The organism is Pseudoalteromonas sp. S4492 (assembly GCF_005886115.1).
Classification (GTDB): Bacteria; Pseudomonadota; Gammaproteobacteria; order Enterobacterales; family Alteromonadaceae; genus Pseudoalteromonas; species Pseudoalteromonas gelatinilytica.
On sequence record NZ_PNCP01000029.1, the window covers coordinates 1 to 57,671 of the forward strand.

The 57,671-nt window shown below is 40.6% G+C and carries 54 protein-coding genes (1 of these 54 running past the window's edge); 27 read left to right on the forward strand and 27 right to left on the reverse strand.

The genetic code is table 11. The features are described from left to right. The first annotated feature begins 120 nt into the window (after nt 1-120). From CWC28_RS08885 to CWC28_RS08905, 5 genes are all read left to right on the forward strand, one after another. Nucleotides 121-306, forward strand: a complete 186-nt coding sequence (locus tag CWC28_RS08885; RefSeq protein ID WP_105180822.1) for a hypothetical protein — start codon at nt 121-123, stop codon at nt 304-306. A 389-nt stretch (nt 307-695) separates the two neighbouring features. Continuing rightward, complete coding sequence (locus CWC28_RS08890; protein WP_138625010.1) at nt 696-1,106, forward strand: hypothetical protein; 411 nt, start codon at nt 696-698, stop codon at nt 1,104-1,106. A gap of 1 nt (nt 1,107) precedes the next feature. Further along, the gene (locus tag CWC28_RS08895; protein ID WP_138625011.1) at nt 1,108-1,425 is read left to right on the forward strand and encodes a hypothetical protein; all 318 of its coding nucleotides are present in this window, start codon (nt 1,108-1,110) and stop codon (nt 1,423-1,425) included. 382 nt (nt 1,426-1,807) lie between these two features. Continuing rightward, the gene (locus CWC28_RS22730) at nt 1,808-2,125 is read left to right on the forward strand and encodes a hypothetical protein (protein WP_063703743.1); all 318 of its coding nucleotides are present in this window, start codon (nt 1,808-1,810) and stop codon (nt 2,123-2,125) included. 263 nt (nt 2,126-2,388) lie between these two features. Further along, the gene (locus tag CWC28_RS08905) at nt 2,389-3,948 is read left to right on the forward strand and encodes a methyl-accepting chemotaxis protein (RefSeq protein ID WP_138625012.1); all 1,560 of its coding nucleotides are present in this window, start codon (nt 2,389-2,391) and stop codon (nt 3,946-3,948) included. A gap of 11 nt (nt 3,949-3,959) precedes the next feature. Here CWC28_RS08905 and CWC28_RS08910 read toward each other — a convergent pair whose 3' ends face one another. The 5 genes from CWC28_RS08910 to CWC28_RS08930 form a co-directional block, all read right to left on the reverse strand. Then, nucleotides 3,960-5,009, reverse strand: coding sequence for a patatin-like phospholipase family protein (locus CWC28_RS08910; RefSeq protein WP_138625013.1), 1,050 nt, complete (start codon nt 5,007-5,009; stop codon nt 3,960-3,962). 27 nt (nt 5,010-5,036) lie between these two features. Beyond that, nucleotides 5,037-6,446, reverse strand: coding sequence for an alanine/glycine:cation symporter family protein (locus CWC28_RS08915; RefSeq protein ID WP_054552224.1), 1,410 nt, complete (start codon nt 6,444-6,446; stop codon nt 5,037-5,039). A gap of 120 nt (nt 6,447-6,566) precedes the next feature. Beyond that, nucleotides 6,567-7,523, reverse strand: a complete 957-nt coding sequence (locus tag CWC28_RS08920) for a patatin-like phospholipase family protein (RefSeq protein ID WP_138617266.1) — start codon at nt 7,521-7,523, stop codon at nt 6,567-6,569. 174 nt (nt 7,524-7,697) lie between these two features. Continuing rightward, the gene (locus CWC28_RS08925) at nt 7,698-8,693 is read right to left on the reverse strand and encodes an LLM class flavin-dependent oxidoreductase (RefSeq protein ID WP_138625014.1); all 996 of its coding nucleotides are present in this window, start codon (nt 8,691-8,693) and stop codon (nt 7,698-7,700) included. Between the two features lie 67 nt (nt 8,694-8,760). Further along, nucleotides 8,761-9,534, reverse strand: a complete 774-nt coding sequence (locus tag CWC28_RS08930; RefSeq protein ID WP_105180310.1) for a siderophore-interacting protein — start codon at nt 9,532-9,534, stop codon at nt 8,761-8,763. 111 nt (nt 9,535-9,645) lie between these two features. On the opposite strand from CWC28_RS08930, the gene CWC28_RS08935 reads away from it, so the two are divergent. The 3 genes from CWC28_RS08935 to CWC28_RS08945 all read left to right on the forward strand — a co-directional run bounded on the left by CWC28_RS08935 (nt 9,646) and on the right by CWC28_RS08945 (nt 11,801). Further along, the gene (locus CWC28_RS08935) at nt 9,646-10,080 is read left to right on the forward strand and encodes a MarR family winged helix-turn-helix transcriptional regulator (protein WP_054552220.1); all 435 of its coding nucleotides are present in this window, start codon (nt 9,646-9,648) and stop codon (nt 10,078-10,080) included. 63 nt (nt 10,081-10,143) lie between these two features. Then, nucleotides 10,144-10,557 carry a LexA family protein gene (locus CWC28_RS08940; protein ID WP_054552219.1) on the forward strand — a complete coding sequence of 138 codons (414 nt, stop codon included), beginning with the start codon at nt 10,144-10,146 and terminating at the stop codon, nt 10,555-10,557. Continuing rightward, on the forward strand, nt 10,545-11,801 hold the full coding sequence (locus CWC28_RS08945) for a Y-family DNA polymerase (RefSeq protein ID WP_063703730.1): 1,257 nt from the start codon (nt 10,545-10,547) through the stop codon (nt 11,799-11,801). Before CWC28_RS08940 ends, CWC28_RS08945 begins: the two co-directional genes overlap by 13 nt. Here the strand turns inward: CWC28_RS08945 and ybaK are convergent. Continuing rightward, nucleotides 11,798-12,259, reverse strand: coding sequence for a Cys-tRNA(Pro) deacylase (gene ybaK, locus CWC28_RS08950; RefSeq protein WP_063703728.1), 462 nt, complete (start codon nt 12,257-12,259; stop codon nt 11,798-11,800). The two genes, CWC28_RS08945 and ybaK, sit on opposite strands and share 4 nt — an antisense overlap. Nucleotides 12,260-12,409: 150 nt before the next feature. On the opposite strand from ybaK, the gene CWC28_RS08955 reads away from it, so the two are divergent. The 3 genes from CWC28_RS08955 to CWC28_RS08965 all read left to right on the forward strand — a co-directional run bounded on the left by CWC28_RS08955 (nt 12,410) and on the right by CWC28_RS08965 (nt 14,202). Continuing rightward, nucleotides 12,410-12,646, forward strand: a complete 237-nt coding sequence (locus CWC28_RS08955) for a hypothetical protein (RefSeq protein ID WP_138625015.1) — start codon at nt 12,410-12,412, stop codon at nt 12,644-12,646. Nucleotides 12,647-12,723: 77 nt separating this feature from the next. Beyond that, nucleotides 12,724-13,068 (forward strand): DUF3302 domain-containing protein, encoded by a 345-nt coding sequence (locus tag CWC28_RS08960; protein ID WP_063703726.1) that lies wholly within the window; start codon nt 12,724-12,726, stop codon nt 13,066-13,068. Nucleotides 13,069-13,071: 3 nt separating this feature from the next. Further along, nucleotides 13,072-14,202, forward strand: coding sequence for an HlyD family secretion protein (locus CWC28_RS08965; protein WP_063703724.1), 1,131 nt, complete (start codon nt 13,072-13,074; stop codon nt 14,200-14,202). Between the two features lie 73 nt (nt 14,203-14,275). Here CWC28_RS08965 and dnaJ read toward each other — a convergent pair whose 3' ends face one another. After that, the gene (gene dnaJ, locus CWC28_RS08970) at nt 14,276-15,412 is read right to left on the reverse strand and encodes a molecular chaperone DnaJ (protein ID WP_063703722.1); all 1,137 of its coding nucleotides are present in this window, start codon (nt 15,410-15,412) and stop codon (nt 14,276-14,278) included. Between the two features lie 183 nt (nt 15,413-15,595). Further along, nucleotides 15,596-17,515, reverse strand: a complete 1,920-nt coding sequence (gene dnaK, locus CWC28_RS08975) for a molecular chaperone DnaK (protein ID WP_063703719.1) — start codon at nt 17,513-17,515, stop codon at nt 15,596-15,598. Nucleotides 17,516-17,754: 239 nt separating this feature from the next. On the opposite strand from dnaK, the gene CWC28_RS08980 reads away from it, so the two are divergent. Further along, entirely contained in the window at nt 17,755-18,555 is an 801-nt protein-coding gene (locus CWC28_RS08980) for a thioesterase family protein (protein ID WP_063703716.1), read from the forward strand. Here the strand turns inward: CWC28_RS08980 and CWC28_RS08985 are convergent. Then, nucleotides 18,544-19,320, reverse strand: a complete 777-nt coding sequence (locus tag CWC28_RS08985; RefSeq protein ID WP_063703714.1) for a substrate-binding periplasmic protein — start codon at nt 19,318-19,320, stop codon at nt 18,544-18,546. The two genes, CWC28_RS08980 and CWC28_RS08985, sit on opposite strands and share 12 nt — an antisense overlap. 140 nt (nt 19,321-19,460) lie before the next feature. Here CWC28_RS08985 and CWC28_RS08990 point away from each other — a divergent pair, with 140 nt between their 5' ends. Genes CWC28_RS08990 through CWC28_RS09000 form a run of 3 tightly spaced genes read left to right on the forward strand, consistent with a single transcriptional unit; the run spans nt 19,461 to nt 22,962 of the window. Beyond that, on the forward strand, nt 19,461-20,699 hold the full coding sequence (locus CWC28_RS08990) for a PqiA/YebS family transporter subunit (RefSeq protein ID WP_063703712.1): 1,239 nt from the start codon (nt 19,461-19,463) through the stop codon (nt 20,697-20,699). Further along, nucleotides 20,696-22,351, forward strand: a complete 1,656-nt coding sequence (pqiB, locus tag CWC28_RS08995; protein WP_138625016.1) for an intermembrane transport protein PqiB — start codon at nt 20,696-20,698, stop codon at nt 22,349-22,351. The genes CWC28_RS08990 and pqiB overlap by 4 nt, the downstream gene beginning before the upstream one ends. Then, complete coding sequence (locus tag CWC28_RS09000; protein ID WP_063703708.1) at nt 22,351-22,962, forward strand: PqiC family protein; 612 nt, start codon at nt 22,351-22,353, stop codon at nt 22,960-22,962. The genes pqiB and CWC28_RS09000 overlap by 1 nt, the downstream gene beginning before the upstream one ends. Here the strand turns inward: CWC28_RS09000 and CWC28_RS09005 are convergent. Continuing rightward, nucleotides 22,945-23,436, reverse strand: a complete 492-nt coding sequence (locus CWC28_RS09005) for a GNAT family N-acetyltransferase (protein ID WP_138625017.1) — start codon at nt 23,434-23,436, stop codon at nt 22,945-22,947. The genes CWC28_RS09000 and CWC28_RS09005 overlap by 18 nt on opposite strands. Before the next feature lie 3 nt (nt 23,437-23,439). Then, complete coding sequence (locus CWC28_RS09010; RefSeq protein ID WP_138625018.1) at nt 23,440-23,844, reverse strand: NUDIX hydrolase; 405 nt, start codon at nt 23,842-23,844, stop codon at nt 23,440-23,442. A 287-nt stretch (nt 23,845-24,131) separates the two neighbouring features. On the opposite strand from CWC28_RS09010, the gene CWC28_RS09015 reads away from it, so the two are divergent. Beyond that, on the forward strand, nt 24,132-25,514 hold the full coding sequence (locus CWC28_RS09015) for a Na+/H+ antiporter NhaC family protein (protein ID WP_105180302.1): 1,383 nt from the start codon (nt 24,132-24,134) through the stop codon (nt 25,512-25,514). Between the two features lie 49 nt (nt 25,515-25,563). Here CWC28_RS09015 and CWC28_RS09020 read toward each other — a convergent pair whose 3' ends face one another. Further along, on the reverse strand, nt 25,564-28,449 hold the full coding sequence (locus CWC28_RS09020; RefSeq protein WP_138625019.1) for an insulinase family protein: 2,886 nt from the start codon (nt 28,447-28,449) through the stop codon (nt 25,564-25,566). Nucleotides 28,450-28,615: 166 nt separating this feature from the next. On the opposite strand from CWC28_RS09020, the gene CWC28_RS09025 reads away from it, so the two are divergent. Continuing rightward, nucleotides 28,616-29,029 carry an MAPEG family protein gene (locus CWC28_RS09025; RefSeq protein WP_105173371.1) on the forward strand — a complete coding sequence of 138 codons (414 nt, stop codon included), beginning with the start codon at nt 28,616-28,618 and terminating at the stop codon, nt 29,027-29,029. A gap of 61 nt (nt 29,030-29,090) precedes the next feature. Here CWC28_RS09025 and CWC28_RS09030 read toward each other — a convergent pair whose 3' ends face one another. Continuing rightward, a complete protein-coding gene (locus CWC28_RS09030; RefSeq protein WP_138625020.1) occupies nt 29,091-29,828 on the reverse strand; it encodes a peptidylprolyl isomerase in 738 nt (245 codons plus the stop codon). Between the two features lie 247 nt (nt 29,829-30,075). Here CWC28_RS09030 and CWC28_RS09035 point away from each other — a divergent pair, with 247 nt between their 5' ends. Continuing rightward, nucleotides 30,076-30,273, forward strand: a complete 198-nt coding sequence (locus CWC28_RS09035; protein ID WP_063703692.1) for a hypothetical protein — start codon at nt 30,076-30,078, stop codon at nt 30,271-30,273. 75 nt (nt 30,274-30,348) lie between these two features. Beyond that, entirely contained in the window at nt 30,349-31,962 is a 1,614-nt protein-coding gene (gene ushA, locus CWC28_RS09040; protein ID WP_138625021.1) for a bifunctional UDP-sugar hydrolase/5'-nucleotidase UshA, read from the forward strand. A gap of 68 nt (nt 31,963-32,030) precedes the next feature. Here ushA and CWC28_RS09045 read toward each other — a convergent pair whose 3' ends face one another. Beyond that, a complete protein-coding gene (locus CWC28_RS09045; protein ID WP_249324958.1) occupies nt 32,031-32,978 on the reverse strand; it encodes a hypothetical protein in 948 nt (315 codons plus the stop codon). Next, nucleotides 32,965-33,867, reverse strand: coding sequence for a type 2 periplasmic-binding domain-containing protein (locus CWC28_RS09050; protein WP_138625022.1), 903 nt, complete (start codon nt 33,865-33,867; stop codon nt 32,965-32,967). The genes CWC28_RS09045 and CWC28_RS09050 overlap by 14 nt, the downstream gene beginning before the upstream one ends. 218 nt (nt 33,868-34,085) lie before the next feature. Here CWC28_RS09050 and CWC28_RS09055 point away from each other — a divergent pair, with 218 nt between their 5' ends. Together CWC28_RS09055 and CWC28_RS09060 are read left to right on the forward strand one after the other, a co-directional pair. Beyond that, on the forward strand, nt 34,086-34,949 hold the full coding sequence (locus CWC28_RS09055) for a S1/P1 nuclease (protein WP_138625023.1): 864 nt from the start codon (nt 34,086-34,088) through the stop codon (nt 34,947-34,949). A 34-nt stretch (nt 34,950-34,983) separates the two neighbouring features. Then, the gene (locus tag CWC28_RS09060) at nt 34,984-38,106 is read left to right on the forward strand and encodes a TonB-dependent receptor (RefSeq protein ID WP_138625024.1); all 3,123 of its coding nucleotides are present in this window, start codon (nt 34,984-34,986) and stop codon (nt 38,104-38,106) included. Between the two features lie 359 nt (nt 38,107-38,465). Here CWC28_RS09060 and CWC28_RS09065 read toward each other — a convergent pair whose 3' ends face one another. The 5 genes from CWC28_RS09065 to CWC28_RS09085 all read right to left on the reverse strand — a co-directional run bounded on the left by CWC28_RS09065 (nt 38,466) and on the right by CWC28_RS09085 (nt 43,390). Next, entirely contained in the window at nt 38,466-39,476 is a 1,011-nt protein-coding gene (locus CWC28_RS09065; protein WP_138625025.1) for an ABC transporter ATP-binding protein, read from the reverse strand. An 11-nt stretch (nt 39,477-39,487) separates the two neighbouring features. Continuing rightward, nucleotides 39,488-40,987 carry an ABC transporter permease gene (locus CWC28_RS09070; protein ID WP_063703677.1) on the reverse strand — a complete coding sequence of 500 codons (1,500 nt, stop codon included), beginning with the start codon at nt 40,985-40,987 and terminating at the stop codon, nt 39,488-39,490. After that, nucleotides 40,987-42,027 (reverse strand): extracellular solute-binding protein, encoded by a 1,041-nt coding sequence (locus tag CWC28_RS09075; protein WP_063703675.1) that lies wholly within the window; start codon nt 42,025-42,027, stop codon nt 40,987-40,989. The genes CWC28_RS09070 and CWC28_RS09075 overlap by 1 nt, the downstream gene beginning before the upstream one ends. Beyond that, nucleotides 42,027-42,839: a hypothetical protein gene (locus CWC28_RS09080; RefSeq protein WP_138625026.1), complete on the reverse strand. Its 813-nt coding sequence runs from the start codon at nt 42,837-42,839 to the stop codon at nt 42,027-42,029. Before CWC28_RS09080 ends, CWC28_RS09075 begins: the two co-directional genes overlap by 1 nt. A 95-nt stretch (nt 42,840-42,934) precedes the next feature. Further along, on the reverse strand, nt 42,935-43,390 hold the full coding sequence (locus CWC28_RS09085) for a MarR family winged helix-turn-helix transcriptional regulator (RefSeq protein WP_138625027.1): 456 nt from the start codon (nt 43,388-43,390) through the stop codon (nt 42,935-42,937). Nucleotides 43,391-43,493: 103 nt separating this feature from the next. Between CWC28_RS09085 and hmgA the strand changes: the two genes are divergently transcribed. After that, nucleotides 43,494-44,798, forward strand: coding sequence for a homogentisate 1,2-dioxygenase (hmgA, locus tag CWC28_RS09090; protein WP_119852834.1), 1,305 nt, complete (start codon nt 43,494-43,496; stop codon nt 44,796-44,798). Next, nucleotides 44,798-45,427 (forward strand): maleylacetoacetate isomerase, encoded by a 630-nt coding sequence (maiA, locus tag CWC28_RS09095; RefSeq protein ID WP_138625028.1) that lies wholly within the window; start codon nt 44,798-44,800, stop codon nt 45,425-45,427. The genes hmgA and maiA overlap by 1 nt, the downstream gene beginning before the upstream one ends. A gap of 53 nt (nt 45,428-45,480) precedes the next feature. Here maiA and CWC28_RS09100 read toward each other — a convergent pair whose 3' ends face one another. Then, complete coding sequence (locus CWC28_RS09100; protein ID WP_063703665.1) at nt 45,481-45,711, reverse strand: TIGR02647 family protein; 231 nt, start codon at nt 45,709-45,711, stop codon at nt 45,481-45,483. A 77-nt stretch (nt 45,712-45,788) separates the two neighbouring features. Between CWC28_RS09100 and CWC28_RS09105 the strand changes: the two genes are divergently transcribed. Together CWC28_RS09105 and CWC28_RS09110 are read left to right on the forward strand one after the other, a co-directional pair. Then, nucleotides 45,789-46,088, forward strand: coding sequence for a DUF1496 domain-containing protein (locus tag CWC28_RS09105; RefSeq protein ID WP_105173382.1), 300 nt, complete (start codon nt 45,789-45,791; stop codon nt 46,086-46,088). 56 nt (nt 46,089-46,144) lie between these two features. Then, a complete protein-coding gene (locus CWC28_RS09110) occupies nt 46,145-46,411 on the forward strand; it encodes a VF530 family protein (protein WP_063703663.1) in 267 nt (88 codons plus the stop codon). Nucleotides 46,412-46,421: 10 nt separating this feature from the next. On the opposite strand, the gene CWC28_RS09115 is transcribed toward CWC28_RS09110, so the two are convergent. Then, complete coding sequence (locus CWC28_RS09115) at nt 46,422-48,041, reverse strand: diacylglycerol kinase family protein (RefSeq protein WP_138625029.1); 1,620 nt, start codon at nt 48,039-48,041, stop codon at nt 46,422-46,424. A 304-nt stretch (nt 48,042-48,345) separates the two neighbouring features. Here CWC28_RS09115 and CWC28_RS09120 point away from each other — a divergent pair, with 304 nt between their 5' ends. Continuing rightward, nucleotides 48,346-49,035: an anti-sigma factor gene (locus CWC28_RS09120; RefSeq protein ID WP_138625030.1), complete on the forward strand. Its 690-nt coding sequence runs from the start codon at nt 48,346-48,348 to the stop codon at nt 49,033-49,035. A gap of 179 nt (nt 49,036-49,214) precedes the next feature. Then, entirely contained in the window at nt 49,215-50,312 is a 1,098-nt protein-coding gene (locus tag CWC28_RS09125) for a HupE/UreJ family protein (protein ID WP_138625031.1), read from the forward strand. Nucleotides 50,313-50,320: 8 nt separating this feature from the next. On the opposite strand, the gene CWC28_RS09130 is transcribed toward CWC28_RS09125, so the two are convergent. The 5 genes from CWC28_RS09130 to CWC28_RS09150 form a co-directional block, all read right to left on the reverse strand. Continuing rightward, on the reverse strand, nt 50,321-50,938 hold the full coding sequence (locus tag CWC28_RS09130; RefSeq protein WP_105173387.1) for a TetR/AcrR family transcriptional regulator: 618 nt from the start codon (nt 50,936-50,938) through the stop codon (nt 50,321-50,323). 128 nt (nt 50,939-51,066) lie between these two features. Then, on the reverse strand, nt 51,067-52,470 hold the full coding sequence (locus CWC28_RS09135; protein WP_063703651.1) for an efflux transporter outer membrane subunit: 1,404 nt from the start codon (nt 52,468-52,470) through the stop codon (nt 51,067-51,069). Then, on the reverse strand, nt 52,470-55,601 hold the full coding sequence (locus CWC28_RS09140) for an efflux RND transporter permease subunit (protein WP_138625032.1): 3,132 nt from the start codon (nt 55,599-55,601) through the stop codon (nt 52,470-52,472). Before CWC28_RS09140 ends, CWC28_RS09135 begins: the two co-directional genes overlap by 1 nt. 12 nt (nt 55,602-55,613) lie before the next feature. Beyond that, complete coding sequence (locus CWC28_RS09145; RefSeq protein ID WP_063703647.1) at nt 55,614-56,777, reverse strand: efflux RND transporter periplasmic adaptor subunit; 1,164 nt, start codon at nt 56,775-56,777, stop codon at nt 55,614-55,616. Between the two features lie 213 nt (nt 56,778-56,990). Continuing rightward, nucleotides 56,991-57,671 carry the 3' portion of a 6-phosphofructokinase gene (locus tag CWC28_RS09150; RefSeq protein ID WP_138625033.1) on the reverse strand. 408 nt of this gene lie beyond the right edge of the window, so the window shows 681 of its 1,089 coding nt (coding positions 409-1,089); its start codon lies off the right edge, out of view; it ends in the stop codon at nt 56,991-56,993.

Sequence of the window (57,671 nt, forward strand, 5' to 3'; positions counted from 1 at the left end):
GAGGATTCAATAGATCTAAATGCCCTATTTTAATTGATAGACCAAGCCGCCAAGCGAAGCCTGAGCGTAGCGGCTTGGGATAGAAAATAATCAACCATACAGTATGTCACTGGTGACACTATGACTAGAAACCAAAAATACGAGCAGAAACAAAAAGCTAAAGGGCTAAAGAAAGTAACCCTTTGGATACCTGACGAATCAGAAGTTGAAATTAAACAGATGATAGAGTTTCTGATTGATAACCCAGACCATATACCTTTTATGGCAAGAAATGTCCGGACAGGCCGTATGAAAAAGGCCATTTAGTGGTACGTAATTTTTTACGTAATATTCGTATCGGTACGTAATAATGAACAAATTTATTACGTACCACTCACCTTTGTATCTCCAGTTCTTGGAGGATGGCGTAGCCATGTCATACATTCCAGAAAATTCACATTTCATCGCGAAACCGTTTCCATTTTACGTACAGTTTATTAGGGTCGGGAATCAATTCAGTGAAATAGCTCATCGCACTCACTGCCCTAGTCTGTTTTCAACAAAAGTTGATTGCCTTCTGATAAACCAAGCTGAGTTAAGGACGGCACAGCAGCCGAGGGAAACACCCTCCCCCCATATACTAATAGGGGGGGAGCGAAACCACTTACACCGATATCGAGTGTGCATTGTGATTTTTAAAAAAGGAGTAAATCACAATGGGCAACTTTAAATTGCAGTTCGTTACGCTATTCGGATATGACTACGCAAAAGGAGCTAAAGAACTCGGAGTAAGTGAACGACAAGTAAGGAGATATGTAAAAGCAAATAAAGCCAGTAAACCAGTCGAAAAACTGATTTGGATAATGTATCGAGGCTATTTGCCTGATACTGGCCCGTGGGCAGAATGTAGTATTTCATATCATAATAACGTTATGACAACACCGTGGGGTAAAGTAAAACCGTCAGACGTTCAGTTTGTGCATCGCTACAAATGGTCAGCTAAGGAACATGAAACCATGTACAAAAAGCTTAAATCCGAAACTAAAGTACAAGACAAATATTTATTTGATCTTCAAGAACAATTACTAGATATTGTTGGTGAGTTAGCACTTAAAACAGGGAGTTGAAATGCAATTCGATTATTTAAAATTATATGCTTGCTTAACATTATCAGGTTTAACTATCTGGAGTGTTGATCAAGCTTGGACTATGTATCAGTTGAAACTCGTTTCTGATGCTACATCAAAAGCAATGAGTCAAGTTTCACAACCTAAAAAGACTCAGGTTCGTAGTCATAAGCCTTCATACAAACCTCCTTCTAAAGAAAATCAAATAATTAAGTATGACAAAAAAGTTTGTAAATTTTTCTTAGACGAATATCGTAAAGAGCCCACTGAAAGTAATAAGTCAAAAATGATGGAATATTGCCCTATCTCATCAAACTGATCCTTTACCAATGCCAAACTGTCAACAATGACAGCGAAATTAAACATCTAATAAAAAAGGGCTTTTTGCCCTTTTTTATTTTTTACGTACCGTAATTTATGGGAAGCATATACATTGTAATCTTCATGTATCGGCAATTAATTTAACTAGTTTTCTAAACCCAACATTTCTAATGATTAAATACTTAAAACTGTTGTTAAGTTCAAACTTTTGATTTATCAACACTATCAGAAATTTCGTATTTAATTCATAAGCCACTAATTTTACTTAATATTATTTCTTCACCTTATTATAGTAAGACTTTCGGATTGGGCCATAAGGTTTAGGCCTTAATACCGCTCACGATTCACATTAGTCTAAACAATAATAACAAGGATTCATCATGAGGAAGTTTTTTCTAATCATCATTATCGGCTATTTCGCATGGGATTATTATGCAGTTAATTATGGGGGCATCTCACCAACGGAAACGCTGCAAACAAAAATCATTGATCCCGTAAAATTAAATTACAGTCACAACCGTGAAATCACACTATCAGATTATGAAAAGCCAGAGTATGAATGTGATGACCGTCAATATTGCAGCCAAATGAACTCTTTAGAAGAAGCGCTATTTTTTACTAAAAATTGCCCAAATGCAAAATTAGATCAAAGCCCTGGTGAAGCGCCCTGTCAAAGTGATTTTATTTTGCGTGATTAATGTATTTTTAAAAATCAAGTTGGCTAAATTTTACAATTTTAGCCAACTTTTAACTCAGGCACCTAACTTTTCTTAGTTAAATAATATTAACTTTTGCAACATAAAACCGGAATTTTCCTAGTTCTTTTTTACTGATTAATCGCTAAATTGTTTATAAACATTCTTTGCTAATTTAGCACTGATTCATTTTTTGTTCTCAGCCTGTTTATTTAGTCCGCTAATTTAACTATCTGAATGCAAAGCTGTACTTGGGTGATTTTGACGTGAAACATAGAATTAATACCAATACCGAAGTTAAATTTTCTGAATCTGACATCCTTCTTTCAACGACAGATTTACAAAGCCATATTACCTATGCCAATGATGAGTTTTGTAAAATAGCTGGATACACATTAGACGAAATGGTGGGTAAACCTCATAACCTTGTTCGTCACTCTGATATGCCGAAACTGGCTTTTGCAGATTTATGGCAGCATCTCAAAAATGGTCAATCTTGGATGGGGCCTGTTAAAAATCGTTGTAAGAATGGAGACTACTATTGGGTGAATGCTTTTGTAACACCAATCAAAGATAGCAATGGTCGTACGGTTGAGTTTCAATCTGTAAGAACTAAGCAAAGTGATGAGGTTATACAAAGAGCAACCGATGAATACGCAAAAATAAACAATAACCAAAAATCTCATGCCACTGCAACAAAGTTTGATGCCACTCTTTACATAAGTGCCCTATTGCTCATTAGCTTTTTAGGTTGTTTGGCTGCCGTTTTGAGTTCTGAATTCAATATTTTTAACTGTGTACTAGTACTACTTTTGGCATCAGCCAATGGAGTCATGTATTTTTGGCGTCAAAAATATTTAGCGCTGATTACTAAAGCAAAACAAGTCTACGACAACCCTTTAATGGCTTATCTGTATTCTGGTACCAATGATCAATCTGGCTTTTTACATCTTGCCTTAGAGATGCAACAAGCAAAATTAAAAGCGGTTGTTGGTCGTGTTAATGATGTGACCATGGGCGTTAATCATAACGCCCAACAGTGTGCAGAATCAGGCCATAACGTGACGGAACTTTTAAATAAACAAACTGATGAAGTCTCGCAAATTGTTGTTGCCACAGAGCAAATGACGGCCTCAATTAATGAGCTTTCATCGAGCACAATGCAATCAAATCAGGCTGCTGAAGAGTCAAATCAAGCAACCGAACAAGGCTCACTGGCGGTCAAGCAAACGATAAATTCAATCAGTGAACTTGATGAAAAACTCAAAGCTGCAAGTAGCCAAGTAGCAAACTTAATTGAAGGTAACCAGCACATTGTGGCAATTTTATCTGAAATAAATGCCATTGCTGATCAAACAAATTTACTTGCTTTAAATGCGGCCATCGAAGCTGCCCGAGCAGGTGACCATGGCCGTGGCTTTGCTGTTGTTGCAGGTGAAGTTCGAGCATTGGCATCGCGTACACAGCAATCAACTGAAGAAATAAATAATGTGCTAAATCAACTGACACATGCCTCAAAACAAGCTCAAATTGCCATGAACGATGGACTTAACTTGTCGGCTAAAAGTGTTGAATTAGCACATCAAAGCGGCGATAGTTTAGACCATATTAAAGCCCAGTCTATCAAACTAAGCGAGCTCAATAGCATCATAGCGCATGCAATGAATGAACAACTCACAGCAAGCCAGGTTATTGCTACCAACTTAACCTCAGCGCAAGACTTTGCTCATGAGTGTACTGAACTTGGCCATACCTCACAGCAACTTTGCGAAGCGTTACTAAGTAAAGTAACTGAGCAAACATCTTTGATTAATCAGTTTAAGTAGTGAAAGCAATATTATTTGATAAGGTTTATTTTCGGTGTGTGCTTATTAGTACACACCGCATCAAATGCCTCTGCTAACCGTTCGGTTTCTTTGAATACTTGTTGCCAAGATTTAATTCGTGTATCAGCATCAAGGTCAGTAAAGTCTTTACGATCGGGGATTTTGCCAAAAGGTAATGAAGCAACAAAGTCAGCTGATGGAGTGATCATCACCACATTATCATAATTACTTGGGGTAATACCCCGTTTTAAACTCTTATCAAACCAACCTGCTTTTGGGCTGTTATTAAAATGCGGATATAAAATAAGCCCGTCATTATGAATACTTAGGTCAAAGTGATAATCGATAATACCGCCATCACGATACATACCTGGTGGTGTTCCTGTGATATTTTTAATGCCTTGCATGACTAATGGAATAGAACCTGAAGCAAGTAATGCATCAGCTAAATTATCTTCGCTAAGGTCAATAGTATGGGTATTGAAAGTATTGTTATCTGAAAACGATAACTGACTATCCGCAGGCTGAAATACATAACGCTCGTATTGCTTGCTTAACAAACGCCTATTCATTCGATTGACTAAGTAGCTTTTAGATAACCCCATTAACTGCATCACTTTGTTTTCTGATGCTGTAAAGCCATTCGATTTTGCAACGATAAAGTGGGCTTTAAAAATAGGGTTGTTAATAATTTCTTGAATACCATTTTCAGCAAAAACAGTGCTTAATAACTCTCGTGCTTTTGTTGTTATTTCTTCTGGTTTTGCTTTATTCGATGAATAACGTGTTTCAGAGTAAGACTTTGCTAATCGAGATATTGCAGCAACAGGGTCATTTTGTGCAAAACAGGCAGCTCTAAATGCCCCAGCACTTGATCCTAATAAGTTTAAAGGTGTGGTACGGTCTTTAAAAAACTCACCAAATAGATATTTATCTAAACCAAATAATGTAAACCATTTCGGCCCGCCGCTTGCACCTAAAAAGGTATTAAACAAATCGGCAGACAGGCCTTGCTCTTGAATTACTTTTGCAGCACTAGGCCCTGCATAAATATCTATCATGGTCACTTTTCTCGTTATTGTTTTAGCTTATTTGCGCCAAATCCCTTGTTCTGTTTGACCTTGAACCTGCACTTTTTCAGAATCAAAACTAGGTTCTTGTCCTGCTTCACGTTGACTATGATAGTCTTTTGTCACAGATAAGATCGTTGGCGTTAAGCGTATGATAGCGATAACGTTCACCACTGTCATTAAACCTAAAGCAATGTCTGCAAGATCCCACACTTGTTTAATGGTGGCCGATGCGCCCCAAATCATCATGGATAAATATAAACAGGTATAAATACCTCGGCCGAGTTTATTATCTAGTTTAAATAAGTGTAGGTTACTTTCTGCATAGGCATAATTTGCTACAACAGAAGTAAACGCAAATAAACAAATTGCAGCTGCTACAAAATAAATGCCACCAGCCGCCATATGTGCTGTCATCGCAGATTGAGTTAAGCGGATCCCTTCCATTTCGCCGCTAATATCAATATCAGCTAATAAAATAATCACTGCCGTACAGCTACACAACACAATAGTATCGAAAAACACCCCTAGCATTTGAATGTAGCCTTGAGTGACTGGGTGATTTGGTACTGGCGATGCACAGCCTGATGCATGGGGTACACTACCCGCTCCGGCTTCATTCGAATAAAGCCCTCGCTGAATACCATTTTTAATTGCTGCGCCCATAGCCCCTGCGCCTGCCTCTTGTAAGCCAAAGGCTGAAAGTAAAATATCTTCAATCATCGCAGGTACTTTACCGATATTCAGTAAAGTAATTATGATAGCGGCAAGTACAAATAAAATGCCCATGACTGGCACAATGCGTTCAGCAAAGCGGGCAATAGCTTTAAAGCCGCCTAAAATAATAGAGCCAGCCAGTATCGTGATCACAATACCAGAATACAAAGTTGGAATTTCAAATGCGTAATTAAGGGCATCGGTAATGGTATTCGTTTGCATGGCACTGAACGTAAAGCCATAACCAAGGAATAAACAAAAGGCAAAACACACCGCAAGCGCTCTGCTGCCTAACCCTTGCTGAATATAATAAGCAGGCCCGCCCCTAAACTCGCCATTGGCATCCCTGACTTTATAAACTTGCCCAAGTACGCTCTCGGCAAAGCCTGTGGCCATGCCCAAAATGGCAATCACCCACATCCAAAATATTGCGCCACTGCCCCCTAACGAAATTGCAACGGCAACCCCTGCAAGGTTACCTGTGCCCACGCGAGCTGAAAGACCAGTACATAAAGCTTGAAACGAACTAATTGAGTTTTTATCGGTGCTGCTACTCGACTTTAATAGGCTAAACATATGGCGAAACTTAACCAATTGAATCGCTTTTAACCTGACCGAAAACCAGATCCCAGCAAACAGAAGAATATAGATAAGAATTTGGCCTTCTCCCCAAAGAAGACCATTGATTGTCGATACAGCACTGTTAAACATGGCAAGCCTTTATTGTTCTTATAGATAAAAAATCACAAAAAGTGAATAGCTAACCACTTTAACTCTATTTACAAATATCTCAAGTAGGCAATGGGATTAATTACCTGAGCCTGCTCCCAACTAATTTAGCAGTTGTTGCTCTAAAAAGGCACGACCTGCCGCTAAGCCTAATTTGTGATCATAGCGAAGATCTGAATCTGTACTACCCAGCAGCTTACTGCGTAATTTATCACCTGCAAAAATTTGTGTGATACGGGCATCACTTGGCGGGTTTGCAATGAAATCTAATTCATCTTGATAAGCTTGTTCGTGTTGAACCAAGTAATCAATGGTTTTAGGGCAATAACCAGATACACAAACGAGTGACTTTAACTTATTTACCCATTCAGATTGTACTTGGAAGTTTTCATCAACAGTACGAATAACCACAATATCGCGGGCACCACGGTTATAGGCTTCTTTCACGGGTAAAGGTGCAGCTAGGCCACCATCTAAATACATATCATGGACTAAATCAGTATTAGAGCTTTGAATAATGGCATCGTTTGCGGCCTTGGTTGTTAACCAAGGAGTTAAGTTAACGCCATCTTTATATAAAAACGGTAATGCGCTTGATGCTTTTAACAGAGCCAACCATTGCGTATCTTCACCATTTGGGCTCAAGTAATAGGGCTTACGATCAGCCGCGTTAGTGGTTGTGATCAACAGTTCGCGATTACCTAGGCTTTGTGTTGCTGTTTTAAAATCTAAAGCGCGATTTACTTCTTTGGTTTTATCAAAATACCAATCAAGATCGACAATGCTTTTACCAAACAGCCCGCGGCCAAGTTGAAAAAAACGTTTATGCCGCGAAAGCCCTCTGATCAGACGTTTTGCATAGCCTTTTTGACGCGCTAAATAACTTGTTAAGTTTTGTGAGCCTGCCGACGTGCCAATGAATAAATCGAATGGATCGTAATTATTTTCTAACCACGCATCGAGTACACCTGCGGTAAAAATCCCTCGTTGCCCACCACCCTCAGCGATTAATGCTGTTTTTGTTTGTGGTTCTACTGCGGCAATTGTTTGAGATTTCACGGTGCACCTTCCTAGGGTAATGGTTAATAAATCTATTGTATAAAGTTAAATTCAATCCTTAAAACGGATTATATAAATTGATTTAATCTATAAAACCGTTTAATAAATGAGTGTCAGGGCTTAAGCAATGCGCATAAAAACTCATTACACGCATTTACTATTTGCTAAACCGTATTAGTGCATGATGCTTGCTAATATTTCCAGCGCATGTTGTCTGTCACTCAATTCATACAGGTCATTTGTAAAAATAAACTCATCAACCTGTAGCGTTTGTTTAATCATACTCAGCTTATGCTTAACGCTCGCTTGACCGCCCACAACTGAAAGCCCTAAAAAGCTTTCTACTTGCATTTTTTCTTGCGCTGTCCACAACCCTTCCATTGTTGCAACAGGCTCTTTAAGCCAAAGTGGCTTGCCGCGCATAAGTGCTAAGATACGTTGTTTCGCTGTGGTTGCTAAAAACTGTGCTTGTTCGTCGGTATCAGCGGCAACAACAGGTAAACCAAGCATGACGTATGGCTTATCTAATACCTCAGATGGCTGAAATTCTCTGCGATACAATGCAATGGCATCTTCAACAAAACGTGGCGCAAAATGGCCAGCAAATGCATATGGCAAACCTTTTTTAGCAGCAAGCCCAGCACTATAAAGGCTTGAGCCCAGTAACCAGATTGGTACATTTGTATCTTCACCTGGAATTGCGCGTACTGGAGAGTCACCCTTATTTGGGCCAAGTAAAGCTTGCAGCTCAGTTACCTCATCATTGAAGTGCTCAGCGCGTTGTTCGTCACGGCGTAAAGCACGGCTGGTAATTGGATCACTACCTGGGGCACGGCCTAGACCTAAATCAATGCGACCGGGGTATAAACTCTCTAGGGTGCCAAATTGCTCAGCAACCACCAGCGGTGGGTGGTTAGGTAACATCACCCCACCTGCACCTACGCGGATATTCTGGGTTTTGCCTGCGATGTGGCCTATCAGTACAGAAGTTGCGGCACACACGATACCGCGCATATTATGATGCTCTGCCATCCAAAACCGATTAAAACCCAGTTTGTCGGCTGTTTGTGCATAGGTAACGCTATTTGCTAGTGTTTGCGAAACGGTTTCGTGCTCTTTCATTGGGCTCAATTCAAGCAATGAAAAAGGTGTATTGGTAAGGTCTGACATTCGCTCTCCAAAATTTAACTCTTTATAATTAGTTAATGAGAGCGAATGGCATTTTTTCAAATGCTAATTAGGCACGGCTTTGTTGCTGTTTTTCCACCTTTAGGCCATCGGCATCAATACCACGCTTCCAATAGGCCGATGCAACAATGTGTTCATGGTCAATCGCAAAACTGCTTGTTACTAAACGGCGAATTGCTTTTACCAAGTTTGCTTCTAGTGCCATAAACACCATAGGTTGCGTGTTATAGCCAGCACATAAGCGTGTTACTTGGTCGAGTAGCTCTGTTTCTGGCTCATCTGTAACTAGCCATTCAACACTATGTTGGCTGTGTGCTTCAATTTGCTCAAGCTCAATGATGTCGGCTTTATCAGCAACATGAATAATGACATCGACAGTGGCATCTTGTGGCAGGGCTTGTAAGTAGCCATTGATTGCATTGACAGAGGTTAAATCTGCCAGCATTAAATAATGTGTTTGCGTAAAATCAGTGAGTTTTTTAGGGCCCGGGCCTGCTATACCTACCTCGTCGCCTACACACGCATTTTGTGCCCAGTTGGTTGCCACGCCTTGATGTTGGTTAACCACAAAGTCAAGAGTAATTGCACCGTTAACGGGGTTGATATCACGAATAGTGTAAGAGCGCATTAATGCAGGATGCTCAGCGTGTAAATCAAGTTCAACCTTAGATTCACCGGCATGCGGGAGTAATACCTTTACGTACGCACCTTTTGCATCTTGTGGAAAATCGGCAAACTCCTCTGAGCCAACAACAATTCTTTGTAGATGCGGGGAAATACGTGTAGTACTTAATACGTTTGCACGACGAACTTTTCTAGCCATCTTTCTCTCCTAGCTGGTTAAATTGCACAACGCCCCAATAGTTGATATAGTCAACTATACGCTTTTGATTGACTTTGTCAACTAACTCCACCAACTGAACTTAGGTGAACCATGCCACAAACCTCACTTTCTTCTGCTTTATTTACACTGGCACAAAGTTACCGTGTCACTGTACGCGAAGCCATTAACGCCAACGAGCTTGGTCTTAATGCGCTGCATGTACGCTGTTTACATATCATTGCCGAAACACAGCACTGTACCGCTAATGATATTGTTACCAAAACCGGTCGTGATAAAGCACAAATAGCACGCTTAGTAAAAGAGCTTATAAAGCTTGAACTGGTTTCTAAATGTGCCGACGAAAATGACAAACGCTGTTTAATTTTATCCTTTACTGATCAAGGTAACGCCCTGTTCTCGCGTTTAGAAGTTGCAGAGCAAGAGGTTGATGCCAAACTTTGCCACGGTTTAACGGATCAGCAAGTACGTGATTTTATCGCTATTGCCACAACCATGATCGAAAATATTAATCACAACACGCCGTGATCTTATTGGCAAGATAACCACAAACCACTATACTGTACAAACGTACAGTATAGTGGTTTTGTTATGCGTGTTATTCCTATTTATATCGAAGCTGGCGTATGTGGTTTTGAATCACCGGCAGCACAATACAAAGAGCTAGGCTTATCATTAGATCAACTATTGATTAAACACCCTGATGCAACATTTATTGGTATTGCTTCTGGCGAATCAATGCAAGGTGTGGGGATTTTTGATGGTGACTTATTACTGGTTGATCGCGCCGAAGATGTTAAAAATGGCGATGTCATTGTCGCGAATCTAAATGGTTTATTTGTTTGTAAGCTATTAGATAAACACAATGCCCAGCTATTATCAGCCTCGCCTAAATACCCTGCAGTGCAACTACGCCAATCGGATGAATTTCAATTAGAAGGCGTGGTCACTCGCTCAATTCGCTTACATCGCAGTAGTAAAGAGCTGTTAGCATGTACGCCTTAGTCGATGCAGTGGCCTTTTATGCCAGCGCCGAAAAAGTATTTGATCCGGCTATTCGTAGTAAACCGGTTGTGGTTCTCACCAACAACGATGGCTGTATTTGTGCTGTGTGCCCTATTGCACGAAAGCTGGCTATTCCAAAATTTCAGCCTTATTTTCAAGTAAAGAAAATACTCGAAGATAACCAAGTGGTGATCCGCTCATCTAACTATGAGCTGTATGCGGATTTAAGCGAGCGAATGATGAATGTAATTGGCCGCTTTTGCGATAATCAGCACATATACTCTATTGATGAATCATTTTTAAACTTTACTGGTTTCAACAAGCTTATTCACGACTGGCATGGTTATGGCCATGATATTCGCCGTACCGTATGGCGCGAAACAAAGCTGCCTGTTGGGGTTGGATTTGGCCCAACAGCAACCCTAGCCAAAGCCGCCAATCATGCAGCGAAAAAACTCCCCGGCTTTGATGGCGTTGCAGTGATTGACTCAGAACCTTCACGGGTAGCCATTTTAAAAGCCATGGACATACAAGATGTTTGGGGCGTTGGTCGACGCTTAGCTAAAAAACTCAAAGCAATGAATATTAATACAGCCTTTGATTTAGCCGAGCAAGACCCACGAAAAATGAAACGCCTATTTAGCATTGTATTAGAGCGCACAGTGAACGAGTTACGCGGTAAAAGCTGTTTAGCCTGGGATGAAGTACGCCAAGACAAAAAAGAGATTTTTTCGACCCGTAGTTTTGGAGAGCGTATCACTGACGCCACCGCGCTGAAAACGGCACTGATCAATCATTGTGTCATTGTAGCAAGAAAACTACGTGCGCAAGGCTCACACACTCAACGCTTATTAATGTTTGTGGCCAGCTCTCCTCACCAAGATGGCTATTATAAAAAGTCCTATATTTATGAGTTTAGTGTCGCCACCGCCGATAGTTGCGTGTTTGCCAATGCTATCAGCGAGGTATTTGATCATCTCTATAAACCAGGGGTCCGATTTTATAAATGTGGTGTAGGTGCCCTAGAGTTATCAAGCCAAATGTTTCAGCAACCTGATCTATTTCAAGCGCCTATCGATAACCCTAAACTGATGACGTGTCTTGATAGCATCAATGCTCGTTATGGCGTGGGTACCCTTGCCATAGCCAGCGAAACTCCTACAACCCGTTGGCACATGAAACGCGAATATTTATCGCCTCATTACACAACCCGTTGGCATAACCTACCGAAAATACATTGTTAAAAGTCTGCCAAACTAGCATTTAATAAACTACATAAATCCTTAGGTGCCAACGCAATCTCCAAGCCACGTTTACCTGCTGAAACATACATAACATCAAAGCTATCTGCAGAATGATGTACATAGGTAGTAAGGCGCTTTTTCTGACCTAGCGGGCTCACTCCCCCTAAAATATAACCTGTGGTATTTTCGACTTTTTGTTGTGGGGCCATCTGTACTTTTTTAACCTTTGCCGCTTTTGCTAGCATTTTAAGGTTAACTTGCTGGCTAACTGGCACAATAGCAACTAAGAGCTGGTGGTCAGCATCTTCAAGTACTAAGGTTTTAAATACTTGTTCAGCAGGAAGATTCAATTTCTCAACAGCCTCAAGACCGAACTGTTGATGCAAGGGATCGTGCTGATAGCTGAGCACATCGAAACGAATACCTTTCTTTTTTAATAAATTAATAGCTGGCGTCATTAAACTTCTCATAACTGATTCATTAGCAGTAACTTTATAAAACATAGCGTGAACAAGGAGCACAAGGCAATACAAATGCACAAGCAAAGCACACTTAATTAAACTAATTGAACTAAACTTAAATTATGAATACTGGGCAGAGTAATAAACATGTCTAGACGAACCGGGCTCTATCTACTCAAACAAATATGTATCATAACAATGATGTTGTATGCGGTTAATTTTGTGTGTAACGAATACCTCGCATGGAATGCCTATATGGATTGTCAAAGCAAATGCCATACGCTTGGCTTAGAAAAAGGCCGAATACAAAACACAACTTTTTCAGAGGATGTGACTTTATGTCGTTGCCTTGCTGATACCGACTACTACGTTGTACTGAACTAAATCTGAAAATACCGACTAGGAATTAGGGAAATTTCACGTATTATTAAATTGATTATAAGTTAAACAAAGGAAAGTACATGTTTTTAGACTACTTTGCGCTGGTCATGCTAGTGTTTGTAACGGTAGTAATATTTTATGGTGTTATTGCCATTCACGATATTCCCTACGAAATTGCCAAAAAACGTAATCACCCTCATCAAGATGCCATTCATTATGCCGGCTGGGTCAGCCTATTTACCCTACACGTGCTGTGGCCATTTTTATGGGTTTGGGCGACATTATGGCGTGATGACCGAGGCTGGGGTTTTAACCAGATTCAAAAGGAACAAGAAGACTTAGCTGAAAAAGTGGCAAGCCTAACAGCCACCGTTGCAGCACTACAAGCACAAGTAAATGCTCAATCGAATAATAAAGAGAAATAAACTATGGATTTGTTATTAATACTCACTTATACCGCATTGTGCATTGGTATTTTCAAAGTTTTTAAAATCCCACTTAATAAATGGACAGTACCTACCGCGGTACTCGGTGGTGTAGTGCTGATAGGCGCTTTAATTCTATTAATGAACTACAATCACCCACATTCAAATATGGCAAGCAGTGTCTATGTTACGACGCCAATAGTGCCAAATGTGCGTGGCACAGTTGAAGAAGTCGCAGTAAAGCCAAATCAGCCAGTTAAAAAAGGTGACTTACTGTTTCGCCTAGACGACACCTTATACCGAGCAAAGCTAAATCAAGCAATTGCGGCTTTGCAAGATGCCAAACAATCAGTACTCGGGTTAGAAGCAGCCTATAAATCAGCGCAAGCCAGCGCGCTGATGGCTAAAGCAGAACATGACCGCAGTAAGAAAGAATACGAACGCTATGAAAAAGGCGCAAAAAGCGGAGCCTACTCAAAAGGCCAAGTTGATAATAAATTAGGGGTCTACTTAGCTGCAAAGGCAAGTTATGAGGCGGCACAAGCCGAAGAGTTACGCCAAAAACTTGCATTTGAGTCAGAAATTAACGGCGAACAAACTAAAATTGCCGCTGCTCGCGCGAATTTAGAGCAAGCTCAGTTTAACTTAGACAGCACCAGTGTGTATGCCCCTACCGATGGCTATGTTACACAACTAACATTGCGCCCAGGCATGATTGCTGTACCCATGCCACTTCGTCCGGTGATGACCTTTGTACACAAAGAAGACACCGTCTACGTAGCTGCATTTCGACAAAATTCGTTATTAAGACTCGAACCAGGCTACAAAGCAGACTTTATCTTTAAAGCTATTCCAGGTAAAACTTTTGCAGGTGAAGTAATCGATGTGTTACCCGCTATTGGTGAAGGGCAAGTACAAGCGCAAGGCACACTAATGGGCAGTGAGTTTTTCGCACGACAAGGCCGCGCTATTGTTACCTTAAAAATCACTGATGACATGAGTGAATATCATCTACCACAAGGAACAAGCACAGAAGTTGCAGTTTATTCAGAACACTTCGAACACGTATCAGTGATGCGTAAAGTGTTAATCAGAATGAAAAGTTGGCAAAACTACTTATTCTTAGATCACTAAGATAACTAATTCGAAATAAAAAAAGGCGCTTATTAGCGCCTTTTTACTGTCTAACTAAGTTACTAAATAGGAGTTACTTAGTTAGGTCATCGAAGAATTTCTTCACACCGTCAAAGAAACCTTTTTCCTTTGGACGGTTTTTTGAGCCATCTTTACCCATGCTTTGCTCAAGCTCTTCAAGCAATTCACGTTGACGGTCATTTAAATTCACTGGCGTTTCAATAACCACTTTACAGATCAAGTCACCTTGAGCGCCACTGCGTACAGACTTAACGCCTTTGCCACGCATACGGAACATTTTGCCCGTTTGGCTTTCTGCTGGGATCTTCAGTTTTGCACGGCCATCGAGGGTCGGCACTTCAATTTCGCCACCCAGTGCAGCTGTTGTAAAGCTAATTGGTACTTCACAATACAAGTTATTGCCATCACGTTGGAAAATCGGGTGTTCACGAACAGAAACCTGAACGTATAAGTCACCAGCTGGTGCACCATGCATACCCGCCTCACCTTCACCAGATAAGCGAATACGGTCACCTGTATCAACACCTGCAGGGATCTTAACCGATAAGGTTTTGGTTTTTTCTACGCGACCTTGACCGTGACAGCTATCACATGGATCAGAAATGATTTGACCCGTGCCCTGACACGTAGGACATGTTTGTTGTACAGCGAAGAAACCTTGGCGCATTTGTACTTGACCCGCACCATGACAGGTTGTACACGTTTTTGGTTTAGAGCCTGCTTTTGCACCACTACCGTCACATGGTTTACAGCTAACCCACGTTGGTACTTTGATTTCAACTTCTTTACCACGAACAGCTTCTTCAAGGCTTAAGTCCATGTTATAACGAAGGTCTGAACCACGTTGTTGGCGCGATTGACGACGACCACCGCCACCAAAGATATCTCCAAACACATCACCGAAAATATCGCCAAAGTCACCATGACCGCCGCCGAAGCCGCCGCCGTGACCACCACCGCCTTGTTCAAAGGCTGCATGACCGTATTGATCATACATTTGACGTTTTTGTGAATCAGTTAATACTTCGTAGGCTTCTTTTACTTCCTTGAATTTAGCTTCAAGCTCTTTATCGCCTGCGGTACGGTCTGGATGATATTTCATCGCTAAGCGCTTATACGCTTTTTTTATGTCTCGTTCGCTGGCATCTTTGCTCACGCCGAGAACTTCATAATAATCGCTTTTTGACATATCTATCACACTACTCTTTTTACTGCAGTTACACTGCGTAAGGTAAGTCGAACGACTTTACCGTTTATATACATGCAAAAGGCGCGTCAAGCGAAATCGCTGGCGCGCCTCAATCATTTCATCCTAACTTAATTGGCTAAACAAAGCAGCCATTATTGCGTTAGGCAGAAGCGAAACAAGCAATTACTTGTCGTCTTTCACTTCTTCGAACTCTGCATCAACAACATCGTCGTCTTGTTTTGCAGAAGATTGCTGTGCACCTGCATCCGCACCACCTTGTTGTTGTGCTTTAGCTTGCGCAATTTCCATTAGCTTTTGTGATTTTTCAGCAAGAGCTTGAGTTTTCGCTTCAATCTCTTCTTTGTTATCACCTTTAATCGCCGCTTCTAGCTCAGTAAGCGCAGCTTCGATTGCTTCTTTATCTTCTGCCGGTAATGCATCACCCGCTTCTTCGATTTGCTTACGTGTACCATGAACCATTGCATCAGCTTGGTTACGAGTCGCTACTAGCTCTTCGAATTTTTTATCTTCTTCAGCGTGCGCTTCAGCATCACGTACCATTTTTTCTACTTCTTCATCGCTTAGACCTGAAGAAGCTTGGATTGTGATCTTCTGCTCTTTACCTGTATCTTTGTCTTTAGCAGATACATGTAAGATACCGTCTGCATCTACGTCGAATGTTACTTCGATTTGAGGTGTACCACGTTGTGCTGGGCGAATACCTTCTAGGTTAAATTGACCTAGAGATTTATTGTCGCTTGCACGCTTACGCTCACCTTGTAGTACGTGAATCGTTACCGCTGATTGATTGTCTTCAGCTGTTGAGAAAACTTGTGATTTCTTAGTAGGAATCGTTGTGTTTTTCTCAATTAATGCTGTCATTACTTGACCCATAGTCTCGATACCTAGTGATAACGGAGATACGTCAAGTAGTAGTACGTCTTTAACGTCACCAGCTAGTACACCACCTTGAATCGCAGCACCTACAGCAACAGCTTCATCAGGGTTAACATCTTTACGTGGCTCTTTACCAAAGAACTCAGCAACTGTTTTTTGTACTAAAGGCATACGTGTTTGACCACCAACAAGGATGATGTCATTTACGTCGCTTACTGATAAATCAGCATCAGCTAGTGCACGCTTAAGCGGCTCGATTGACTTAGTGACTAAGTCTTCAACAAGTGACTCAAGTTTTGCACGAGTAACTTTAACGTTCATGTGCTTAGGACCAGTTGCGTCAGCAGTCACGTACGGTAAGTTAACTTCTGTTTGCTGTGCAGAAGAAAGTTCAATCTTCGCTTTTTCAGCAGCTTCTTTAACACGTTGCATTGCAAGCGGGTCATTTTTAAGGTCAATACCTTGGTCTTTCTTGAACTCTTCAACTAAGTAATTGATAACGCGGTTATCAAAGTCTTCACCACCTAGGTGAGTGTCACCGTTAGTAGCAAGAACTTCAAACGTGTGCTCGCCTTCAACTTCGTCAATTTCGATGATTGAGATATCGAAAGTACCACCACCTAAGTCGTATACTGCAACAACGTTTTCACCTTTATTTTTGTCCATGCCGTATGCAAGTGCAGCGGCTGTTGGCTCATTGATGATACGTTTAACTTCAAGACCAGCGATACGACCAGCATCTTTAGTTGCTTGACGTTGTGAGTCATTGAAGTATGCAGGTACTGTGATTACTGCTTCTGTTACAGGCTCACCTAGGAAGTCTTCTGCTGTTTTTTTCATTTTTTTCAGCACTTCTGCTGAAATTTGTGGTGCCGCACGTTTTTCGCCACGTGCTTCAACCCATGCATCACCGTTATCAGCTTTTACAATTTTGAAAGGCATGATACCGATATCGCGTTGTACTTCTTCGTCTTCAAAACGACGACCAATTAGACGCTTGATTGCAAATAATGTATTAGTTGGGTTAGTTACCGCTTGGCGTTTTGCTGGTTGACCAACTAGTGTTTCACCGTCTTGCGTATATGCAATGATCGATGGTGTTGTGCGATCGCCTTCCGCGTTCTCGATAACGCGTGCTTTATCACCGTCTAGTACTGCTACACACGAGTTAGTAGTACCTAAATCGATTCCAATAATTTTACCCATGAATCTTCTCCAACTTCAGAATTCGTTAAAACGTTCGATGACTAGTAGATAGGGGTGCAGGAAACTGAATTCAACTGTAAAAATGAAAAAAATTTACTTTTTTTTGAAATATTTTCCAAATGGGCATTTTTTCTTCAATAAAGGCTGTTTTCTCAGCCTGCTTGCAGGATAAACGAACTGGTCTGATGACTTTAGCTATGCTATAACAAACAACATAATTATAAATGTTAAGGAAAATTATGCATTTTGATCAATTACTCGCCATGGCAGCTGAACTTGGCAAAGATAAAACTAAAGTAATGCAGTTTCCAGAAAACTGGTGTCAGGGTCGTACTGCCTTTGGTGGTTTATCAGCCGCTTTACTGTATCAAGCTATTCGTCAGCATATCGATAACTCTCGCCGTTTATTATCTTTAAGCACTAACTTTGTTGGGCCATTAATCGCTGACTGTGATTTTACAATCGACGTTGAAGTCTTACGTGAAGGAAAAAACAGTGCACAGGTACTCGCTAAAGTAATTCAAAATGGCGATGTCTGTGTTATCACCCAAGCGTGCTTTGGGGCTGAGCGCCAATCAAGTGTACGTGTAGATGTTACTAAAACCATGCAGCTAAAACCGGTTGATGAGCGTTTCACACTACCTTATAAAGAAGGTGTAATGCCGGCATTTTTTCAACATGTGGCGTTATGCTTACAAGACGGCAATATGCCATTCTCTGGCGCTGACACATCACATTTAGGTGGTTGGATGAAATTCAAACATGCACCAGAGCAAATGAGTGAAGCGCATATCATTGCCCTAACAGATGCATGGCCACCCACCCTGTTACAAATGTATAAACAACCAGCTCCAGCAAGCAGTATGTCGTGGTATATAGAATTTGTAGAAGAGCCAGCGATCAACCATGATGCTTGGATTGGCTACGAAGCTATTACACACCATAGTAAGGATGGCTATGGGCTAGAAGATGGCTGCATTTGGAGTGAAGATGGTAAGCTGATTGCGCTTAGCCGCCAAACTGTTGCGTTATTCGCGTAACTCAGGCTCTGAAAGCTGAGCGTACTCAGTACCATCAAGGCGAATAATTGCTTGGTATTCGCCTGATTCTATGATCTCACCAAGACCCAAATTAAACGTGTTTTTTAACGTTTTACTGTAAAAAAACGCAGGTCTTGGTGCTTCTTTAAAAATTGCATGCACAATAAAAGGTTTAACCTCAGCGCTTTGTTTATATTTTTCTAAATAATATAAAAACACTCGGCGCTCCAAGATGATGACATCGACCCAGCCCTTCATAAGGTGATCAACTTGCGCTTCTTGATTTACCACTTCTTCGTAAGAACGCAAAATATTGGTAACCGATTTAAAAGGTGCCTCGATAAAATTAGTGGCATTTTGAAAGGCAAGCACGCTTTTACCAGCTAAATCATAAATACTATTAATTTTCAGCTCTTTATTGGCAAGGCTAACCGCCACATTTTGGTAGCTCAGTAATTCGTCGCTTTTATAAACATGCGGCGTGAGTACGGGTGGAAAATTTAATGCAATATCAACCTTGCCCTGCATAAGCTGCTGCTCAGCACGCTTATTAGACATGTAATGGATATCGATATTAGAAATGCCTTGCGATTTAAAAGCAGCTTTCAATATTTCAAGTTGAATACCACTGTTAGTGTCTTGAATAACATAAGGAGGCAAAGAGGCGCTTGCAGCAACAACAATCGGTTTTTGCGTATTTGGCTCAGATAAACACTCACCTTTAACACTAACAAACAACATTAAAAGGATAAATAATTGCTTCACTGCTCACCTTAAAGAATTAAATGTATTAAAAAGCGTAATCGCTTTGTACAAATATTAGCTTATATTAAACAAAGGTGCATTTGTATTTACACACTATTTGATGCAAACTTAACTAAGTTCTTGTTTAAGAGACCCTAAGTTTGCAAACAGCCTGTCCTAGCTGCGATCTAGTTATTGAGATCCCACATCTAAGTGCAAAACAAGTGGCAATATGCCCACATTGCAATACAAAGCTTTCGGCATCGCAAGCTAACCAAGATAGTATGGTGGTCGCACTGAGTTTAAGTGCTATTGTTATGCTACTCAGTAGTATGTTTTATCCATTCCTGTCTTTTACCAGTAGTGGCATTACTCAAACAATCACCTTACCCGATGCCGCACGAATTCTCTTTAATTACGACAATGACTTTTTAGGTTTGTTCATAGACACCAGTATTATTGGTCTGCCCCTACTTTTATTAATACTCATAATTCCTTTGCATTTAGGCTTACTAAAAGCGCTGCCGTATCAATGGGGAAAAAGGCTGTTAAAAACCACCTTTGCATTAGAACCTTGGATCATGTCAGAGATTTTTTTAATTGGCGTGATGGTCAGTATGGTTAAAATCATGTCGATGGCTGATATTGAATTTGGTGTAAGCTTTTGGGCCTATAGCGCTTTTGTTATTTGTTATGTAGCAGCCACAGCAAAATTAAATAAGCACACCTTATGGCAACAATTAAAAGAACCAGAATATATTGAGCAAACAAAGCCTAACACACGGGCCATTGACCAAGGTTTACGAGCATGTCATGTTTGTGGGCAACTGTGTGCAACCGAAATCTGTTCACGCTGTGACTCTAAAACTTACAGTCGTAACCCTTTTAGTGTGCAAAAAGCAGCAGCATGGTTATTAACCTCAGTGGCCTGTTATATCCCTGCCAATGTCTATCCTATTATGTATACCACGAGCCTTGGCGATGAAACGCCATCGACGATTATTGGTGGCGTGATGATTTTATGGAATAGTGGTTCGTACCCTATCGCAATGATCATCTTTTTAGCGAGTGTGGTTGTTCCCCTCGCCAAAGCACTCATATTAAGTTTTTTATGCTTTATGGTGATGCGACCAGCAAACAGACAAACTAAAAGCTATACACGCATCTACCAATTGACTGAATTTATTGGCAAATGGTCGATGATCGATGTATTTGTTGTGGCGATTCTAGTAGCCTTAGTACAACTAGGAAACCTAATGTCAGTGACACCTGGCATTGGCACAATATTTTTTACGACCATGGTTATATGCCAAATGTTGGCAGCCCATGCGTTTGATCCCCGTTTATTGTGGGATAACCCAGATAACTTAAGTACTGCGAAACAAGAGACCTTGGCATGAGCGAAACCGCTAAAATAAAAACAGCGCCAAATATATCGGCAATCTGGATCATACCCGTTATTGCCTTATTAATTGGCGCATGGATGTTGTACCAGTATCAAGCAAATAAAGGCACTACCATCTTTATCAAAATGCCTCATGCAGAAGGTATTGTGGCTGGTAAAACAGAAATAAAGGTACGTAGTGTAAAGATTGGCCAAATCGACCATGTTCGTTTATCAGACAAACAAAATAGTGTCATCGCACGGGCGCAAATCGATAAACATTATGATGACTTACTCACTGATGATGCGAAAATTTGGGTTGTAAAACCACGGATTGATGACACCGGAATTAGCGGCATGAGTACCCTACTCTCTGGTGTGTATTTAGAATTTGCACCGGGTGAAAGTAAAAAGCTAGCCGAAAAATTTGAGCTACAAGATGAACCGGCTTTAATTGGTAAAGATGTAAAAGGTGGCCGTTTTACCCTGTTAAGCTATAACGCAGAAGTACTTGATGTGAGTACCGGTATTTACTTTAAAGATTACAAAATAGGTCAAATAGAAACCGCCACGTTTGATTGGAAGAATCAAGCGATGAAATATGGCATTTTTATCAATGAACCCTATCAAAACTTGATCACCTTAAACTCTATTTTCTGGGTGAACTCAGGGATCGAAATTGACCTCTCTGCAGATGGTATTAATGTTAACACAGGCTCATTAAGTAAATTGCTTAAAGGTGGTATTTCAGTCGGCATTCCAGAACAACAAACGCCCGGTGAAGTGGCCAGTAACGGCCATAGTTTTTCTTTAAGTAACAGCTACAAAGCCGCTTTAGAAGAACGCTTTTATGATTTTGACTACTACTTAATCGACTTTGAGCAATCAATTCGCGGCTTACGCACTGGCGCACCTGTCGAATACCGAGGTATGCGTATCGGTAGTGTGGTTGAAGCACCTGCAAGTGTCATTATAGATGGCAAACCTGCACATTTTAGAACCGATAACACCGCAGTACCAGCCCTGATAAAAATTGAATATGGGCGCCTGTATCATGACAGTACAGCAGCACGCGAGTTTTGGCATTCAAGTTTAGATGGTTGGATCAAAAATGGCCTGCGAGCGTCTTTAAAGCCAGGTAATTTACTCACGGGTGCCGTGTACGTTGACTTAGATATATACGATAACGCCGAACCAGCCGAATTAAAAACAATTGCCGATTACACTGTATTCCCCAGCGTATCAAGCGGTATTACGGTCATAGCAGACCAAGTCTCTGATGTATTAAATAAAGTGAATAATCTTAAAATTGAAGATAGCTTAGCGCAAATGCAGACCACCTTTGCCGAGTACCAAGCGCTTGCTCATGACATGAGAGAGCTACTAAATAAACAAGATACGCAAGACTTACCGGGTGATATAAATCGCAACTTTGCAGAAATGACTAAGAGCATGCAACAGTTCGATAAAACCATGAAACAATTTGAAAAAACCATGGCAAGTTACGAGCAAGGTTCAACATTCCACCAGCAGTTGCAAACGACTTTATCTGAATTTAAACGTTTAAGTGAAGAGCTACAGCCATTCACTCGAGGTTTAAACCAGCAACCTAATATGTTGATCTTTGATAAAGAGCTACCAGCAGACCCAACGCCGAGGAAACAATAATGAACTATAAACTCTGTGCTTCAGTGGCATCAGTGCTGTTACTTTCGGCCTGCAGTCAAACGTCATTCTCAACCATTGAGTATTATCAATTTTCGCAGCCAATTGTTGCAATGCAGCGCTTAGCTGAGAATACGCAAGCTCAGCTCAGAATTAACACCGTACAGTTACGTGGTGCGCTTAATAATCGTGGCATTGCGATGGTTCTCGAAAACAACAGAGTCAATGCTGCTAACTACCATTTATGGAGCGAATCACCTGATTTAATGTTAACCGCCAGTGCCCATCAACAACTTTACACTGAACTTGAAAATTGGATGGTAATAAAAGGCTTGCCAGTGATCACCGATTTAGATCAGCAAAGTTTCTATGAATTAGAATATGAGCTACATCACTTTAATGGCGATGAACAAGGTAATGCCAACATTGCAGGGCTTTGGCGTTTGTACTATACAAACCCTGAATCTGGCCGAAAGTTAAAGGCGGTCAATTATTTTAATGAGCTTACACCACTTCAAGACAGTGATTACGAAGGGCTTGTCGCAACACTTGAGTCAACGTGGCTAAAGGTAAACAAACAGGTTGCAAACGAAGTATCAAAGCTTGCTCTTTAATAAGAGTTTTAGAGGCTGATTGTCATCGTTAATGATGACATCGCCTATAAACTCAAAACCAAGTTTCTGTAACACCTTCTGTGAGCCAATATTTGTTTGCGAGGTTATTGCAGCAAGCACACCAAGCTCTAATACGTGTTTTTTTGCCATCAATAACCGAGCAGCAGCTGTAATAATACCCTTGCCTTCATATTTAGCTAACAAGGCAAATCCTAAATCGGGGATAGCTAACGCATCGCGCTGAAAGAGCCCTACCATTCCAACCGGTATACCATTAGCTAAACAAACAATGTAGCTACCAAAACCAAATTGCTGGTGGCTATTTATAAACGTTTGTTGAATATAATGCTCAGCTTGTGCAGGCGTATTAATGTTTTTATTACCAATATGCTCTAAGAATGTTGCTTGATTTAAAAGCTCAACAATAAACGTAGCATCATCTGGCTGCCCTGCACGCAAATATATATCTAACATAGGTTAAAACACCTTACTAACGACATCATTGGCAAAATTAAGGCAGTCGAGAACACGCTCTTTTTGTACTTTAGATAACTCATCAATATCAAAGTAGCTATACTCTGTGTGCTCATCGCTCAACATTATTTCAGCATCTTCAGCCAAATGAGCACGGAAAATAAACGCATGAGAGTTAAACGCTGTGTGATAATAAACGCCACTTAAATAAGCGATGTCTACGTCACAATTAAGCTCTTCTTGGCATTCACGTAGTAATGCTTGATGAATGGTTTCTCCTTTATCTAAAGCCCCGCCAGGTAATCCCCAACTTTTTTGACCATAATTAGCTTTTAGTAATAACACTTGCCCTTGGTTGTTAGTGATAACCGCGTGACTACTGAGTCTGTATGTATCTGAAAATGCCATAAACCTTAGCTTAATAAAGTTAAAAAAGTAATACAGTTGAAGAGTGTAAAATAATTATCATCGCAATAAAAATTCTTATTGACTAAATTAATATTCAGGATTATTTTTCTTGCGATGTTTTGGGCAAAACAAAAGCAGTATACCCTCTATACTGTCTGGCGCCAGCCAACGCAGGCACTTTCCCTAATGGGTCCATAAAAGTGTGTTCGCGTAAAGCAGTTACTTGAGTCTATAGACTTCTGATTTCTGTAAGCAATCTCGCATTGCTTAACTGTGTGAAAAATATAATGCAAGAACCTTCTGCGTTAAGTTTACTGCCGCCAGTATTGGTGGTTGTTTTGGCCGTATTTTTACGCCGCCCTATTTTATCTTTACTAATTGGTGCTTTGTTTGGTTTAGCCATGCTAGGACCAACCGCTGTGTTAGCCAATTTTGCTGATATTTCATTAAAAGTAATGCAAGACGAAACCATTGCCTGGCTAATTTTAGTCTGTGGTGGATTTGGTGCATTAATCGCTTTATTAGTAAGAACCGGGGGTGCAAGTGCCTTCGCCGAATTAGCGTTAAAGTTTGCCAAAGGCCAGCGCTCATCGTTGGTGATGACATTTGTGCTAGGTGTGATTATTTTTATTGATGATTACTTAAATGCATTAACCGTCGGTGAAACCATGAAACGTATCACCGATAAGTTTAAAATTAGCCGTGAAATGCTCGCTTATGTTGTTGACTCAACAGCTGCGCCTATCTGTGTGCTGGTACCACTCTCTACATGGGCCGTATTTTTTGGTGGCTTGTTAGTTGATAATAATGTTGCACAAGAAGGTCAAGGTATTGCCGTCTACATTCAAGCAATCCCTTACATGTTATATGCTTGGTTTGCGGTTATTGTTGTATTACTGGTTAGCTTAAATGTCATCCCTGCTTTTGGTCCGATGAAAAAAGCACAACTACGTGCCATGAATAATCAAATCGAGATCTCAAATAGCCAATACACAGATGTCCAAACAGCGGATGAATACGCAGTAAAAGCAGCGGAAGAAAACTTTGAAACAGCCGCTTCAAACGGCAAACTGTATAACTTTTTAGTGCCGATAGTTTTACTTGTTGCGTTTACTGTTTACTTTGACATTGACGTATATAAAGGATTACTTGCGACCTTTGCCGTTGTTTTGCCTTTTTATATGTTACAAAAGTTGATGACATTGTCAGAACTCGTTGAGCGTATGCTTGATGGTTTTAAAAGTATGATCCCCGCTATTGGGACTGTGGTTGCAGCATTTATATTTAAAGATGTGTGTGACCAATTAATGCTTCCGCAATATGTTATTAATACATTAAGCCCTTATATGACGGCCCAGTACTTACCTGCCGTGGTGTTTTTGGCAATGGCAGTACTTGCTTTTGCAACAGGTTCAAGCTGGGGGATTTTCGCAGTAACTATCCCTATTGTAATGCCTCTGGCTTACGCAATTGATGCCAATATTCCTTTAGTGATTGGTGCTTTGCTGTCGGCGTCGTCATTTGGTAGTCAGGCGTGCTTCTACTCTGACTCCACGGTACTTGCCGCGCAAGGCTCAGGATGTGATTTAGTCAGCCATGCTATCACGCAACTGCCTTATACCTTACTTGCAGCAAGCGCTGCATTTATAGGATTTTTGCTTATCGCATAAATCAAAAAGCCCAAGCAATTGCTTGGGCTTTTGTTTATCCGCTATTAAATTAGTTTTGGAATTTAATGCCTTTGTAAAAACTCTCTAAGTTTTCAACTTTTGTTTGGTTTTTAAGATCTGCAAATGGCTTATCCGCAAACTTACTACCACGCATTTGAATATTTAATCGTGGTGCCTCACTGTTGAGCATGGTTTTCTTGTAATAATCTTTAAGATCAGCCAAGGTTACTTTTTCAACTTCTGCGATAAGTTTTTCCTTAGAATCAAACTTAAAGTTCTCACGATACCAATCTGTAATAAGTGGTGACATTTCATCACTCAAGTTTTTAGGCTGCTCTTTTAAAGACACAAGCGTTGCATTTTTAAGTTGTACAAATGTTTCTTCTGACATGTTATCAAGCTCAACAGCGTATTGCTTTTTGAACTCATCAAAACGCGCTTGCATCTCTTTAGGGCCTTTAACCGGTGTTTGAATATATAGACCCAATGCAGAATAGTCTTCGATAGGACGCGCTAACGCACCAACCGCATAAGCCAGCTGCTCTTCAGTACGTAACTTATCAAACGCTACGGTTCTAAAGTGACTTTGTAAGATTTGCGCCTGTGCTTTTTGTTTATAGCCAGGTGTTGGGTGTACAACCATATCAATGATTGCTACATCCGCTACATCAATATCTTTTTGTAATACGATGCGTTCACCTGGTTGAGGTAACCAAGCTTTGCTTCTAGCAAACTCAGACGTTTTATGGCCTTTAGGTAAAATAGCGGTTAGTTTACTCGCAATAGAGTCAACATCATTTTGGTTATAGTTACCAAACGTGAATACGCGTAGATCATTGGCAGCAAGTGTTGATTGCTTAATATCTGCAAAATCAGCAAGAGTCAGCGCATCTGCCGCAGCAATTAAGCTTTCGGTATCAAATTTACCACTACGAGTCAGTTTTGAGTATTCACCGAATGCTTGGTAGAACGGGAACTGCTTTTGTTGATTGAGTAAATCACGCTTAAAACGATCGATTGCTTGGGCAAATCCTTCTTCAGACACATCTAAAGTTAGATTTTCAAGCGCTTGAGCTAACAGCACGTCTTGTTTATCCGTAAAACCACTTAGTGATAACACAAGGCCGTTACTTGGTTGTAGCCCTAAGCTCATACCTGCAACGGCTGCTTCTGTGCTTAGTTTGCTTTGTTGTAAGTTATAAAGGTCAGCCCACACGGCATAAAGAACTTGTGATTTAACATTCACAAGGGCATCAGGTGTATTAATGTAAACTTCAACAAGACCCTTAGGTTGCTCAGCAAATTGCTGACTTGCTTGGCGCCAAACTTTTACACCTTGCTTATCAAATACCAGTTCAGGATGCGCTTGTTGTTTAAACTCCGCCGTTTTAATTGCAAAGCTTTCTGGTAATAAGCGGTTTACTGTTGGTAATGCTAAAGCGTATTCGCTCGGTTTGCTCCAGCTTGCAACTTCTGCTTCGCTGATATCTTCAATGCGGTATTTACCATCGTAAAAATGCAGCTGTGAATCTGTTTCTTCTTGCTTTGAAATATACCAAATACGTAGCGTATCTTCGTTTAATTGTGAAAGCACGTTTTGCACCGCATCTGCATCAAACTTTGCATAATAATAAGGTGCGTTAATTGCATTGTTCACAGGGAATTTTTGCATGCTATCAGTTAAGTTACTGACATAACCAAACTCATCGCCTTTTTCTAGGAATTGAAATTCATTGTTTAGAGAGGTACGAATTTCATTAAAGTATTTGCTATCAACACCCTGCTCTTTGATAAGCGCAATGTATTGCATAACCATAGCGACAATTTCTTCGCGGTTTTGCATCCCAGCATCAGTCAATTCAATATTAACTGTTAAGCTGCCATAGTTACCGTATTGAGTTGGAGCATCAGAAGCAGATAATCGTGACACCCAGCCTTTATCACGTAAAATTTGTGCCGGGCTGCCTTGCATTTCATTGCTTAAAAGGTACGAAACAAAACGGTTTGGTTTTACCGCAAACTGTGAACTGTTATCAGCAATAGTGAATTCTAACTGTAGCTGTTTAACATCTTCATTCGGTGAGTAGTAAACACGTTTACCACCTGCCACAGAGAAATCTAACTTATCAGTTACCGTTGGCTTTTCGATGTGTTTGTTTTCAATGTCAGCAAAATACTGTTTAGCTTTTGCTTCCATTTCAGCCAGTGGACGATTTGAGATCATCGCCACTTTCATTATGTTCGATGAATAATATTTGTTATAAAAAGCAACGGTTTCTTTATGTAGATTGCTGCCGTCTTTGTCCCCTAAAGTTTCTAGGTTACCAATTAAAAAGCGGTTTGCTGGGTGTGAGCCCATCATTTGGCGTGCCAATTTAAACTGACCAAAAAAGTCCATTTCACGGCGCATTGACCATTCTGCATTTACCGCATTTTTTTCTTTGTCTGTGTACTCAGGGTAAAGCTTTGGTGATTTAAAGAAATCCGCAAAGCGGTCAAGTGCTTCATCGTAAGCATCATTGTTCACTTTGAACATGTAGTTTGTGATATCTAACCAGGTGTAAGCGTTATGCGCCCCACCATTTTTAGTCATAAAATCACTGTAACCTTTGGTGTCTGGATAACGGTCTGTACCAAGGAACAGCATATGCTCTAGATAATGTGCCATACCTTGTTGCGACATAGGGTCGTGCAATAAACCAACACCGACACTCAATGCAGCAGCTGATTTTTCAGCGCTTGGGTCTGAAATTAAAATCACATCAATTTCGTTATCAAGTTTTAATGTTTTGTACTCACGGGTATCGTTTGGACTTATGACTAACGAGTCAGGAATAAGGTTAGTATTAGCAGCAGGAGGCGCTGTGGTAGAAGTAGAAGAACAACCTGCTAACACTGCAAAAGCGATTGCACTGAGTCCCATTATTTTTTTCATTATTTAGTATCCATTAGAAATTGAATAAATTTTTATTTATCATGTGTTTTAGATCGCCGCAATTCAATGCTTTTGAGCTAAGTTACAGCAAAACTTTGTAACACATTGTGAAAATGCAGTACTTACGGTTAAGATTAATAGCAATAACTATAACAAAGGATGAGCTATGGAAAAGTGGCTAATTGTAGCAATGTTCACTCAGGTCTTACTGACGTTCATTGTGATGTACATTATGGGTAAACGCCGCTTTCGTGCGGCAAAACAAAAAACCATTGAGATGAAAGATTTCTTAACAATGGATTTAGAAAAAGCAGGCACTGATGTGCGTGTTGCAGATCGCAATTTTATCAATCAATTCGAAATGCCCGTGCTGTTTTTTATCGGCTGTTTAACAGCTCTACAGGTCAATGCGGTGGGTACTGTTTTTGTTGCCCTTGCGTGGGTTTATGTAGCATTAAGAATTATTCATAGCGTAATTCACTTAACTTCAAATACCTTGAAGGCGCGCTATTATAGTTTCGTTGTCAGTAGCTTCATTATGCTAATAATGTGGGTGCTGGTTTTAGTAAGAATCTTTTAGTACTTAGTGATACAAAGAAAAAAGGCGCTTTTTAGCGCCTTATTAACTTTGTTGGTTGGAATTATTTACGACGACTAAAGCCTGCAAGGGCTAATAAAGATAGCATCCACGCAAGACTACCACCTGAACTACCACCGCCATTATCGGATGAATTATCTTCGTCAATAAGCGTATTTTCTTTTGGTGATAAAGAGGCAGATGAATTCGGATCATCATCAATCACAACAACACTATTAATCATCACTAAGTTTTCAGCATTGAAACCGCTAGTGGTCGTTGGGCATTGATCTTCATTTAAGCCAACCGTTGGAATTTCACCACAGTGAACTAATGATGTAATTGTCTCGATTGTTTCAAAGCTATCAGCTGTAATTTCACCAAACACGGTGAAACCACCATTTTGTAAATCAAGATTAGCGCTATTATCTTTTAAGTTAAAAAACCATTGGCTTGTTGCACTGTTCGCATTGCCACCAACTTTCGCCATTGCAATCGTGCCTTTAACGTTTGATAAAACAGGCTCATTGGTAATTGCATCAGCTGTTTCAATCGAATTAAAGTCCGTATCAAACTTAAAACCACCCCCTTGCAATACAAAATCGTCAACAGAACGATGGATAACACTACCGTCATAGCTACCGTCAGTTACATAATTTAGAAAGTTTTCCACTGTGATAGGTGTGTGTTGATCATAAAGGTTAACGGTAATGGTGCCTTGATTTGTTTGCATTTCTACAATCGTCGCATTGGCTGTAAAGCAGCTTGCAAAAAGAGCAGTTGCAAGTAGATGTTTTTTCATTGTTTATCTTTCCTGATACTTTTTATTATAAAACTGCACGAAGCTTAAACAAAAATGGTTGATGCATAAATAGCAAACAAAATAGTTACACAAAACACGCCATAGCAATTACAACTCAGTTACATTAATTTACATCGCGTATTCATTTTAGTTATAAAAAATATAAACACTAAATCAAAATCGTCTTATCAAATTGACTCAGTTTGTTAGTATTTGCACGACAACAATGAACACACAGGAATTAACCATGGCGAATGAAGAGAACGCAATATGCGATTTTGGCCTACACCAAGGTGAGCCTTACAGCCAGTTACCAGCTAGTTTTTTAAATTGGATGGTGGGCAATAATCACCAAAAGTCTCATTACGCAGAACAAGAACTGCAACGCCGGCAACTCGCTGCAACAGGACAAATAAATACAGAAAATAGCAACAAAAGTTTATAAAAGACATTTAATTTAAACTTAAGTCGTTTAAACTAAGCGCTTAATTAACCTACTGCTCTAATCAGGCAAACAATTATGCGCTTTTTTTTATTAACTTCGCTACTGGTTACCCTAACCGCATGTAGCTCATCTTCGAATAATACTGATTCAGTACAATATTTAACTCTACTTCATACCAATGATAACCACGGTCGCTTTTGGCACAACGAGCAAGGCGAGTATGGTATGGCAGCCCGTAAAACTTTAATCGATCAATTAAGAACCGATGCTAAAGCAAAAGGCCATGCTGTGTTATTGCTGTCAGGCGGCGATATCAATACCGGTATTCCAGAGTCAGACTTACAACACGCAGAGCCCGATTTTAAAGGTATGTCTTTAATTGGCTATGACGCAATGGCAATTGGTAACCATGAGTTTGACAATCCTCTAGCAGTACTCGATCAACAACAAAGATGGTCTAACTTTCCATTTTTATCTGCCAACATCATCGATAAAACAACCGGCGAAGCTCGCTATCAAGGTTATAAAATCTTTGAAAAAAATGGCCTTAAGATTGCTGTAATCGGCTTAACAACCACAGATACAGCAAAAATAGGTAATCCTCAATATATCGGTGGCCTAGAATTTAAAGACCCAACAGAGGTTACTGCAAAGTTAGCCCCAGAAATTGAAAAACAGTACAACCCAGATATCACCATTGCTGTCACGCACATGGGGCACTATGTTGATGCAAACTTTGGTATTAATGCGTCGGGTGATGTAACCATGGCTCGTAACTTACCAAAAGGCATGCTTGATATTATTGTTGGCGGTCATTCACAAGAACCTGTTTGTATGAAAGAGGCAAATATTGCTGACGAAAGCTTTATGCCAGGTAAAGCATGTAAGCCAGATCAACAAAATGGCACTTGGATCATGCAAGCCCATGAGTGGGGTAAATATGTAGGTAAGGCTGAATTCAAATTAGAAAAGGGCCAATTAACACTTATTAATTACGCACTTATTCCAGTTAACCTATATATCGATGATGAAAATGGCAATAAGAAGTTGGCAGCTGATTACATCGAACCAAACAAAAGCTTACAAGACGTACTTGCTGTTTATCAGCAAAAAGGTGCTGCTCAAATTGCCGGTAAAATTGGCGCCGTTGATGCAAAACTTGAAGGTGACCGTAACAAGGTGCGCTACGAGCAAGTTAACTTAGCACGCGTAATAATTGCTGCTCAAATGCAATCTGTGGGTGCTGATTTTGGTTTGATCAGTGGTGGCGGTATTCGCGATAGCATTCAAGCAGGTGATGTCAGTTATAAAGATATTTTAAAAGTTCATCCTTTTAAAAACCGTATCACTTATATTGATATGACAGGCCAGGAGTTATTTGATTACTTGTCTGTGGTTACGTCTTTCCCACCTGATTCAGGTGCCTACTTACAATATTATAAGTTGAGTTTTAAACGCGACAATGACGCCTTATCTGATGTAAAGATTGCTGGAAAGCCACTTGATATGGCTAAGACGTATCGTATGAGTATTAACAGTTATAATGCCTCTGGTGGTGACGGCTACCCTACTCTTACCGACAAAAAAGGCTTTGTGAGTACAGATGATACAGATGCACAGGCATTAAAACGTTTCTTTGAGCAAAATAGCCCTGTTAAAGCGGCTGATTATGCGCCTAAACAACAATAAGGTGTACTCAATAATCTTTAACAAGCAAAAGGGAAGTCAATGACTTCCCTTTTTACTTTTAAACTAGATTATTTGCCTATGACTTCAATATCGGCAATCTCAATCGCTTTCAATCCGTAATGATGTAAACGCGAACGGGAGCCTTCACCATGGGCCTTAGGCGGATAATAAGTTTCCTTTATCTCTAGCTGATCTTGCCAAACTTCATCAAGTGCAGCACGAATTTCACTTAATGTTTTTTCTAAACTATTGGTAAAGTTTGGGCGCTTACGTATTGTATGACCAAGCTCGACTAACCGGTAAAAATACTTGTTTGCTAAAGTCAGTAATTCTTCTGGTACATCTTTATTTTGATTAAGCACTACATCTGGGTGCTCAATGCAAAACTCAACCAATGCAAGATAAAAGCACAGCGGCTTATTAGCAAGTGCAACGGTTTTATCAACAGCACAGCTGGCAGCCAAGGTTTTATTTTGAAGATCGACTATCAATTTAGGTTTTTCTACAGCTTGTATTTCAACCTCAGGCTCATGCTTTGCAATTTGAATTTTAGTACGCTCACTTATAAATAATAAATACGTTAGTGCAGCAGACACCAAACTCACTAGAATTAATACAGCAATATCATTTTTTGAAAATAAAGACGATGCGACAACAAAGCTTACCGTTAACGACTTTTGTGGTGCATGCAATTGTTTAGTAATTAAATCTGCACGGGCTGGATAATCAGAGATCCCTTCAATTGAATATACCATCACGCCTGAGTCTTTTAACTGAGCATTAAGACGCGCGATATAGTTGAGTACCATGTCTTTACTACCTGAATGCTTTAAAAAATCATCAGGTAAATTTAAGTGATTTAAATCAAGGGCAATACGGTTTTCAACTTTTGCTAGAGTCAGTGCATCATTAGTTGATGTCTTATAAGCTTTTGCAGTAATAAAGGTGGCAAATAAAGCCAAACAACAGCATAGAAAAACCGCCCCATAAGCAAGCTTTATTCTAATTGGCAGCATTGCTATCCCCTACTTTCATTGTTTGCTGGTTTGAGTCACATTCCCAAAAAGACTCAACATGATTAAAGTAATGGGAATTCTGATTATGGGCTAACTGAGTTAGGCGTGTTTGAACAGCACATAAAAGGTCGGTGTTCTCATCTTGCATTTTTAAATACCAACGACTGCCACTTATATTGTCACGGATAGGCGTAATGTAATTGATTGAAAAGCGTTGCTGATCACTATCTTGCCAATAAGAAGAGATTAAATCGACTTTACCGCTTGCAAGTAACTCTCTTAATTCTGTATGCGAACTGGCATAAGTGATATTTAGGTTTTCAAGGTTGATGTCTAATTTTTTAAATAATTGCTTAGGTAAAATGTGCCCAGAGCGACTCGTTGGATAATCAAGTAAACCAATACGCTTGTCTAAAAAGTAACTTTTTTCAATTCGAGGCTTTTCTTTACTCGAAATTAAATAAGCAGTGTAATCTGGAAAGCCAACAACCGCTTGATAGTTATAGGTTGACTCGGCCATAAAGGCATTAATCAAGTTTTCTTTAGCAAGGATCAAATCTGCTATCCCTTTACCTAAAAACTCAATTGTGTCTGAGGTTTTATAACCCCAATAAGAGGTGACCTTGCCATATTGTTTACTAATGATGTCATCTGCGCATAGGGTTTTAGCAACATCCTCAGCCAACACTTTACCTGATGAATACACCACCAGCTCATTAAGGTTAACCTCTGATTTAGTATCACATTGAAATGATGTTTCAATAAATGCATCGATATCAGAAACAGCCGGTTTACCCTGCAAAATTCCGATATAAAAAAACAAAATTAGTGATAGAAACAAAAATGTAACAATCGACGATTTTTTTATTAGTATTGTTCTTAAATTCAATTTTAATAGCCAACAACGCTCCGTTGTCTCTATTTGAACAATTATTCTTACTTATTACAACAGGTAATTTTACTTGAATATTGTAAGTCATTGAAAAACAGAATATATGAACAAGAAATTATGAATCTTATTGAGTCCTTTCTATTTGTTTTTAAATTCAGGAAAATACACACCAAGAAATCGTGCTTCAGGGCACATTCATTTTGGACACTGAGTCAATGTTACAAAAAACAATAAAAATGTTGCTGTTATCGACACCAGTTATTTCTGTGTTGTTAAGTAACCCTGCAAATGCATGGGGTCAGAATGGTCACCGTATTATTGGTGAAATTGCATCTAAGCATATTACTGACACCACTAAGCAAGCATTAGTTCCTTTACTTGATGGTGATTCTTTACCACAAGTTGCAACGTGGGCTGATGAAATGCGTTCTGCGCCTGAAACGTTTTGGCAAAAGAAATCTTCACGCTGGCATTACATAAATTTCAAAGAAGGCGATGCTAAGCCTCATTACGACTCACACGCTCACCATAATAAAGAAACCGTGTCAGACATCCTTGAAGGCATGGAATATTCAATATCAGTTTTACAAAACCCAAAAGCCTCTCTCGGTGAAAACCAATTTGCATTGCGCTTTTTAGTTCACCTTGTTGGTGATAGCCACCAACCTTTTCATGCCGGTCGCGGTGAAGATCGTGGTGGCAACAATATTTCTGTCACATTTTTCGGTCAAGATACCAATTTACATAGCTTATGGGACACAAAACTCATTGAAAATGAAAATTTGTCCTATACTGAGTTTGCGCAATTTATAAATACAACAAATCAAGCGTTAATAACGGACTATCTTGCCAGTTCACCTAGCGATTGGTTGATCGAATCTAATAACATTGCAAACTCTCTGTATAAAGAAAATGAAACAAACGTAAGTTATAGTTATATCTATAAAAACTTACCAGTTGTTAAAACTCGCCTACAACAAGGCGGGATAAGATTGGCGGGTTTATTAAATACATTATTTGATAAATCAGCAAAACCGTTAGTAAAGGCACTTAAGATGCCAACTGACAGCAAACTATAAATGAAACATAACCTCTAACACGGGAAATAACATAATGAAAATCCAACTCCGCAAAACAGCTCTATCACTTGCTATTGCAGCATGTGTTGGTGTGAGTGGTGCAGCGTTAGCAAATGAAACAACATCTGCTATCAAGGGTCAAATCAAAGGTCCAAACGGCAACCCTGCTGCTGGCACTAAGATTACTATCGTTCACTTACCTTCAGGTTCAACTAAAGAAACTGAAACGAACGATGCGGGTTACTTCACAGCAAAAGGCCTACGTGTAGGTGGTCCTTACCGCGTTGTTGTTGATTCTGACGTATTCGCAGATCAAACATTCAACAACATCAACCTACAAGTTGGTGCTGACTACCCAGTTAATGTTACGTTAGAGAGACAATCTGATGTAGAACAAATCGTAGTTACTGGTCGTCCTATCAGCCGTATGTCTGGTGGTACAGGTCCAGCTGCAACGTTCACTCTTGAAGATTTAGAAAACCAACCAGCTATCAACCGTGACTTAAAAGATATCGTTCGTATTGACCCACGTGTAACAATTGACGATAGCCGCGGTTCAATCAACTGTGGTGGTGGTAACCCTCGTTTCAACAGCTTAACGCTTGACGGCGTTCGTATGAACGATAACTTCGGTTTAAGCTCTAACGGTTACCCTACAATCCGTGCTCCTTTCTCTTTTGATTCAATCGAACAGGTTGCAGTTGAACTAGCACCTTTTGATGTTCAATATGGTGGTTTCACATCATGTAACATCAACGCTGTTACTAAATCAGGTGGTAACGAAGTACACGGTGGTATGTTCTTCGATTACACAAATGATTCAATGAAAGGCGATAAAATCGAAGGCGAAGACTACGATAACGGTGATTACACCGAAAAACGTTACGGCTTCAACGTTGGTTTACCACTAATTAAAGATAGCCTTTTCTTATTCACATCTTACGAAAAACTTGAAGGTGTAAAACAATACAACTACGGCGGCCTAGACACAGGTAGTGTTTCAGCAGCTGATGTTGCACGTGTACAGCAAATCGCTCAAGATGTTTACGGTTATGACGCAGGTGGCATGCCATCAAGCGCACCAGTTGAAGATGAAAAAATCTTAGTTAAACTTGACTGGAACATCAACGACGATCATCGTGCTAACTTAGTGTATAACTATAACGATGGTTTTACACTGTCTCAATCAGATGCTTACAGCAACACTGTTACTTTAGATAATCACTTCTTCAAGCAAAGTGCTGAATTTACATCAATCATTGGTTCACTTTATTCAGATTGGTCTGATGAATTTTCAACTGAAATTCGTTTAGGGAAATCAGAATTAGATCAGACTGTTCGCTCTTTAGATGCTGCAAGTAGCTTCGGTGAAATGCAAATTCGTACAGAAGATGGTGGTACAATCTACATTGGTCCAGATGATTCTCGTCAATCTAATGCTCTTAGCTACGAAACAGTGACAGCAAAAATTGCGGGGACATACTACCTTGATCAACACACAATTACTGCAGGTTATGAGTTTGAAGAATTAGACGTATTCAACCAATTCGTTCAGCACACTCAAGGTGAGTGGCGTTTTAACTCTGTGGATGATTTTGAAGCAGGCCAAGCTGCACGTATCTACTACAACAACGCTGCAGGTACTAACGATCCAACAGATGCTGCTGCAAGCTTCTCATACGCTCAACATACATTATACGTTCAAGATGAGTACAGCTTCACAGATTTAGATGCGACATTAACGTTTGGTCTACGTTACGACAAATACACAAGTGACGACACACCTAACTACAATGAAAACTTCACTAATCGCTACGGTTTCAGTAACCAATCTACATTCGACGGCATCGATTTAATCCAGCCACGTGTTGGTTTTGAATGGTACGCAACTGATGCATTAGAAGTACGCGCAGGTGTTGGCTTATTCTCTGGTGGTAACCCGAATGTATGGTTATCTAACTCATACTCAAACGATGGTATCACAAACATTAGTACTTACCGTTCAGGTGTAGATTTATTTAATACCCCAACAGTAAACGGTGGTACTCCAGGTTACGAAGTACCACAAGAAATGTATGATGAAGTTGCAAACACAGTTATTGGTTCAGGTGACTCGTCTGTAAATGCTGTTGACCCAGATTTCGAAATGCCGTCAGAGTGGAAGTACTCAGTTGGTGCAACATACACAACTGAAGATGAGTACGTATTCTCACTAGATTACTTATTCACTAAACGTAAAGATGCTGCAATCTTACAAGATATCGCGTTACAAGATTCAGGTAACACAACGTTTGATGGTCGTCCTATTCTTGAAGAAAAAGAAACTGGTCGTAGCGGTGACTTATTACTTACAAACGTAAGTGGTGACAGCGGTGAGTCTCATGTAATCTCAGCTGCAATGAGCAAGCGTTTTGATAACGGTATTAGCGTACAACTAGCTTACGCTTACACTGATTCAACTGATGTTAACCCTATGACAAGTTCGGTAGCGAGCTCAAACTACGGTAACTTAGCGACATATGATCCGACTAATCCAGGTGCACACACATCTGATTACGAGATCCCACATCGCTTTACTATGACATTAGGTTATACAACTGAGTTGTTTGATGGTTACAACACTCGTTTCAACCTATTCAGCGAAACGTACAAAGGTCTACCTTACAGCTACACGTTTGATGATAGAGACAATGATGTTTGGGGTGATAACAACTCAAACGGTAGTCGTCAGTTAATGTATATCCCTGAAGTAAATGACCCGAATGTTGTTTACGACATGACACCTGAAGAAGTAACTGAGTTTAACGAGTGGATTTCTGCTCAAGGCCTTGAGCGCGGTGAAATCTCTGGTCGTAACCGTCAAAATGCTGATTGGTTCACTAAAGTTAACTTCAAGATGACCCAAGAGTTACCTGGTTTTATGCCTGGTCACAAAGGTGAAGTGTTCTTCGTTATCGATAACTTAACAAACATGTTAAACGATGACTGGGGCGTACTTAAGAAAGGTAGCTTTGTTGGTAACAGCATGGTAACTGTAGACCTTGATGACCAAGGTCGTTACGTATATTCAAACTTCAACCCTAACAATGGTAAAACTGCAACACAAAGCAGCGCATCAGTTTGGGAAATGCGTGTAGGTGTACGTTATACATTCTAATAACGAGTTAACCTTGTTATAAAACAAAAGCCCGCCCCTACTGGCGGGCTTTTTACGTTTTGGTGGAGGTTTGCAAGAGTAAAGCTACTAGGGGAAAGTGAGCAAGGGTAAAGTTAGAAAGTTACTAGTAGCAGCGATTTTACATCGCGTCATTGTAACTAAAGCCTAGAACCTAATACCTGATAAATTCTTTCGTAGGACTGGCTTTAGCCGGGAATGGTTGTAGATATGAGTTACGAGTTTCAAGAATAAAGTTAGCAAGTTAAGAAGTCGCAGCGATTTTACATAGCGTCTGAGGGCTGACAGCTGAACGCTTTCTAAAAAATGCAGGCCAGTGAGACCTGCACAGATATTTTTATTTAAGCTGCGTAAACCGCAAGTGGATGTGTTGTATTGATAGAAACATGCACTGCATCACCTGGGCGTACCATCACTTCATGGCTAACACGGCTTGTCACCACAGTATCGCATGCCAGTTTAACCGCGCATAAACGGCTGCCACCTTCATAACGCACCCATGTCACTTTACCGTTGCTAGTAGCTGCATTTTGAATAAGGTGAACATCATCAGGGCGAAGTAATACATCAACCTTCGCAGTATCATGATCAACCCTAATAGCTGGTGCATTACCTAAATCAGTGGTGGCAATATCACCTTCACAATTACCGGCAATGAAACTTGCTTCACCTAAAAAGCGTGCAACAAAGCGATTACTTGGTAAGCTAAAGCAGCGTTCAGGGGTATCGATTTGCTGAATAATGCCTTCTTTGAGTACGCCAACACGATCACCGACAGATAAGGCTTCTTCTTGGTCATGGGTTACCCAAATAGCAGGAACACCAGCATCTTTTAATGCATTACGAATATCCCAACGAAGGGTATCTTTTAAAGCTGCATCTAAGTTTGATAATGGCTCGTCAAGCAATACAAAGTCTGGTTCGTGAGCTAGTGTACGGGCAAGCGCTACACGCTGCTTTTGACCACCCGATAAGGTGGCGGGCTTTTTATTACGAAAAGCTTCGAGACCCAATAACTTAATCCAATGATCTGATTTCGAGGTATCGGTTAATCTAAAGCAAATATTTTGCTGCACTGTTAAATGCGGAAATAACGCAAAGTCTTGAAATACCATTCCTACTTTACGTTTTTCTGGTGGCACTTTTAACTTGGGTGTTGCACGCCATGAGCCTAAATTAATTTCGCCTTCGCAGATAGGAATAAGCCCAGCTAACGCTTGTAAGATTGTACTTTTACCACAGCCAGTTGGACCAACTAGCATGAGGATCTCACTTTCCCCAAGTGATAAGTTGAGTTCACTTACCACACGATTGCTACCATAATCGATAGACAGCTTACTAACTGATAGCATTAAACTGATCCTTAATGTTCTAATTGACTGCGCTTTTCACCTGAGAGCATTATAGCTAAGCCACATGCTGATATCACTACTAACAATAAGCCAGGTATAGCAGCGCGTCCAAAGTAACCGGCTTCATAAACACGCCATAAATAGGTTGATAGGGTTTCAAACCCTGTTGGACCAAGTAACAACGTCGCTTCAAGCTCTCGCATTGATTCTAAAAATACCAAAGCTGCACCGGCAATAATACCGCGCAGTGTTAAAGGTAAGGTAATACGCATAAATGCTTCGCGAGGGCTGGCACCTAATACACGTGCCGACTTGATTAAACTCGAATCTAAGTGTTCAGTGCTGGTACGCACAGAGCCAACAGCTAGCGGTAAAAAGCGCAGCACGTAGGCAATCACTAATAATGCCAGAGTTTGGTATAAAAGCGGTAATTGCAGGCCCCCATAAACAAGTGCAGTACCCATCACGATACCCGGAATACCAAACCCGAAATAAGTCACCCGCTCCATAATGCGCCCTACTTTACCGCTTAAGGCAGCATGCGCTACAGGTACTGCAACAACAACAGCGACAATAGCCGCAATGCCAGACGCATAAGCAGAATTCCACGCAATGCTGAAATCAAAATCAGCAATACCATCACGGGCAAGCCACAGGGTAAAAATAGCCAGCGGCAAACAAATTGCTAGTAATAAAACAGGTAGAAAAGTCACCAACATTGCTAACTTTTGGCTGTTCGATGGGAATAACATCAGCGGTCTACCGTGGCGCTCAGAAGCTGTTTTAATTTGTGATTCGATGAACAGTAAAAAGCCTACTATCACCATTAATTGTAACGATAACATCGCTGCACGACTTAAGCCAAAGGCGTTATATTCAACATAGATCACGCGGGTAAAGGTATCTAAGCGCATCATCGCCGGTGTACCAAAATCTGATAAGGTATAAAGCGCAACCAGTAATGAGCCCGCCGCAATACCGTTTATTACACGCGGTAATATGACTTTAAACACACTCATTGGCATCGACATACCTAAAGTGCGAGCTGCATTTACCATGCTGGCATCTAGACTGAGTAAAGATGAACGCGTCGTAAGCATAACAAACGGAAACGTGTATAGCGTCATTACAATGGCAGCACCCGTTAAGCCATACATAGGCGGCGTTTCAAAGCCCAACAGCTGATTTATCTCACCACCGGGGCCAAATGCTGCATACAAGGTAAACGCACCAATATAGCTTGGAATTGCCAGAGGAGCGGCAAACAATACAAGCCAAAGCTTTTTAAAAGGAAGTTGAACATAGGCACTAATAAACGCCAGAGGCACGCCAATTAAAATAGAGCCTATTACTGTTAACACCATAAGTGACAAGGTGTTACCAAGAATTTTTAAATTGTGACTATCAAAAACAGCCGTCGCATCACTCGCTAAAGTGATCAATATATAAACTGGCACTAACGCCAAAAGCGCTGCAAGCAGCGCCATCGGATAAGAAGCAGGTATGCGCATTATAAAACACCGCTACTGCGCATAAGGTCGAGTGTTGGCCTTAAATCTGCCAATTGAGTTAAATCTATTTTCGGCGGTGATACATCCGTTAACGCTGGTAACCCAGCTGGCTGGTCAATGCCTTGGATCAATGGAATTTCGTACGCTTCACGTGCTAAGTAACTTTGTACTTCAGCACTTAGTAAGTAACGCATAAAGTTCATTGCATTCGGGTTATCTGTTAGCGATAAAACACCTGATGCATTAACTAAGCAACCTGCATCTTGATTGGTGAAAGCAAGATCAAGGTTAGCATCTGGTTTGCCTGACTTAAGGCGTAATGTGTAATAATGGTTTGCAAAACCAATATCCACTTCGCCACGTTCAACGGCCATCACTACGCCAAGCTCACCAGCATAGGTTTTCGAACGTTTCTGAACTTTCTTCAGCCATTTAGCGGTTTTATCATCCCCTTCAAGAATGCGCATTGCTGTGACAAATGATTGGAATGATGCATAAGCCGGTGCCCAACCAATTGATAAATCGCTATCAGCAATTGCCATAATACTATCTGGGATCTGATCTTTACTTAAACGCTTAGTATTATAAGGCAATGTACGAATACGACCTGTTACAGGTGCCCAGCCCGGATAGCGGAACTGCGGTTGTAATTGCGCTTCTAAGTCAGATGGTAAGGCTTTAGCTAAACCTGCGTCGGTGACTAGACCAATCGCACCAGAGTCAACTGCCCAAAATAAATCAGCACGTTTAACACCTGCTTTAGCTTCTGCCACTATCATGTTGGCAAGTGCAGCAGTCGGGCCACGTCGGATTGATAAGTTAAGTTTTGGGTTTTTCTTTTGGATAGATTGCAGTACGTTTTCGTACAAACCACCTTCACCACGGCCTAAGTATAATGTTAGGTCACCCTCAAGGGCGGGTAAGTCATTCACTGAAATTGGGCTTGCAGCTGTAGCTGCAAAGGCACGTGAAAGAGGTAGTGGCATTGCGCCCACTACCCCAAACGCAGCCAGGCCTTGAATAAAGGTCCTACGCTTCACTAAAATACATCCTTACGTGCTTTTTCGGCTTCTTCTAGTAACACCTTAGCGCGATCTAATTTTTCTTGCATATCAACAACCACTGCACGTACTTGGTCAACAGTACTTTTATCAGAAATAGCTTTTGGCAGGGTTACGTTAAAATCTTTTTCTAGAACTTCTACTAACTTCGCATCTTTTTCGATAAGCGTACCTTCAACACCTTCGAATAAGTGAAGGTAAGTATCATGTACGATTTGCGTCGCTTCATCGCTTAAACGCTCTGCGTATTTTGCAACAACGCGGTCTAATTTGTGTTTGATTTCATCGATAGTAGCACTTTGCGTCATTGTTTCAGAAGCAGTTGCTTTTACAGCTTTTAATAAGCCTTTTTGCTGGAAGTCGGCAGCAAGTTTAACAGCTCCAAGACCCTGCCACAAGGCAGCATTTAAGGCCTTTTGATGCTCACGTACTTCGCTTGCTGGTTTTTTGTCATCAATGGCCATTTTGATACCATAAATGCCTTGCCAGATTGATGCATAAACCGGTACATAATTCGTTTCAATCGCACTGTGAAACTTTACTGATTCCCAGTATTCAATTAAATCATCGCTTTTAACAGCCTTTGCGCCTTTAGTTTCGTAATCGGTAACCATGGTGTCAACTTTACCGATCATCCACTCAACGTCTTCAGAATAATCTTTTAAATTTTCTTTTAGATGATTAACGTGCTCACCAATTGGGCCATTTGCCAATACAGGTTGGGCAATAAAAGTAGATGCTAATACTAGGCTAAGACCTAGTGTTTTAACGGTGTTTAACGCTAATTTCATAGGGGGGACATCCAAGTTTCTAATTGTAAATGATAGCCATTATCATATACGTATCGATTGTCTAAATCAATTGCTATAAAGCCTTGATTACAGATTTAAACATTTTTATTTAATTGCGCAGAAAGTGTACTCAGCGTGTCCATAAATTGTTGAAGTGCTTGGCTATCTAAGCCACTCACTAAACGTGCTTGCCACTCGTTTGCAAGCGGTACAATCTGTTCATGCAACGCTATTCCTCCAGCAGATAGTGATAACAAACTTGCACGTTTATCTGTCGGGTTCGCTTTAGCAACTATCAATTCCCTTGATAATAATGACTTTACAGCCCTCGACACGGTGGATTTGTCCATTTGAGCCATATCGCATAGCTCTTTAGCACTGCACTCACCGTATTGCGCTAGATTCGCAATCACACGCCATTGTGGCACGGTCAAATTAAACTGTTGTTGATATAGTTCACTAAATTGCTCACTCATCTGCATCGCAATGTTGGTTAACGAATAAGGTAAGAACTGTTGTAAATCGAGTATTTGTTCTCGTTCTGTTGTCATGGCTTCACTACTGTCAAAAAATATTTACACAAGTAAATTCTGTGTAGTTTGAATTTAGTCTCACATGAGAGTATCTTACCTGAAACCTTTTAGGAGTCTAGTGATGAATAACGAATTACAATATATGACAGGCTTTGGTAATGAATTTGAGACCGAAGCCTTACCCGGTGCATTACCTATCGGTCAATTCAGCCCTCAAAAAGTAAAATACGACTTATATGCTGAGCAGTTCAGCACAACCGCATTTACAGCGCCGCGTGCTGATAACCGCCGAACTTGGTTTTACCGTATCCGCCCGTCAGTAGTACAAGGTGATTACACGCCTATCGATAATGGCCTTATTCGTACAGCTCCTATCACCGAAGTGCCAACGCCACCGACGATGCTACGTTGGGATCCAATTGAGATTCCTGCACAGCCAACTGATTTTATTGATGGTTTAATCACCATGGCTGCGAATGGCAGTGCCAATGCACAAACAGGTATTGGTATTCATATTTATGTTGCTAATAAATCAATGCAACACCGTTACTTTTATAATGCTGACGGTGAAATGCTGTTTGTTCCGCAACAAGGTGAGCTATTACTAAGAACAGAATGCGGCAAACTCACCGTTCGAGCAGGTGAAATTGCGGTTATCCCTCGCGGTATTAAATTTGCTGTCGATTTACTTACTGATACAGCCCGTGGCTACATCTGTGAAAACTATGGCCATGCCTATATTTTACCAGAGCGCGGCCCTGTCGGTGCCAACGGTTATGCCAATGACCGTGACTTCCACTACCCTGTGGCCGCTTTTGAAGATGTTGAAGGTGATTTTGAGCTAGTTGCTAAATTCAACGGCAATATGTTCCGTTGTGATATTGGTCACTCGCCTTTAGATGTCGTTGCTTGGACGGGTAATAGCGCACCTTATAAGTATGACCTTGCTCGATTCAATGTCATGAATACAGTAAGTTACGATCACCCAGATCCATCAATCTTTACTGTATTAACATCACCATCGGGTACAGAAGGTGTTGCTAATATCGATTTTGCTATCTTCCCTCCTCGTTGGATGGTGGCTGAGAACACATTCCGCCCACCTTATTACCACCGTAATATCATGAGTGAGTTTATGGGCTTAATCGAAGGTGTATACGATGCCAAAGAACATGGCTTTGTGCCAGGTGGTTCGAGCTTACATAACTGTATGTCGCCACATGGCCCAGAAGCCGATGTATTCGAAAAAGCATCAAATGCTCAGCTTGAACCACAACGCTACGAAAACACCTTGGCATTTATGTTTGAATCACGTTACGTTATTTCACCAACAAAATATGCCCTTGAAGGTAAAGAGCGTCAGCCTAACTACACAGACTGTTGGCGCACTATTAAAAAACATTTCACAGGTAAACAGGACGTATAATGAAACTTTATAGCTATTTTCGTTCATCAGCTGCATACCGAGTACGCATTGCGCTTAATTTAAAGAATATTGATCACGAATTAGTGACAGTTAATTTATTAAAATCAGAACAGCAAAGTGACGAGTACCTAGCAAAGAACCCGCAAGGATTATTACCAGCACTTGAAACTGAGCAAGGTGTACTTGCACAATCGTTAGCTATTTTAGAGTGGCTCGAAGAAACCCACCCAGAAACACCGTTACTAACGGGTGATGCGTGGCAAAAAGCTCAGATCCGTAATTTATGTTATGCCGTAGCGTGCGATATTCACCCTATCGATAATTTACGCGTATTAAAGTACTTAGCTAATGATCTTGGTGTTGATGAAGAAGCAAAAACGACCTGGTATAAGCATTGGGTAGAAGTTGGTTTTGAAAGTATCGAAAAGCTACTTGATGAAGCGAACACTTTTTGTGTGGGCAACAAACCAACGCTTGCAGATGTGTGCCTCGTGCCGCAAGTATTTAATGCCTTACGCTTTAAAGTTGATATGAGTAAATACCCTAAAATTGCTGCAGTTTATGAGCAATGTAATAAGCTTGATGCCTTTATTGATGCTGCACCACAAAATCAACCAGATGCGATTTAAGTGTTACTATGATTAATGTAAAAGGCCCGAATAATTCGGGCCTTTTTTATTTGTTATCTTAGCGCTGAGTTAATCACACTCACATGATTAATTAAATCGAGTCCCAAGTCGGTTAAGTAGCCCCCATCAGGACTATCCGTGATGCCTTTATCATAAAGACGTTTTGCTGCATCTCTGATAGAGCTTTCGGCATCTGAGTGAATTTTAATTCCCTGCATTTGAGAATCGCGGGGAAATTTTGCAAGGAGGGTTAATTCGTCAATCATATTTTTATCAAATTGCATGTGTTCACCTTTTTATTATTTATTCCTTGTCATAAGCTTAGTGTAGTTATGCAAATCTGCCCAACGGGAGACGTAATTTGTTAAAGAAAATTTTAATTCTAACTACATTGGTTATTTTACTGTTTTTAAATAAATCAATGGCGAAAGAAAAACCCCTCGTTGTGATTGATGGTCAAGAAACGCTGAACAATCACAGAGTATGCTGGTACGAAAATAAGCGCTATACCGAAGGTGCGTATATCGTCGTTGGCGAGATGACGTTAATTTGCAGCGCCAAACAGCCTAATTTTTCAAACAGTGATTTAGCATGGCTAAGACTCAATGCAAATGGTGAAATTATTTATCCCAAACAGGCTAAAACGATTCATGTCAATTAGCTTAACGTTCACAGATAGGTTACTATTGCGCGGTTGCAAATAACCTAAGATTTATCATGGACAATCAACCTAATAATCCGTTGCATGGCATTAAGCTAGCTGACATCGTTACTAAACTTGAAGAAAAGCTTGGTTGGGATGGTATGGCAGCGCATGTCGATGTACGCTGCTTTCAAAATGATCCGAGTGTAAAATCGAGCCTAAAATTTTTACGAAAAACACCATGGGCGCGCGAAAAAGTTGAACAGTTATATATTGATACTTTTATCAATAACAACGCGGCTGATGACGGCTCGTTCCAATGGAAAAGCATTAAGAAATAACGCAAAAGCGCTATTCTTCAGCGACAATCACCGAAAGCGATTTCGGTGATATCTCTACTTCAATTTTTTCCGCTGTTTTCACCTCACCATCTATTACATAACTTAAGCCAGCATCTGCACTCACTGTTACTCGTTTTGCGTTTGTGTGGTGGCTATTAATTGCAAAACTAGTTTGCGTAATACTCGAAAACACTAACTCAGCAATACTGAGTGTACTCGCTTTAGAGTCCGCACTGGGTGTTAACCAATTTACATCAAGTAAACCATCTTGATGATCTGGCTGCCCTGCAGATTGAGCAAGTAAGGTAGTAAATGGCGCAGCGTTGGCAATGATTAAACTTGTGGTATTAATTGTTTGCGGTTCGTTATCATCAAGCGTAACCAGATAATCTTGCGCCTCATGCTCACCTAATGCTTGCCAAAACCCTTGTAAATATGCAAGTTGCCCTGACTCATTTTTTGCATCACGGTGGGCTTTTTCAATCATCTTTTGTTCAAAACCAATGCCTGCAAGTAATAACATACGCTCACCATTGCACACAGCGGTATCTATTCGGCTTGCCTGCCCTTCAATTATCAGTTCACACGCTTGTTCAACAGGAATAAGTTTCGATTTAATCCCCATTAGCACATGCGCCAGTGCATTGGCGGTACCAAGGGGGATAATCCCCAACTTACAGTCTGTATTAACAAGCACACTTGCAACCTCGGTCACGGTACCATCGCCACCACAAGCAATGACTACATCAGGGTTCAATTCAAGTGCTTCTTTGGCTAACTCCGTACCATTTACCTGTTCCGACGTTGTATAAACAGTTAAATCATAATACTCAGATAAGCGGGATGTAATTTGCTTACGTTTTGCTTCCCACAGTTTTGTGCCAGAAACCGGATTAGCAATAAGCACCGCTTTATTCTTTATTAATAAGTCACCACGGCGATGACGTTTCACAAGATGACGCAGCTGACGTTTATTTAAATTTGCAGTTTCACGTGTCTCTTTAATTTGCGCCAGTACTTGGTGCACATCGGCATCTTTGTTTTGGCTAAGTAAGTAAGCAGCCATAACAAAGACAGAGCGCCCTCGACCAAGGGCACAATGCACAACCACCCTTCTATCTTCTTTAACTTGGTGATCAATCCAATTAATTGCTTGGTGTAATTGCGCGCTTGTTGGCACACTATGATCAAGTACAGGGATATTTAAATAGCGAATATTCTCTTGGGTAGAAGACCACTCAAGGCCATCAAATTCACATGTCACATCTAAAATAGCCGTGATACCCATCTCTTTCATGGTGTCTATATCTGAAGGAAATAAACGACAAGCTAAAAATAAATACTCATTAATTTGTTGCAGTGGTGGCACTTTGTCATTTTTTCTTGACCACGCATTATAAAGTTGCGCGCCAAGTAAAAAGGGAATGAATGCCCATCGTATGTAAATGGGGATGACACCATTTTCTCGTTTTCTAAAAATACGTGCGATATTAAAAAAGTATGCGCCACTGACTAACAGTAACGACAATGCAGTCCAATAAAAGAACAGCGCAAAATACACTGTTTCAACCCGAATAGCCGCAATTATAAATACAATCGCTAGTGCTAAGTAACTAAATGCTGCCCACATAATCACTCCTTGTTATTCTAATTACAAAGTACGTTGCAAATTTCACTCCAGTAAAACCGCCTTATTTAAACTTGGTGGCTATTTAAAATCAGTAACTTAGCGTTCACTTAAAAACCTATACTTTAAGTTTAGGACATTTTTTCACAACTTTATGAATAACTTACAATTATTTACACAAGGCACGATTGATAAATTTGCCAAGCTGTTTTTCCCTGCTAGTCTAAATTAAAAGCAAAAACTAATAATCACAGAGTTTGAGTGTCGCTTTTGTCAAAAACTTAAATCAATTCGAGCCTAATTCGTTATGAAATACGATGACCAAACGCTACTTAATTTACTTGCAGCAGAATACGTTCTAGGCACATTACATGGCCATGCCCGTGATAGATTTAACCGCTTAATGCGCACCTCTCCTCGAGCCCGATACGCAACCTCATTATGGCAAAGGCATATAAAAAATTTAGAAAACGCGATTGAATCTAACCCACCCGATCAACAAGTGTGGGATAAAATCACAAAACGAATTGACCCCATATTTTTACCAACACAGAAAAAAGCAAAAGACCCTAACTATGGAATTTTTAAGGCTTGGGGTGCAATTGCCACAGCAGTCTGTATTGTATTGGTGTTAATTACTTGGCAACCGCAAGAGTCATTTAGCGATAAAATCACTCATTCAGTGACATTTTATGATTCATCAAATAAGCCTCTTTGGAATTTAGATATAAGCGATCACAGTATTTTACTAAAAGCGGCTAGTGACATGAGTTTACAAACTGATTATGACTACCAGTTATGGATCCGTTTAAAAGGCTACCCTAGCGCCATCCCTATTGCTTTATTACCTAAAACAGAGAGTAAAGAAATTGCCCGCAATGCATTATTTAAACCGCAAAATATTGCTTTACTGGCGATAAGTCGAGAACCGATTGGCGGTTCACAATCAGGCTCCCCAACTGAAATTCTTTATACAGCTGAACTTAACGTCAACTAACCATACAAAGCCAAAACACTCATTATTAAAACACGAGCAAAGCCACTATTTCTAAGACAGATGACCTAGCCGTTAAACCTGTGTACTTGCTATAGTAACAGCCCCTTTTTACTTATCTTAAAAGAAATGCGGTCATTCGAGCATAAGACTTGCCCGCCTGTATTATCTTAGGAATAAACATGAAAAAGTCGTTGTTGTTTACGCTATTTCTATTGATTTTTAGTTTTACCAGTTATGCCCACCAGCAAAGTACCGCTTACCTTACTTTAGAACAACAAACGAGTCATACACTTTCACTCACTGGTTCTTGGCAAGCCTCTGTAACTGATCTCGATAAAGCGATTAACTTCGATAAAAATCAAGATAATGTAATTACATGGCATGAAATTACATCACAGCAACAAGCAGTATTAGACTATCTAAATAGCCATTTTAATGTGTTACAACAAAATCAAAGCTGCAAGGTCACGGTTGATGGTGCACTTAGTATAGATAACCACTTTAATCAGTCGTATATCCATGTGCCACTACAAGTTGATTGTCCATCTGATAGTTCTATAACAGTTAATTACACAGCCCTATTTGATATAGATGAGCATCATCAAGCAATTGCCGCCATTGCTAAATCAAGCCGCGTATTTGAACAAAATACGGCAAAACAAGTTATCAACTTTAAAGAGCAAAGCTTCACCACAACGTTTATTGAATATGTAAAGCAAGGCATATTACATATTTGGATGGGCACAGATCATATTTTGTTCTTAATCGCGCTATTGCTGGGCTGTGTGTTACTACGTAAGCAAGGCGAGTGGCAACGTGTCGAGTCTAAAAAACAAATCCTTGTTGATACAGCTTGGATCATCACCGCTTTTACGCTTGCTCACTCAATGACCCTCACAGCAACTGCAATGAATATCATATCGCCAAACACCCGATGGGTAGAATTAGGTATTGCGCTTTCAGTATTATTTGCCGCAATAAATAATATTTGGCCAATGATTGTGCGTTTAGGTTGGATCACCTTCTGCTTTGGTCTATTGCACGGTATGGGATTTGCGAGTGTGTTAGGTGAGCTTGGCTTATCAAATGAATACCAGCTAATGAGTATTTTAGCGTTTAATTTAGGGGTTGAGATTGGTCAACTGGTTATTTTAGCCATTTGTTTACCGCTACTAATGCTACTTAGAAATAACCCCTGGTACAAAAAAGCCATTATGCCAGCAGGCTCAATGCTAATTGCAATTATGGCAATCCAATGGTCTATAGAGCGCTTTTAACAAGCGCTTTATTCAAACGGTAACAATAAGGTTTTCATTGCCGGACGCAACGCTTTATGTAACTCATTGATATTAAGATCTGGGTTTAACATCTTACGCAACAAGAGCCCCCCCATGACAGAAAACATCACTTCAATACGAGCATTTACTTCTTCAAGTGCCGTTCCTTGTAACGGACCTCTTTCACCTACTAATAATTCGCGCATTGAATCACGGGCATGGGTATCTGAGCCACGAAGTAAGTTAGCTACTTTTTCATTACGTGCAGCTTCGGCCAACATTTCTAAATCAAGTGCACCTTGATTTAAATCGGTATGGCGCTCAACACCTCTGTCAAGACCATCAAGCAACACAGTAACGCGGTCGCCTGGTTTATCAGCAAACTCTTTAAAAATTGAGAACATTTCTTCCATATCACGTTCTACAATCGATTCAATAATTGCTTCTTTACTGGCAAAGTAATTATAAATATGGCCAGCGCTCATGCCTGCAGTTTTAGAAATTTCTGCCATTCCTGCCCCATGATAGCCTTTACGTCGAAAACAATCCGCTGCGGCACAAAGCACTTGATTACGTCTTGCCTCGGCAAGCGCAGGGTCATTGTGTCTTTTCGTTTTTTGCGTCATGGTTTCTCCAAGCTTTACTGACTATGGTTAACTTAAATTTAAACAAGGTTTACAGGATCTTAATCTTAGAGGAGAGTCAAAACAACTAAGATCCTGCAAAACCTTAAATAAATTATGCTTTTGCTGATTTATTGCACAGATTTTTGTGCATTCCAGCCGCCACCCAGTGCTTTATACAAATTAATTTGGCTCGCCAGATATGCTTGCTTACCCAAAATTAACTGTTGTCCGGCACTGTACCAATTTCGTTGTGCATCCAATACTTGTAAGTAACTGTCTGCCCCTTTTTGAAAACGCGCATCCGATAAAGTAAAAGATAGCTCATTACTTTGATATAAGTCATTGAGCGCATCTAGCTGATGCATATAACCTTCACGATCAGCAAGTGCATCAGAAACCTCTTTAAACGCTTGCTGTATGGTTTGCTCGTAGCTGGTTAGTGCCATTTCTTGCTGAGCTTTTGCAACATCAAGATTAGCTTGATTACGACCCATATTAAAAATAGGCAAATTTACCGATGGTACAAAACTCCAAGTACCTGAGCCTGAATCAAACAGGTTACTCAAGTCAGCAGAAGCCGTCCCCGCATTCGCGGTTAAACTGATACTTGGATAGAATGCCGCTTTTGCCACACCAATGTTTGCATTGGCTGCCAGTAAATCATGCTCAGCTGCTTTAATATCAGGTCGCTGAGTCAATAGCTCAGACGGTAACCCCACTGGTACATCCGGTAAACTCAGTACATCATCAATATTTTGTGATGGTAATAAATCCGCAGTGACAGTTTTACCCACTAAAAAATCGAGGGCATTTTTATCACGCTTTAATAAACGCTGATAGTTTGCAATATCAACCTTCGCGGTTGCTACCGTACTTTCAAGTTGCGATAGCGTTAACTGAGAAGCTGCACCAAGGGCAAATGTTTTACGGGTTAGCTCTAAAGACTCCTGCTGTGACTTTAAAGTCTCGTTTGCAAGTGCCAAAAGCTCTTTGTCCGTCGCATAGTTAAGCCATGCATTCACTAATTCTGAAATCAAACTAATGCGTACACTTGTTAAACTGTATTCGGCCGAATAAAGATTTTGCAAAGCTTGCTCTGATTGGTTGCGGACTTTGCCCCAAAGATCAATTTCATAAGCGGTTAGGCCAACAGTCGCTGAATAATTTTCAGAAATAGTTGCTTGTCCGGTACCAGATAAATCTGCCGGAAGACGCTGACGCGTACCCGATGCATTCAAATCAATGCTTGGGTAAAGCGCTGAATCTTCAATCTGGTACATTGCTCTTACCTGCTGCACATTCAGTGCAGCAGTTTTTATGTCTTTGTTGTTTTCAAGTGTGAGCGCAATCAGCTGTTGCAGCTGCGCATTACTGAAAAATGACTGCCAATTGAGCGCATTGATATCGCCTGCTGTACCTTGGATATCATAGTTTTGAGCAACGGGTAATTCACGCTGCTCCATATCTGGCGCCATATTACAGGCAGATAACATAAGTGCAGCAACAGACACTGAGATTAGTTTAGCTTTCATTATGCCTGCTCCTCATTCGTTGATTTTGTTTTACCTGGGAATACACGACGCACCAGTACAAAGAACAATGGTACAAACAACACCACAATGGTCGATGAAGCAAGTGTACCGCCGATAACAGCAATACCTAGTGCGTTTTGCGCACCCGAACCCGCACTTGATGCAATTGCTAGGGGTAGTACACCACAGACAAATGCCATTGATGTCATAAAGATTGGACGTAAACGAAGGCGAATAGCAGCCACAGCAGCATCGACTAATTTCATACCTTCATCCATTTTATGAATCGCAAACTCTACAATTAAGATGGCATTTTTTGATGCCAAACCTATGGTGGTTAAAAGACCTACTTGTAGATAAATATCGTTAGATAAATTAAATACAAACGAGGCAATCGATGCACCAAATACCCCAAGCGGTACAATTAGCATAACCGCAGCAGGAACTGACCAGCTCTCGTATAATGCCGCTAGACATAAGAATACAACCAACAATGAAAGTGCATAAAGCAATGGTGCTTGACCACCACTTAAGCGCTCTTCATATGAAATACCTGTCCATTCAAACGACACGCCAGCTGGTAATTTCTTAACCATTTTCTCAACTTCAGCCATCGCTTGACCAGTACTGTAACCCGGCGCAGCCGCACCTTGGATTTCCATCGCTGAGAAGCCGTTGTAACGCTCAAGACGCGGTGAGCCATAAGTCCAATGCGAATGAGCAAACGCCGTAAATGGCACCATGTCACCACTTGCGTTACGTACATACCATTCATCTAAGTCTTCTGGCACCATGCGTGATTCAGGTGTGCCTTGTAAGTACACTTTTTTCACACGGCCACGGTCGATAAAGTCATTTACATAGCTACTACCCCACGCTGTCGATAACGTATTATTGATATCAGCTTGAGTTAGACCTAATGCTTCGGCTTTTGCTAAATCAATATCAAGTTCAAGCTCTGGCTTATCTTCTTGACCATTCGGGCGCACACCCGATAGCACAGGGTTCTGCGCAGCCATACCTAAAAACATGTTACGTGCTTCAAGTAGTTTTTCATGACCTAGGCCAACCCTATCTTGTAAGAACAAGGTAAAACCGTTTGCAGTACCAAGTTCAACAACAGCAGGTGGTGGGAAAGCAAATACGAACGCTTCTTTAATGGTTGAAAAGTAACCCATGGCTTTACCCGCAACTGCACCGACTGATAGATCATGGCGTTGACGTTCATCCCAGTGTTTTAAGCCAACAAAGCCGATTGCCGCATTTTGACCAGAGCCTGCAAAGCTAAAACCTGTTACCGTAAAGATAGATTTAACTGCTTCTGATTGATCTTCTAAGAAGTGGTGTTCCATCTTTTCAACAACTTTTAACGTTTGCTCTGTTGTCGCACCCGCAGGTAAGCTCACTTGGTTAAACAAAATACCTTGGTCTTCATCTGGTAAAAATGCCGATGGTAATTGTGAGAAAATAAACACCATACCACCCACGATTAAACCGTAAATAAGTAAGTAGCGTTTACTGTGTTTGATCATGCGAGACACAAAACCTTGCGCACCCGAGTTTGTTTTGTCAAAACCACGATTAAAACCAAGGAAGAAACGACCAATGAATGACTTGTTATTGTGAACATGACTTGGTTTTAAAATAGTCGCACAAAGCGCTGGTGTTAAAATCAACGCAACTAGCACAGATAGACTCATAGCTGTTACTAAAGTGATTGAGAACTGACGGTAAATTACACCTGTAGAGCCTGGGAAGAACGCCATAGGCACAAATACAGCCGACAGCACCATCGCAATACCGACAAGTGCGCCTTTGATTTCATCCATCGATTTACGTGTTGCTTGTAATGGCGATAAGTTTTCTTCAGTCATTACACGTTCAACGTTTTCAACAACAACGATGGCATCATCTACCAGTAGACCAATGGCAAGTACCATCGCAAACATAGTGAGGGTATTAATTGAGAAACCAAACACTTGTAAAATGGCAAACGTACCTAGCAATACAACAGGTACTGCAATGGTCGGAATAAGTGTTGCTCTGAAGTTCTGTAAGAATAAGTACATTACTAAGAACACCAGTACAACAGCTTCAATTAGAGTGCTTACTACTTTCTCAATTGAAAGTGATACGAATGGCGTCGTATCGTAAGGAACAACCGTAGTTAAACCTTCAGGGAAGAAAGGCTCAAGTTCAGCAAGCGCGGCTTTTACGCCGTCTGCGGTATCAAGTGCGTTGGCACCACTGGCAAGCTTAACACCTAAACCCGATGCAGGTTTGCCGTTAAAGCGCGCAACAACACCGTAGTTTTCACCACCTAATTCAACATTCGCAACGTCACTTAGGCGAACAACTGAACCATCAGCATTGGTTTTTACAAAAATATTTCTAAATTGCTCAGGTGTTTGTAAACGGCTTTGTGCAGTCACCGTTGCATTTAATTGTTGGCCACTTACTGCTGGCAAGGCACCTAGTTGACCTGCCGACACTTGCGCATTTTGAGCACTGATTGCAGCGCTAATATCTGCAGGAGTTAACGAGTATTTAAGTAACTTAGCTGGGTCTAACCAAATACGCATTGCATATTGAGAGCCAAACAGCTGTACTTCACCGACACCATTTACACGCGAAATAATATCAAGCACGTTTGATGAAACATAATCACCGATATCGATGTTATTCATACTGCCGTCTTCAGAGACAAAGCCTACAACCATTAAGAAGTTTCGAGCAGATTTTGCAACCGAGACACCTTGACGTTGTACTTCTTCAGGTAATAACGGTGTTGCAAGCGACAGTTTGTTTTGTACTTGAACCTGTGCGATATCAGGGTCTGTATCTGCACTAAAGGTTAAGGTTAACGTCGCTGAGCCATTTGACTCAGAGGTTGATGACATGTAAAGCAAGCCATCTAGCCCTTTCATTTTTTGTTCAATAACCTGTGTAACCGTATCTTCAAGAGTACGGGCCGACGCACCAGGGTATGTGGCTTGAATACTAATTGCAGGTGGTGCAATTGATGGATACTGCGCAACCGGCAAACTTCTAATTGCTAAGATACCTGCCAGCATCACAACGATAGCAAGTACCCATGCAAATATGGGCCGATCAATAAAAAATCGTGACATTAAGTTTCTCCGTTACTGGCTATTAGCTGCTGATTCTGCAGGCATGGCATTGACTGGGGCACCTGGGCGGATTTTCTGTAAACCTTCAACAATTAGCTTATCGCCACTGTTAAGGCCATCTGTCACTAACCAGTTTGAGCCCACAGTACGATCTGTTTTAAGCACGCGTGCTTCTACGGTATTGTCTTTGCTTACAACCATGGCAGTAGGCTCACCTTTGGTGTTTCTGCTTACGCCACGTTGCGGTGCTAAAATCGCATCACTTTTCACACCTTCAACAATCACTGCACGAACATACATACCAGGCAGTAGTAATTTTTCAGGGTTAGGAAATTCAGCACGTAACGTTACTGAGCCTGTGCTTGGATCAACGGTTACTTCAGAAAATTGCAATGTGCCTTTATGTTGATAAGTGCTGCCATCTTCCATCTTTAATTCAACTTTTGAATGTAAAGCAGCATCTTTATCAAGCTCACCCGCAGCAATGGCTTTTTTTAAACGTGTTAGTTCACTGCTCGACTGGGTTAAATCAACATAAATAGGGTCTAATTGAGTAATGGTTGCTAATGCTGTAGCTTGATTAGCGCTAACAAGTGCACCGGCAGTGACATCTGATTTACCAATTTGACCACTAATTGGTGCTAACACTTTGCTGTAGTTTAAATTGATTTCAGCAGTTTTAAGCTGCGCTTGAGCTGTTAGTAAGTCTGCTTTTGCACCTTTGTATGCTGCATCTGCTTCGTCGTAATCTTGTTGGCTTACTGCTTTGATACTCAATAGTTCTTTATAGCGTTCAGCTTTTGCTTTTGCATTAGCAATACTTGCTTGTGCTTTTGTGATAGCCGCTTTGCTAGTCGCTACTTCAGCTTCAAAAGTAGATGGATCGATTTGATATAAGGCTTGGCCCTTTTCTACTTCAGCACCTTCAACGAACATACGTGATTGAATAATACCGTTAACCTGTGGGCGAATTTGCGCGATACGTGAAGCAGCCACACGGCCTGGCAATTCTTTAGTTAGCGTAAGAGGTTTGCTTTGCATCTCAATAACGCCAACAGGTACAGCTTGTGCTGCCTGCGTTTGCCCTTGAGCCGATTCAGATTGGCCGCAGCCTGATAATAAAACAGCACCAGCCAAAGCTGACAGTGCAAAAAATGGAATGCGAGAGCGCTGCATGTGTAGTTCCTTAGTTTAGAGTGAACGATCATTCTAAACTAAAAAAGGCACAGATCAACCATCTTTAAAGAACTTTACATTAAATAAAAAGCTTGCTTTAACGCATGAATTTTGTGCAATACATAAATTGCTAATTGAATTATTGCGAAGATAACTGAGAAAGTTGTTTTAAAACTATTAGTTATGCGAATTGAAAGTATATCAATTCGCATATTATTCGCCTAAACACATGCCCATAGCGCGGGCACTTGTTATTAAAGAATGATCTAAAGGAATGACGCGATATTCTGAAGTAGCTTCTTTTAAACTGATTGGTTTAATTTCACCGTCTTTACTGACAGGGATAAAACCAAACTGACCTTTCTTTACTAGCTCGAATGCCTGAACACCAAACTCTGCTGCAAGTACCCTATCGAACGCATTCGGTGTACCACCCCGCTGAATATGCCCTAACACAGTGACTCTTACATCAAGATCAAGCGCCACACGTATCTGCGAAGCAAGTTGCTCAGCAATGCCACCTAGTACAGGGTTTTCGTAGCCACGTTCATTTGATTGTTTACTAACGACTGCGCCAGCAATAGGTTTAGCTCCTTCTGAAATGACGATATTGGCAAATCCATGGCCTTTATCAAAACGTGACGTTAATTTGGTTTTAATCGCTTCAATATCGTAAGGAATTTCTGGAATAAGTGCGACCTCAGCACCGGCAGCAATAGCAGAGTGCAAACAAATCCAACCAGCATCGCGCCCCATTACTTCTGTCACAATCACCCGATTATGACTTTGCGCTGTTGGTATTAACCGATCAATGGCTTCGGTAGCTGTATCGACGGCAGTCTGAAAACCAATTGTGTAATCAGTGCCATATAAATCATTATCAATGGTTTTTGG

Coding starts and splice junctions, on each gene's coding strand:
- ushA (WP_138625021.1), top strand. CDS start 30,349: ATGCGCTTTTTTTTATTAACTTCGCTACTGGTTACCCTAACCGCATGT.
- CWC28_RS09120 (WP_138625030.1), top strand. CDS start 48,346: ATGAAATACGATGACCAAACGCTACTTAATTTACTTGCAGCAGAATAC.
- CWC28_RS09060 (WP_138625024.1), top strand. CDS start 34,984: ATGAAAATCCAACTCCGCAAAACAGCTCTATCACTTGCTATTGCAGCA.
- CWC28_RS22730 (WP_063703743.1), top strand. CDS start 1,808: ATGAGGAAGTTTTTTCTAATCATCATTATCGGCTATTTCGCATGGGAT.
- CWC28_RS09100 (WP_063703665.1), bottom strand. CDS start 45,711: ATGCAATTTGATAAAAATATGATTGACGAATTAACCCTCCTTGCAAAA.
- pqiB (WP_138625016.1), top strand. CDS start 20,696: ATGAGCGAAACCGCTAAAATAAAAACAGCGCCAAATATATCGGCAATC.
- CWC28_RS09010 (WP_138625018.1), bottom strand. CDS start 23,844: ATGGCATTTTCAGATACATACAGACTCAGTAGTCACGCGGTTATCACT.
- CWC28_RS09035 (WP_063703692.1), top strand. CDS start 30,076: ATGGCGAATGAAGAGAACGCAATATGCGATTTTGGCCTACACCAAGGT.
- CWC28_RS09140 (WP_138625032.1), bottom strand. CDS start 55,601: ATGTCACGATTTTTTATTGATCGGCCCATATTTGCATGGGTACTTGCT.
- CWC28_RS09125 (WP_138625031.1), top strand. CDS start 49,215: ATGAAAAAGTCGTTGTTGTTTACGCTATTTCTATTGATTTTTAGTTTT.
- CWC28_RS09030 (WP_138625020.1), bottom strand. CDS start 29,828: ATGAAAAAACATCTACTTGCAACTGCTCTTTTTGCAAGCTGCTTTACA.
- CWC28_RS09080 (WP_138625026.1), bottom strand. CDS start 42,839: ATGAAATTAGCGTTAAACACCGTTAAAACACTAGGTCTTAGCCTAGTA.
- CWC28_RS09000 (WP_063703708.1), top strand. CDS start 22,351: ATGAACTATAAACTCTGTGCTTCAGTGGCATCAGTGCTGTTACTTTCG.
- CWC28_RS08885 (WP_105180822.1), top strand. CDS start 121: ATGACTAGAAACCAAAAATACGAGCAGAAACAAAAAGCTAAAGGGCTA.
- CWC28_RS09135 (WP_063703651.1), bottom strand. CDS start 52,470: ATGAAAGCTAAACTAATCTCAGTGTCTGTTGCTGCACTTATGTTATCT.
- dnaJ (WP_063703722.1), bottom strand. CDS start 15,412: ATGTCAAAAAGCGATTATTATGAAGTTCTCGGCGTGAGCAAAGATGCC.
- CWC28_RS08925 (WP_138625014.1), bottom strand. CDS start 8,693: ATGTCAGACCTTACCAATACACCTTTTTCATTGCTTGAATTGAGCCCA.
- CWC28_RS09070 (WP_063703677.1), bottom strand. CDS start 40,987: ATGCGCATACCTGCTTCTTATCCGATGGCGCTGCTTGCAGCGCTTTTG.
- CWC28_RS08910 (WP_138625013.1), bottom strand. CDS start 5,009: ATGATAGATATTTATGCAGGGCCTAGTGCTGCAAAAGTAATTCAAGAG.
- CWC28_RS09025 (WP_105173371.1), top strand. CDS start 28,616: ATGGAAAAGTGGCTAATTGTAGCAATGTTCACTCAGGTCTTACTGACG.
- CWC28_RS09055 (WP_138625023.1), top strand. CDS start 34,086: ATGTTACAAAAAACAATAAAAATGTTGCTGTTATCGACACCAGTTATT.
- CWC28_RS09065 (WP_138625025.1), bottom strand. CDS start 39,476: ATGCTATCAGTTAGTAAGCTGTCTATCGATTATGGTAGCAATCGTGTG.
- CWC28_RS08915 (WP_054552224.1), bottom strand. CDS start 6,446: ATGTTTAACAGTGCTGTATCGACAATCAATGGTCTTCTTTGGGGAGAA.
- hmgA (WP_119852834.1), top strand. CDS start 43,494: ATGAATAACGAATTACAATATATGACAGGCTTTGGTAATGAATTTGAG.
- CWC28_RS08930 (WP_105180310.1), bottom strand. CDS start 9,534: ATGGCTAGAAAAGTTCGTCGTGCAAACGTATTAAGTACTACACGTATT.
- CWC28_RS09015 (WP_105180302.1), top strand. CDS start 24,132: ATGCAAGAACCTTCTGCGTTAAGTTTACTGCCGCCAGTATTGGTGGTT.
- CWC28_RS08965 (WP_063703724.1), top strand. CDS start 13,072: ATGGATTTGTTATTAATACTCACTTATACCGCATTGTGCATTGGTATT.
- maiA (WP_138625028.1), top strand. CDS start 44,798: ATGAAACTTTATAGCTATTTTCGTTCATCAGCTGCATACCGAGTACGC.
- CWC28_RS08940 (WP_054552219.1), top strand. CDS start 10,144: ATGCGTGTTATTCCTATTTATATCGAAGCTGGCGTATGTGGTTTTGAA.
- CWC28_RS09130 (WP_105173387.1), bottom strand. CDS start 50,938: ATGACGCAAAAAACGAAAAGACACAATGACCCTGCGCTTGCCGAGGCA.
- CWC28_RS09005 (WP_138625017.1), bottom strand. CDS start 23,436: ATGTTAGATATATATTTGCGTGCAGGGCAGCCAGATGATGCTACGTTT.
- dnaK (WP_063703719.1), bottom strand. CDS start 17,515: ATGGGTAAAATTATTGGAATCGATTTAGGTACTACTAACTCGTGTGTA.
- CWC28_RS09045 (WP_249324958.1), bottom strand. CDS start 32,978: ATGCTGCCAATTAGAATAAAGCTTGCTTATGGGGCGGTTTTTCTATGC.
- CWC28_RS09085 (WP_138625027.1), bottom strand. CDS start 43,390: ATGACAACAGAACGAGAACAAATACTCGATTTACAACAGTTCTTACCT.
- CWC28_RS08945 (WP_063703730.1), top strand. CDS start 10,545: ATGTACGCCTTAGTCGATGCAGTGGCCTTTTATGCCAGCGCCGAAAAA.
- CWC28_RS08980 (WP_063703716.1), top strand. CDS start 17,755: ATGCATTTTGATCAATTACTCGCCATGGCAGCTGAACTTGGCAAAGAT.
- ybaK (WP_063703728.1), bottom strand. CDS start 12,259: ATGACGCCAGCTATTAATTTATTAAAAAAGAAAGGTATTCGTTTCGAT.
- CWC28_RS09020 (WP_138625019.1), bottom strand. CDS start 28,449: ATGAAAAAAATAATGGGACTCAGTGCAATCGCTTTTGCAGTGTTAGCA.
- CWC28_RS08935 (WP_054552220.1), top strand. CDS start 9,646: ATGCCACAAACCTCACTTTCTTCTGCTTTATTTACACTGGCACAAAGT.
- CWC28_RS08890 (WP_138625010.1), top strand. CDS start 696: ATGGGCAACTTTAAATTGCAGTTCGTTACGCTATTCGGATATGACTAC.
- CWC28_RS08960 (WP_063703726.1), top strand. CDS start 12,724: ATGTTTTTAGACTACTTTGCGCTGGTCATGCTAGTGTTTGTAACGGTA.
- CWC28_RS09115 (WP_138625029.1), bottom strand. CDS start 48,041: ATGTGGGCAGCATTTAGTTACTTAGCACTAGCGATTGTATTTATAATT.
- CWC28_RS08955 (WP_138625015.1), top strand. CDS start 12,410: ATGTCTAGACGAACCGGGCTCTATCTACTCAAACAAATATGTATCATA.
- CWC28_RS08895 (WP_138625011.1), top strand. CDS start 1,108: ATGCAATTCGATTATTTAAAATTATATGCTTGCTTAACATTATCAGGT.
- CWC28_RS09110 (WP_063703663.1), top strand. CDS start 46,145: ATGGACAATCAACCTAATAATCCGTTGCATGGCATTAAGCTAGCTGAC.
- CWC28_RS09145 (WP_063703647.1), bottom strand. CDS start 56,777: ATGCAGCGCTCTCGCATTCCATTTTTTGCACTGTCAGCTTTGGCTGGT.